Annotated in this window: 52 protein-coding genes and 1 pseudogene (1 of these 53 running past the window's edge); 27 read left to right on the top strand and 26 right to left on the bottom strand. The window is 63.1% G+C overall.

Annotation, left to right across the window (positions count from 1 at the left end):
- Positions 1-61: the start of an autotransporter domain-containing protein gene (locus tag WBG82_RS13120; protein ID WP_424424960.1), read on the bottom strand. The gene continues 3,692 nt to the left of window position 1, outside the view; the window shows 61 of its 3,753 coding nt (coding positions 1-61); the start codon lies at positions 59-61; its stop codon lies off the left edge, out of view.
- Positions 62-209: 148 nt separating this feature from the next.
- Here WBG82_RS13120 and WBG82_RS13115 point away from each other — a divergent pair, with 148 nt between their 5' ends.
- Complete coding sequence (locus WBG82_RS13115; protein WP_424424959.1) at positions 210-839, top strand: LuxR C-terminal-related transcriptional regulator; 630 nt, start codon at positions 210-212, stop codon at positions 837-839.
- 4 nt (positions 840-843) lie between these two features.
- Here WBG82_RS13115 and WBG82_RS13110 read toward each other — a convergent pair whose 3' ends face one another.
- The 4 genes and pseudogenes from WBG82_RS13110 to WBG82_RS13095 all read right to left on the bottom strand — a co-directional run bounded on the left by WBG82_RS13110 (position 844) and on the right by WBG82_RS13095 (position 7,570).
- Positions 844-2,622 carry a hybrid sensor histidine kinase/response regulator gene (locus WBG82_RS13110; protein WP_424424958.1) on the bottom strand — a complete coding sequence of 593 codons (1,779 nt, stop codon included), beginning with the start codon at positions 2,620-2,622 and terminating at the stop codon, positions 844-846.
- Between the two features lie 114 nt (positions 2,623-2,736).
- A pseudogene (locus tag WBG82_RS13105) lies at positions 2,737-2,868 on the bottom strand (IS5/IS1182 family transposase); the annotation flags it as partial.
- 320 nt (positions 2,869-3,188) lie between these two features.
- On the bottom strand, positions 3,189-6,338 hold the full coding sequence (locus WBG82_RS13100; RefSeq protein WP_424424966.1) for an efflux RND transporter permease subunit: 3,150 nt from the start codon (positions 6,336-6,338) through the stop codon (positions 3,189-3,191).
- Positions 6,338-7,570: an efflux RND transporter periplasmic adaptor subunit gene (locus tag WBG82_RS13095; protein WP_424424957.1), complete on the bottom strand. Its 1,233-nt coding sequence runs from the start codon at positions 7,568-7,570 to the stop codon at positions 6,338-6,340. The genes WBG82_RS13100 and WBG82_RS13095 overlap by 1 nt, the downstream gene beginning before the upstream one ends.
- Before the next feature lie 189 nt (positions 7,571-7,759).
- Here WBG82_RS13095 and WBG82_RS13090 point away from each other — a divergent pair, with 189 nt between their 5' ends.
- Entirely contained in the window at positions 7,760-8,377 is a 618-nt protein-coding gene (locus WBG82_RS13090; RefSeq protein WP_424424956.1) for a TetR family transcriptional regulator, read from the top strand.
- On the opposite strand, the gene WBG82_RS13085 is transcribed toward WBG82_RS13090, so the two are convergent.
- Positions 8,300-8,602, bottom strand: a complete 303-nt coding sequence (locus WBG82_RS13085; RefSeq protein WP_424424965.1) for a toprim domain-containing protein — start codon at positions 8,600-8,602, stop codon at positions 8,300-8,302. The two genes, WBG82_RS13090 and WBG82_RS13085, sit on opposite strands and share 78 nt — an antisense overlap.
- Here WBG82_RS13085 and WBG82_RS13080 point away from each other — a divergent pair.
- The 8 genes from WBG82_RS13080 (at position 8,532) to WBG82_RS13045 (ending at position 14,474) form a co-directional block, all read left to right on the top strand.
- Positions 8,532-9,887 carry a hypothetical protein gene (locus tag WBG82_RS13080; RefSeq protein ID WP_424424967.1) on the top strand — a complete coding sequence of 452 codons (1,356 nt, stop codon included), beginning with the start codon at positions 8,532-8,534 and terminating at the stop codon, positions 9,885-9,887. The genes WBG82_RS13085 and WBG82_RS13080 overlap by 71 nt on opposite strands.
- 23 nt (positions 9,888-9,910) lie before the next feature.
- The gene (locus WBG82_RS13075) at positions 9,911-10,201 is read left to right on the top strand and encodes a DUF6127 family protein (protein ID WP_424424955.1); all 291 of its coding nucleotides are present in this window, start codon (positions 9,911-9,913) and stop codon (positions 10,199-10,201) included.
- Positions 10,202-10,274: 73 nt separating this feature from the next.
- Entirely contained in the window at positions 10,275-10,949 is a 675-nt protein-coding gene (locus WBG82_RS13070) for a YcbK family protein (protein WP_424424954.1), read from the top strand.
- Positions 10,946-11,203 carry a hypothetical protein gene (locus WBG82_RS13065; protein ID WP_424424953.1) on the top strand — a complete coding sequence of 86 codons (258 nt, stop codon included), beginning with the start codon at positions 10,946-10,948 and terminating at the stop codon, positions 11,201-11,203. Before WBG82_RS13070 ends, WBG82_RS13065 begins: the two co-directional genes overlap by 4 nt.
- 231 nt (positions 11,204-11,434) lie before the next feature.
- Positions 11,435-11,629, top strand: a complete 195-nt coding sequence (locus tag WBG82_RS13060; RefSeq protein WP_050475404.1) for a type II toxin-antitoxin system Phd/YefM family antitoxin — start codon at positions 11,435-11,437, stop codon at positions 11,627-11,629.
- A 129-nt stretch (positions 11,630-11,758) separates the two neighbouring features.
- Positions 11,759-12,508 carry an HNH endonuclease gene (locus WBG82_RS13055; protein WP_424424952.1) on the top strand — a complete coding sequence of 250 codons (750 nt, stop codon included), beginning with the start codon at positions 11,759-11,761 and terminating at the stop codon, positions 12,506-12,508.
- Positions 12,505-12,732 carry an ABC-three component system middle component 6 gene (locus tag WBG82_RS13050; protein WP_082206179.1) on the top strand — a complete coding sequence of 76 codons (228 nt, stop codon included), beginning with the start codon at positions 12,505-12,507 and terminating at the stop codon, positions 12,730-12,732. Before WBG82_RS13055 ends, WBG82_RS13050 begins: the two co-directional genes overlap by 4 nt.
- Entirely contained in the window at positions 12,729-14,474 is a 1,746-nt protein-coding gene (locus WBG82_RS13045; protein WP_424424951.1) for a DUF2326 domain-containing protein, read from the top strand. Before WBG82_RS13050 ends, WBG82_RS13045 begins: the two co-directional genes overlap by 4 nt.
- Positions 14,475-14,492: 18 nt before the next feature.
- On the opposite strand, the gene WBG82_RS13040 is transcribed toward WBG82_RS13045, so the two are convergent.
- From WBG82_RS13040 to WBG82_RS12985, 12 genes are all read right to left on the bottom strand, one after another.
- Positions 14,493-15,209: a M48 family metallopeptidase gene (locus tag WBG82_RS13040; RefSeq protein WP_424424950.1), complete on the bottom strand. Its 717-nt coding sequence runs from the start codon at positions 15,207-15,209 to the stop codon at positions 14,493-14,495.
- Positions 15,206-18,421: a type I restriction endonuclease subunit R gene (locus tag WBG82_RS13035; RefSeq protein WP_424424949.1), complete on the bottom strand. Its 3,216-nt coding sequence runs from the start codon at positions 18,419-18,421 to the stop codon at positions 15,206-15,208. Before WBG82_RS13035 ends, WBG82_RS13040 begins: the two co-directional genes overlap by 4 nt.
- The gene (locus WBG82_RS13030; RefSeq protein ID WP_424424948.1) at positions 18,418-19,266 is read right to left on the bottom strand and encodes an HAD family hydrolase; all 849 of its coding nucleotides are present in this window, start codon (positions 19,264-19,266) and stop codon (positions 18,418-18,420) included. The genes WBG82_RS13035 and WBG82_RS13030 overlap by 4 nt, the downstream gene beginning before the upstream one ends.
- An 11-nt stretch (positions 19,267-19,277) precedes the next feature.
- Positions 19,278-20,462: a restriction endonuclease subunit S gene (locus WBG82_RS13025; RefSeq protein WP_424424947.1), complete on the bottom strand. Its 1,185-nt coding sequence runs from the start codon at positions 20,460-20,462 to the stop codon at positions 19,278-19,280.
- The gene (locus tag WBG82_RS13020; protein ID WP_424424946.1) at positions 20,455-21,483 is read right to left on the bottom strand and encodes a virulence RhuM family protein; all 1,029 of its coding nucleotides are present in this window, start codon (positions 21,481-21,483) and stop codon (positions 20,455-20,457) included. Before WBG82_RS13020 ends, WBG82_RS13025 begins: the two co-directional genes overlap by 8 nt.
- Positions 21,476-22,993, bottom strand: a complete 1,518-nt coding sequence (locus WBG82_RS13015; RefSeq protein WP_424424945.1) for a type I restriction-modification system subunit M — start codon at positions 22,991-22,993, stop codon at positions 21,476-21,478. Before WBG82_RS13015 ends, WBG82_RS13020 begins: the two co-directional genes overlap by 8 nt.
- Positions 22,990-23,595 carry a restriction endonuclease subunit S gene (locus WBG82_RS13010; RefSeq protein WP_424424944.1) on the bottom strand — a complete coding sequence of 202 codons (606 nt, stop codon included), beginning with the start codon at positions 23,593-23,595 and terminating at the stop codon, positions 22,990-22,992. Before WBG82_RS13010 ends, WBG82_RS13015 begins: the two co-directional genes overlap by 4 nt.
- Before the next feature lie 142 nt (positions 23,596-23,737).
- Positions 23,738-23,950 carry a helix-turn-helix transcriptional regulator gene (locus WBG82_RS13005; protein WP_424424943.1) on the bottom strand — a complete coding sequence of 71 codons (213 nt, stop codon included), beginning with the start codon at positions 23,948-23,950 and terminating at the stop codon, positions 23,738-23,740.
- Between the two features lie 593 nt (positions 23,951-24,543).
- Positions 24,544-24,846, bottom strand: coding sequence for a transposase (locus tag WBG82_RS13000; protein WP_424424942.1), 303 nt, complete (start codon positions 24,844-24,846; stop codon positions 24,544-24,546).
- Between the two features lie 171 nt (positions 24,847-25,017).
- Positions 25,018-25,434: a hypothetical protein gene (locus tag WBG82_RS12995; RefSeq protein ID WP_424424941.1), complete on the bottom strand. Its 417-nt coding sequence runs from the start codon at positions 25,432-25,434 to the stop codon at positions 25,018-25,020.
- A 67-nt stretch (positions 25,435-25,501) separates the two neighbouring features.
- The gene (locus tag WBG82_RS12990) at positions 25,502-26,536 is read right to left on the bottom strand and encodes a hypothetical protein (RefSeq protein WP_424424940.1); all 1,035 of its coding nucleotides are present in this window, start codon (positions 26,534-26,536) and stop codon (positions 25,502-25,504) included.
- A gap of 19 nt (positions 26,537-26,555) precedes the next feature.
- Positions 26,556-27,383, bottom strand: a complete 828-nt coding sequence (locus tag WBG82_RS12985) for a CsgG/HfaB family protein (RefSeq protein WP_424424939.1) — start codon at positions 27,381-27,383, stop codon at positions 26,556-26,558.
- A gap of 404 nt (positions 27,384-27,787) precedes the next feature.
- Here WBG82_RS12985 and WBG82_RS12980 point away from each other — a divergent pair, with 404 nt between their 5' ends.
- Positions 27,788-28,330 (top strand): hypothetical protein, encoded by a 543-nt coding sequence (locus tag WBG82_RS12980; RefSeq protein ID WP_424424938.1) that lies wholly within the window; start codon positions 27,788-27,790, stop codon positions 28,328-28,330.
- Between the two features lie 60 nt (positions 28,331-28,390).
- Here WBG82_RS12980 and WBG82_RS12975 read toward each other — a convergent pair whose 3' ends face one another.
- Both WBG82_RS12975 and WBG82_RS12970 read right to left on the bottom strand, forming a co-directional pair.
- Positions 28,391-29,074, bottom strand: a complete 684-nt coding sequence (locus tag WBG82_RS12975; protein WP_424424937.1) for a LuxR C-terminal-related transcriptional regulator — start codon at positions 29,072-29,074, stop codon at positions 28,391-28,393.
- Between the two features lie 287 nt (positions 29,075-29,361).
- Positions 29,362-29,865 carry a hypothetical protein gene (locus tag WBG82_RS12970; RefSeq protein WP_424424936.1) on the bottom strand — a complete coding sequence of 168 codons (504 nt, stop codon included), beginning with the start codon at positions 29,863-29,865 and terminating at the stop codon, positions 29,362-29,364.
- 603 nt (positions 29,866-30,468) lie between these two features.
- Here WBG82_RS12970 and WBG82_RS12965 point away from each other — a divergent pair.
- Positions 30,469-32,745, top strand: a complete 2,277-nt coding sequence (locus WBG82_RS12965) for an arylsulfatase (RefSeq protein WP_424424935.1) — start codon at positions 30,469-30,471, stop codon at positions 32,743-32,745.
- 44 nt (positions 32,746-32,789) lie between these two features.
- A complete protein-coding gene (locus tag WBG82_RS12960) occupies positions 32,790-33,821 on the top strand; it encodes a glutathione S-transferase N-terminal domain-containing protein (RefSeq protein WP_424424934.1) in 1,032 nt (343 codons plus the stop codon).
- A gap of 47 nt (positions 33,822-33,868) precedes the next feature.
- On the opposite strand, the gene WBG82_RS12955 is transcribed toward WBG82_RS12960, so the two are convergent.
- Both WBG82_RS12955 and WBG82_RS12950 read right to left on the bottom strand, forming a co-directional pair.
- Complete coding sequence (locus WBG82_RS12955; RefSeq protein WP_424424933.1) at positions 33,869-35,605, bottom strand: sulfatase-like hydrolase/transferase; 1,737 nt, start codon at positions 35,603-35,605, stop codon at positions 33,869-33,871.
- Positions 35,602-36,918 (bottom strand): DsbA family protein, encoded by a 1,317-nt coding sequence (locus WBG82_RS12950; RefSeq protein WP_424424932.1) that lies wholly within the window; start codon positions 36,916-36,918, stop codon positions 35,602-35,604. The genes WBG82_RS12955 and WBG82_RS12950 overlap by 4 nt, the downstream gene beginning before the upstream one ends.
- Positions 36,919-37,020: 102 nt before the next feature.
- Between WBG82_RS12950 and WBG82_RS12945 the strand changes: the two genes are divergently transcribed.
- From WBG82_RS12945 to WBG82_RS12930, 4 genes are all read left to right on the top strand, one after another.
- Complete coding sequence (locus WBG82_RS12945) at positions 37,021-37,926, top strand: haloalkane dehalogenase (RefSeq protein ID WP_424424931.1); 906 nt, start codon at positions 37,021-37,023, stop codon at positions 37,924-37,926.
- 12 nt (positions 37,927-37,938) lie between these two features.
- Positions 37,939-38,358, top strand: a complete 420-nt coding sequence (locus WBG82_RS12940) for a DUF1330 domain-containing protein (protein ID WP_424424930.1) — start codon at positions 37,939-37,941, stop codon at positions 38,356-38,358.
- 109 nt (positions 38,359-38,467) lie between these two features.
- The gene (locus tag WBG82_RS12935; RefSeq protein WP_424424929.1) at positions 38,468-39,067 is read left to right on the top strand and encodes a TetR/AcrR family transcriptional regulator; all 600 of its coding nucleotides are present in this window, start codon (positions 38,468-38,470) and stop codon (positions 39,065-39,067) included.
- 56 nt (positions 39,068-39,123) lie between these two features.
- Positions 39,124-40,521 carry a peptide MFS transporter gene (locus WBG82_RS12930; protein WP_424424928.1) on the top strand — a complete coding sequence of 466 codons (1,398 nt, stop codon included), beginning with the start codon at positions 39,124-39,126 and terminating at the stop codon, positions 40,519-40,521.
- A 2-nt stretch (positions 40,522-40,523) separates the two neighbouring features.
- Here WBG82_RS12930 and folE read toward each other — a convergent pair whose 3' ends face one another.
- The gene (gene folE / locus WBG82_RS12925; RefSeq protein ID WP_324297465.1) at positions 40,524-41,108 is read right to left on the bottom strand and encodes a GTP cyclohydrolase I FolE; all 585 of its coding nucleotides are present in this window, start codon (positions 41,106-41,108) and stop codon (positions 40,524-40,526) included.
- A 354-nt stretch (positions 41,109-41,462) separates the two neighbouring features.
- Positions 41,463-42,350, bottom strand: coding sequence for an N-carbamoylputrescine amidase (gene aguB / locus WBG82_RS12920; RefSeq protein ID WP_424424927.1), 888 nt, complete (start codon positions 42,348-42,350; stop codon positions 41,463-41,465).
- Positions 42,351-42,465: 115 nt separating this feature from the next.
- On the opposite strand from aguB, the gene ptcA reads away from it, so the two are divergent.
- The 4 genes from ptcA to arcC are packed head-to-tail and all read left to right on the top strand — an operon-like array spanning position 42,466 to position 46,948.
- Positions 42,466-43,494, top strand: coding sequence for a putrescine carbamoyltransferase (gene ptcA, locus WBG82_RS12915; protein ID WP_424424926.1), 1,029 nt, complete (start codon positions 42,466-42,468; stop codon positions 43,492-43,494).
- Positions 43,495-43,537: 43 nt separating this feature from the next.
- Positions 43,538-44,941, top strand: coding sequence for an APC family permease (locus tag WBG82_RS12910; protein WP_424424925.1), 1,404 nt, complete (start codon positions 43,538-43,540; stop codon positions 44,939-44,941).
- 5 nt (positions 44,942-44,946) lie between these two features.
- Positions 44,947-46,044, top strand: a complete 1,098-nt coding sequence (gene aguA / locus WBG82_RS12905) for an agmatine deiminase (protein ID WP_424424924.1) — start codon at positions 44,947-44,949, stop codon at positions 46,042-46,044.
- A gap of 1 nt (position 46,045) precedes the next feature.
- Positions 46,046-46,948 carry a carbamate kinase gene (gene arcC / locus WBG82_RS12900; RefSeq protein ID WP_424424923.1) on the top strand — a complete coding sequence of 301 codons (903 nt, stop codon included), beginning with the start codon at positions 46,046-46,048 and terminating at the stop codon, positions 46,946-46,948.
- Between the two features lie 15 nt (positions 46,949-46,963).
- Here arcC and WBG82_RS12895 read toward each other — a convergent pair whose 3' ends face one another.
- Both WBG82_RS12895 and WBG82_RS12890 read right to left on the bottom strand, forming a co-directional pair.
- Positions 46,964-49,369, bottom strand: a complete 2,406-nt coding sequence (locus WBG82_RS12895) for a heavy metal translocating P-type ATPase (RefSeq protein WP_424424922.1) — start codon at positions 49,367-49,369, stop codon at positions 46,964-46,966.
- Positions 49,370-49,476: 107 nt separating this feature from the next.
- Entirely contained in the window at positions 49,477-50,325 is an 849-nt protein-coding gene (locus WBG82_RS12890) for a sterol desaturase family protein (RefSeq protein ID WP_424424921.1), read from the bottom strand.
- A 262-nt stretch (positions 50,326-50,587) separates the two neighbouring features.
- Between WBG82_RS12890 and WBG82_RS12885 the strand changes: the two genes are divergently transcribed.
- The 6 genes from WBG82_RS12885 to WBG82_RS12860 all read left to right on the top strand — a co-directional run.
- Positions 50,588-51,172, top strand: a complete 585-nt coding sequence (locus WBG82_RS12885) for a bactofilin family protein (protein WP_424424920.1) — start codon at positions 50,588-50,590, stop codon at positions 51,170-51,172.
- 246 nt (positions 51,173-51,418) lie between these two features.
- A complete protein-coding gene (gene gabT, locus WBG82_RS12880; RefSeq protein ID WP_424424919.1) occupies positions 51,419-52,705 on the top strand; it encodes a 4-aminobutyrate--2-oxoglutarate transaminase in 1,287 nt (428 codons plus the stop codon).
- 269 nt (positions 52,706-52,974) lie between these two features.
- On the top strand, positions 52,975-53,835 hold the full coding sequence (locus WBG82_RS12875) for a sensor histidine kinase (RefSeq protein ID WP_424424918.1): 861 nt from the start codon (positions 52,975-52,977) through the stop codon (positions 53,833-53,835).
- The gene (locus tag WBG82_RS12870) at positions 53,832-55,550 is read left to right on the top strand and encodes an ATP-binding protein (RefSeq protein ID WP_424424917.1); all 1,719 of its coding nucleotides are present in this window, start codon (positions 53,832-53,834) and stop codon (positions 55,548-55,550) included. Before WBG82_RS12875 ends, WBG82_RS12870 begins: the two co-directional genes overlap by 4 nt.
- 121 nt (positions 55,551-55,671) lie before the next feature.
- Positions 55,672-56,160: a carboxymuconolactone decarboxylase family protein gene (locus tag WBG82_RS12865; protein ID WP_424424916.1), complete on the top strand. Its 489-nt coding sequence runs from the start codon at positions 55,672-55,674 to the stop codon at positions 56,158-56,160.
- A 192-nt stretch (positions 56,161-56,352) separates the two neighbouring features.
- The coding region (locus tag WBG82_RS12860; protein ID WP_424424915.1) for an Hpt domain-containing protein at positions 56,353-57,269 on the top strand (917 nt) is incomplete at its 3' end.

Raw genomic sequence — 57,269 nt, 5'->3', positions numbered from 1 at the left:
TGATGGCGAAGGTACGCCTTCTCAGATGTAGTGAGATACGGTTTTCAGCCGTTGCGTTCATCGGTATTGCCCCCAAAACAGCAGATGCAGATGGGGCGCAGTGTCCCGGGAGAGCGCGCTTCGGGACAGATGTACAGGTGTACAGGTGCCATCGGGGCGACGTGGGGCTAAATTCAGGAACCGCATCAGCCCGAGAAAGAAGAGCATCCTTGGCCGGAGACCGCATCATCATAGCCGACGATCATCCAGTGTTCCGGATGGGCATGCGCCACATCCTGACGCGGGCCTGTCCCGGCGCGGCGGTTTGCGAGGCGGGCAGCTTCGAGGAAGTGCTTGCGCTGACGGGCGAGGGCGAGACCCCGGCCATGTTCGTGCTCGACCTGCTGTTTCCGGGCTTCGCGCCGGAAAGTTCCATCGGCACGCTTCGCCGCCGGTTCCCGCGCGCGACCATCGCCATCGTCTCGATGGCGGATGACAGCGAGACCATTGACGTGGTGATGGCGGCAGGCGCCGACGGCTTCGTCGGCAAGTCGGTGCCGCCTGAAGAAATCGCCGAAGCGATCGCCGCAATCCGCAATGGCGAGATCGTGGTGAAGTCGGCGGCAGCGCATCTGCCGACTCCCGGCGGTACGAAAGCGGGCGGCGAAAGCGAGGTGCAGCTTTCCCCGCGCCAGCGCGAAGTACTGCAGCTCGTCGCGGCAGGCCTGACCAACAAGGAGATCGGGCGCGAACTCGGCATCTCGCCGATGACGGCGCGGATGCATGTGTCAGCGCTTCTGCGGACGCTCGGCGTCGCAAGCCGCGCGGCGGCGGCAGGCGTAGCGACGAAATTTCTCTAGACCGTCAGGAGACGGAGACCTCGCCCTCCGGCGCATCGTCACCGAGCGCGAAGCCGGTGAGGAGCGCGCGAAGCTCCGCCGGGTGCGCCGGCTTGCGCAGGAAGGGGATGCCGGAGCCCGCGAGACGCTTCAGCGTCTCCGGCTCGGAGCGGCCGGTGAGAATGGCGGCGGGCACCTCCCATCCCTCCATCTCGCGCAGCCTCGCGATGACATCGAGCCCGTCGAGATCGCCGCCCAGATCGAAATCGCTGACGATGGCGTCGCAACCGGACGCCGCCTCCGGCAGGCCGGCGAACTCGGCCACGTCGCAGCCCCAGCGGCGCAGCAGCGTGGCCGTCGCCGCAAGCACTTCCGCATCGTCGTCAACCACGCAAACGCGAAGCCCCGTCAGGGGATGCTGGCGATGGGCGCGCGGCGGAACGGTGACGGCGGCCGGCGCGACCGGGCGCAGTCCCGAAATGCGCAGCCGCGTACCGCGGCCCGCGGCGGATGCGATCTCCACCTCGAGACCGAGAAGCCCGGCGAGACGGCGCACAATGGCGAGGCCGAGGCCGAGGCCCTCCGCCTTGGGCACACCCCCGCTTTCGGCGCGGTAGAACTCGTCGAAGATGTGTTGCAGGTCCTGCTCGGCGATGCCGGGACCGTTATCGGCAATCTCCAGCGCGGCGCGGTCCCCCTCGCGGCGGGCGACGATCCGCACATTCGATCCGGGCGCATATTTCAGCGCGTTGGAGAGGATGTTCTGGATCATGGTGGAGAGAAGGGCGGGATCGGTATCGACCCAGATATCCGCCGTTTCCATCTCCAGCGTGCCGCCGCTGCCGAGCGCGGCGTCTGCGTTCTGCCGGAGGATGCCGCGCAGAAACACCTCGAGCGCGAAGCGTTCGGACCGGGGTTCGATGCCGCCGACATCGAGACGCGAAATGTCGAGCAGCGACCCGAGAAGACGGCTCACCGACCGGGCGGCATTGTCGATGCTCGTCACATGCTGCCGCGCCTCGGCCTCGAGATCGAGATCGCGCAGGCAGGCGGTGAAGAGCCCTATGGCGTGAATGGGCTGGCGCAGGTCGTGGCTGGCATGAGCGAGAAAACGCGACTTGGAAAGGTTTGCTTCCACCGCCTCGTGCCGCGCGTCTTCCAGTTCGGCGGCCATGTCGGTGATCTCGGCGAGCTTCGCGTCGAGCGAGCGCGTGAGATCGACATTGGCGCGGATGAAACGGAACATGCGGATGGCGAGGATGGAGAGCACGCCCGCATAGAGCATGATCATGCTGAAGACTGTCCCGCCGAAAATGCCCGGATCGTGCAAGACATGCGCAAAGCCGAGCAGCGGCACGGAGGTCCAGAGGCTGACGAAGCAGGAGCGCGGCAGCACATGCTGGGAGGAGACTGCGCCGAGCGCGGTGCCGCCCAGCGCCAGCGAATAGACGAGCATGAGGTGAAACTCGCCCGTCGCCGTGCCGAAGGCCCCGAGCCCCCAGGCGATGCCGACAAGAGCGGTGAGGGCCGTATGGGCGAGGCCGTAGGGGCGAGCTTCGTCGTCATCCACCGGACGGCGATGCGTGTAACGCCATGCGAGAGCGGCCAAGCCCGCGGAAAAGGCGCACATGGCGGCGTACCAGACGAAGGGCCAGACTTCCCCCGGCCGGACATAGACGAGCAGCGCCATCACTGCGGTGACGACGCCGATATGGACGAGCCAGGCCTGGAAGCTCAGATCGAAGAGATAGTCGAGCTGCCATTTCTCGGCGCGGCTCGCGGCACGAAGCTGTTCGACGATCATGCAGCTCCCCCTTTCCCCTCCATCCCCCTGCCCCCAACCTTGTACCAGCCCGCCCGGTCCAAGGTTGGGGCAAGTTCACGACAGCGTACCGTCTACCGCGAAGTGGTCGGTCGACAGCAGGCGCTCCGGCACAATCGGCGGACGGCCCAAACGAGCCGGATAAAGGGCCTCAAACTCCTGCGTCAGGTCGCCCAGCGCCGCGTTCGCAATCGCGCGGATCGTCAGCAACGGATGTTCCGACCGCATCCGCCTCTCAAAATCCACATATGAAAAAAGAGAGCCCGATCACTCATCTCGTCCGCGCATCATCCACCCTCCAGCCGTTCGCCAAGGGCAGTGAATCACGTCAATCCTTGTGCCGCTACCGACTTCTTCAACAGCCTGCTAGGCTGCCACGATGAACCGCCTCCTGCTGCTCGCCATCATCCTGTTGATCATCGCCGGGACTCTGCTCCTGTGGTTGTCGAACAGGTGGATCGAGCCGCGGCTGGAGCGGTCCGGGCGTGCCGCGACAACTTTCCTGATGAAACCCGGCACCGTACCGAGAGAGGCTGACAGCACCGAAATCATTGGGCTGGCCCTTCCGCTGATTGCTGTGGCGCCGTGGCAGCCTGAGGGCCATGCCGCCACGCGGAAGCCTGGTCGATAAGGCGATAGAAGAGCGGAACGAAGATGATGGCCAGGACCGTCGCTCCCAGCATGCCGCCGATCACGCCGGTGCCGATCGAGTGTCGGCTCCCGGCCCCGGCGCCGCTGGCAACCGCCAATGGCACAACGCCAGCGATGAACGCCAGCGACGTCATCACGATCGGCCGGAATCGAAGCCGTGCCGCGTTGACGGCGGCTTCCAAGACAGACTGGCCCTCCAGTCGACCAAGCACTGCGAACTCGACAATCAGGATGGCGTTCTTCGCCGCCAAGCCGATCAGCACCAGCATCCCGATCTGGAAATACAGATCGACAGCGAGGCCGCGCAGCCAGATTGCGAGAACGGCACCGAACACGGCGAACGGCACCGCCGTTATGACTGCCAGCGGCAGCATCCAGCGTTCGTACTGGGCGGCCAAAATCAGGAACACCATGACGATACCGAAAACGAACGCGAGTTGACCGGTGCCGCCCGCCTGCAGTTCCTGATAGGCGGAGCCGATCCAGCCGAGCTGGTAGTCCTTCGACAGGACCTCCGCCGCCACCGCCTGCATGGCGGCGATCGCCTGCCCGGAACTGTATCCCGGTGCCGGGTTGCCCATGATCTTGGCGGACGGGAACACATTGAACCGTTCGATCTGATCCGGCCCGCGGGTCCGTTCCACGTTGACCAGCGACGCCAGCGGGACCATCCGGCCGTCGTCGGAGCGGACAAACACCTCCTTGAGGTCGTTGGGGCTCTCCCGGAACTCCGCTTCCGACTGCACGTTCACCTGATAGTTCCGGCCGAAGAGGGTGAAGTCATTGACATAGAGCGACCCGAACGTGCTCTGCATCGCTTCATAGATGGTGTCCACCGGCACCTTGAGCGCCCGCGCCTTCTCCCGATCCACCAGCATCCGGTAGCGCGGAATCTGGGTCATCAGCGTGGTGCGAACGTCTGCCAGCTCCGGCCGTTTGCTGGCCGCAGACACCAGTTCCTGAGCAGTCGCCTCGATTTCCTTAGGGGACGCTGCGGTACGGCTCTGCAGATAGACCTCGAAGCCGCCGGTGGTGGACATACCGGTGATGGGCGGCGGGTTGAAGGCGATCACATTCGCTTCGGGAATCGTGTCGCTGAAACCCATCACTTGTCTGGCGAACGACTCCGAGTCCTGGCCGGGCCCGGTCCGCTCGTCCCAATCCTTCAACGTGATGAAAGATGCACCGGCGTAGCTCTTAAGGGCCCCGGCGAGCAGGTCGAAGCCGGCAAAGCTGGTCATTCCCTGCACGATGTCTTCGTTGAGCACCTTGCCGGTAAACTCTTCCATGGCCTCCTGTGTCCGACCCAGCGCCGCGGCCGGCGCAAGCTGCGTGACGGCCACCACGTAGCCCTGATCCTCGTTCGGCACCAGGCTGCCGGGCACCCTGCCGAAGAGCAGCACGGTCACGCCGATCAGGCCGACGAACAGCAGCACGCCGAGCACCGCCCGCCGCAGCATGAAGCGAACGCAGGCGAGGTAGCCGCGGGTCACGCTATCGAAAAAGCGGTTGAACCAGCGGAACGGCGGCAGCGGCTCATTGTGAGTCGGCTTGAGCATCAGCGCGCACAATGCTGGCGTCAGCGTCAGGGCGACGATCCCGGAGATGATGACCGACACCGCGATGGTGATCGCGAACTGCCGGTACATCACGCCGCTGAGCCCGCCCAGGAAGCCCACCGGGATGAACACAGCCGAAAGCACCAGCACGATTGCGATGACCGGGCCGGCCACTTCTTCCATGGCCTTGATCGCCGCCATTTTCGGCGGCAGTTTCTCCGTCGTCATCAGCCGCTCGACGTTCTCGATGACGATGATCGCATCGTCGACCACGATGCCGATGGCGAGGATCATGCCGAACAGCGTAAGCAAGTTGACGGAGAAGCCGAGCAGGTACATGCCGGCGAAGGTGCCAATCAGGGAGACCGGGATCGCCAGCAGCGGGATAAGGGAAGCGCGCACGTTCTGCAGGAACAGGAATACCACCACCACTACCAGGATGAGCGCTTCGACGAAGGTCTTGATGACCTCGTCGATGGAGACCTCCACGAACCGGGTGGTGCTGAAGGGAATGGTGTACTCAATGCCCTCGGGGAAGCGCTCCGCCAGCGCTTTCATCTTCTCCTCCACCGCAGCCGTCGTGTCCAGAGCGTTGGCGCCCGGCTGGAGATAGATCGCGACCGGCACGGTCGGCCTGCCGTTGTATGTGGCGGTGAACTCGTAGCGCTGGGCACCGAGTTCGATGCGGGCAACGTCCTTCAGGCGCAGCGCCGAGCCGTCGGGATTCGCGCGTACGATAATCTCCCTGAACTGCTCGGGATCCGAAAGACGGCCCAGTGTGGTCACGCCATAGGTGAAAGCGACGTCCTCGGTAGCCGGCTGACCGCCCATGGAGCCTGCAGCCGCTTGCGTGTTCTGCTCGCGCAGGACGCCCGCGACGTCGCTGGGTGTGAGGCCGAACTCGGCGAGCTTATCCGGCTTCAGCCATATGCGCATGGAGTAGTCAGCCGCGCCGAACAGGCTGGCATCGCCGACACCGGGGATTCGCTTGAGCTCGTCGATGACGTTGAGCAGAGCGTAGTTGCTCATGAACAAACGGTCGTAACGTTCGTCGGGCGACGAGAGGGAGACCAGCGCCAGGATAGAACTGGAGCGCTTCTGCACGGTCACGCCCTGCTGGCGCACCTGCTCCGGCAGCCGCGCCAGCGCTGCCTGCACACGATTGTTGACGTTGATCGTGGCCTGGTCTGGATCGGTGCCGATCTCGAAGTATACCGACAGGCGCATCGAACCGGCATCGGAGCTGGTCGAGCGCATGTAGATCATGTCCTCTACGCCGTTGACCTGCTGCTCGATGGGGGCCGCCACCGTCTCCGCGAGAGTCTCCGCATTGGCACCCGGGTAGGAAGCGGACACCACCACCTCCGGCGGCACGATTTCCGGGTACTGCTCGACCGGCAGCGCCATCATCGCGGCGAGCCCCGCCAGCACGATGACTATCGACAGAACAGTGGCGAATACCGGACGGTCGATGAAGAACTTCGAGATCATCGGCCAGTCCCCGAACTCGTGCCGCCATTTGTGGCGGCTTCGCCGTCCTGGTGGTCAGCGGAATTCGTCGGTGGTATCGGCCGTACCGGCTCACCCGGGCGGACCTTCGCTATGCCGTCGACGACCACGCGCTCACCAGCCTGCAGACCCTGCTCGATCACCTGGTCCTGCGCGACGCTCAGGCCAAGCGCGACCGGCTGCGGCCGGGCGATGTTCTGCTCGTTCAATACGTAGACCACCGGACCTTCCAGCCCCTCGGCGACGGCCTTGGCCGGGATGACAATTGCGTTGGAAAGCTGCAGCCCCTGCACCGAAATCCGCAGAAACTGGCCGGGCAGCAAAACCCCCTGCGGGTTCGGAAATACCGCCCGCGCCTGCACGGTCCCTGTCTGTGGATCGACAAAGGCGGCAGTAAAGTCGACGACGCCCTGCCGCTCATAAACCGAACCATCAGCGAGCCGCACCTGCACCGCCAAGTGCTGGGCGGAAGCAGAGGCTTCTCCTGCCGAATTGAGTTGTCTGCCAAGCGCAATTGCGTCGGCTTCCGGCATCGAGAAAAGCACGTGCATCGGGTCCAGCTGGCGGATCGTGGTCAGCAAAGTGCCGGCTGTCACCAAATTGCCGTTGGATACAGCGCGCAGCCCGGTCACGCCGCTGATAGGTGCGCGCACTTCGGTGTAGCCGAGATCGATGCGCGCCGTGCGCAGCACGGCCTCGGCGTTGGCCACGTCCGCCTTAGCTATTTCCACCGCCGACTGTGCTTGATCGCGCCGACTCTCACTCACCGCCTTTTTTTCATAGAGTTGCGAGGCTCGCTTCCACTGTCGCTGCATCTCGCGTAGTTGGGCCCGGGCGCGATCGAGTTCAGCCTCGGCCTGTTGAACCCGCGCTTCGTATGGGGCCGGATCGATCTGGAACAGCACCGCACCCGCCTTGACGAGGCCGCCTTCCTCATAGCTGCGCTCAAGCAGAATTCCTTCCACTTGGGCGCGAACCTCCACATAGTTTGCAGCCTCGGCGCGTGCAGGATAGGTCCGTTCCAGCGTCACCGTCTGCGACGCGACCGTCATGGCGGTGACTTCCGGGGGCGGCGGTAGAGTGGCGCTCGGTTGATCGGCGCCATCATCGCATGCGGCCAATAGCAGTGAGGCCGCCGCCAGGATCGGCAGAATGCCAGACGTACGAGTTCGCTCCACAGAAGACTCCTTGAACTGGATCGCCGAAATCACCGAATTAGACGCCGCCACCCAGCACATTCTCGGCCCCGCTGGCCGAGAATGTGCTGGGTGGTGATTGTTCTAACCGCTTTCATTCGCTCCAGCATTAATATACATACGCGCACGCATGTAAAGGATTTTTTGTATGGAGGATGTTTGGAGCGGTGGGGTACAACAGCACCAAGCAAGCGGGAGAGTGGATTGAGACGAACGAAAGAAGAGGCTTTGGAGACCCGCGAAAGCATCCTTGATGCTGCCGAGCGGGTGTTTTTCGAACGCGGCGTTTCTCGGACCACGCTCGAGCAGGTTGCGCATGCCGCCGACGTGACGCGAGGTGCGGTCTATTGGCACTTTCAGAACAAGTCGGACCTGTTCAACGCCGTTGTGGAGCGGGTGCGTATGCCGATGGAGAGTGCCTTCTATCAAATCCTTGAGAGCGCGGACACGATCGAGGATCTCGAGCGCCATTGCGCGACCTCCCTTGTCGAAGTCCACAGAAACGAACGGTTGCGGCGCGTATACACGGTTCTGTTACTGAAGTACGAATACACGGAGGATATGGGAAGTCTCATCGATCGAGAACGCGCCGCAAGAGAACACGCGACCAAATCATTGACGCGTTTCTTCAGCATACTGCAAAAGTCAGGACGAATGACCACCGCAAGAGAACCGCGTGCTTTGGCGCTCGCGCTCTACGCCTACATGCTCGGGCTCTATACCGACTATCTGCGCTCGCCTGAGCTATATCGCATGCCGGACGACGCGAGCATACTCACCCGCTATTTCTTCGACCCTCTCAAAGCGGCCCCGGCACGGTGAAAGCCTGTGCGCCTCGCGGTATGGGTTCTCGATCGGTGCAAACGCGACGCCGGGCCACTTGAGGATAATCATCATCCCTTCGGCCTTGCTGCCGGGCGCGTCGCCATCGCGGGCGATGATAGCCGTGGCCTTGTCGGGGACGGGCGCGCGGGCGATGTTCGAGATGCCGAGGCAGGCCCAAACCTCCTGGCCGGTCGCCTGCCAGATCGACAGCGCGGTTTCCACGCCCTCGCAGAGCACCAGCGGTTCGCGCCCCGGCAGGCGCACGGCGGAACGTTCGGCCCAGGAAGTCACGATCAACGACGCGGTCGATGCCCTCGACAATGCCATGAACCGGGCTCTGTCGCTGGCCATGGCCGACGCCAACCAGGCGCTGAGCGTGGATCAGACGAACCGTAACGGCCTGATCGTCCTCACCGGCACGCTGACGGCCTCCCGGACCCTGACACTGCCCGCCAATCATCGCCGACTCGCCATCCGCAATGCGACGAGTGGCGGCCAGGACGTCCGCGCCAGGCATGCGGGCGTCGGTGCGGAGGTCGCCATCGTGCCCGGCGCCACCGTGCTGGTGCAGGGCAATGGCAGCGATCTCTACGGGGTCGGCGGCGGCGCTGGCGCACTGGGTGATCTCACCGACGTCTCCATCGCCGGTGCCGCGAACGGCGACGTGCTCCAGTTCGACGGCGCGCTCTGGGGCGCTGCGGGCGTCGGCATCTTCAACCGCGCCCTGCTGCCGTTCCGGGGCGCGCTGGCGCGCAAGACCATCGACCAGTCGGTCGCGGCGTCGACATGGACCGCCATCCAGTTCGACACGGTCGGCTACGACACGGACGCTTTCCATGCGGTCGGCGCAAACACCCGGCTGACCGTTCCCGTGGGCGTCACCAAGGTCGCGCTCACCGCCAACATCCGCTTCGAGGGCGGCAGCGCCAACTGGACCGCCGTCATCCGCAAGAACGGCAGCGAGATCACCGGTGGCGGCGCGGCTTCCGGCGCATCAGGCTTCACGGACGGGCAGCTCAACCTCGCCAGCGCAGCGGTGCCGGTCGTCGCCGGGGATTATTTCGATGTCGCCGTGTTCCTCTCTGCGGCAAGGACCATCAAGGGTGTTGGCACCATGCGCTGCTGGTTCGCCATTCAGGTGGTCGAAACCCAAGATGCTGCCGACCCGCCGGCCGACCTGACCGGCTTCAGGACGGGCCAACCCGGCGCAGACGAAGTGCTGCTCCGCGTTCCCATCGCTCGCCGCACCCGAATGAAGGTGAACCTGGCCGGCAGTCAGGGCGTCGCGGGAGTGGCGGCCACTGCGCAGACCGATTTCGACATCCGCCGAAACGGCACGAGCTTCGCCACCATGCGCTTTGCGGCCGCCGGAACCACCGCCACCTTCATTGCGGCCAGCGAAACCGTGCTGGAGCCCGGCCAGGTGCTCAGCGTGGTCGCCCCGACGACGCCCGATGCGACCTTGGCCGATATCGGCTTCACGCTCGCCGGCACGCTGGTCGTCTGATCGCCAGACCGAGAGCCAGACCCATGGACCGAAAACGCGACATCGGCAGACTGATCAGCCTGCCAAACGACGAGTTCGAAGCCCTTCTGGAGCGGGCGGCCGCGACCGGCGCGCGCCGCGCCCTGCACGAGGTCGGCCTCGATGGCCAGCATGCCGCCGAGGACATCCGCGATCTGCGCTCGCTGCTGGCCGGGTTTCGGCTGGCCAGGCAAACTGCAGTCCAGACCGCCGTGCGCCTGATCACCACCGGCGTCCTGCTCGCCCTCATGGCCGGCATCGCCATCAAGCTGAAGCTCTTCGGCGGCGGCCCGTAGCCGCGCCCCATCCCTATTCATCAGCCCGCAATGACCCGCCCTCGAGGCGGGTTTTTCGTTTTCGGAGGACCCCATGACCACGACTTTCCACCGTCACTGGCGCGACGTGCCTGAGAGCGCCTGGCGCTGGCCGAACTTCAGCCCGGCCGAGCTTGCTTGCCGCGGCACCGGCAAGCTGCTGATCAACGAACCCGCTCTCGACAAGCTGCAGGCGCTGCGCGACCGGCTGGGCAAGCCCCTGATCATCCGCTCCGCCTATCGCAGCCCCGAGCACAATCGCGCGGTGGGCGGAGCCAAGGCGTCGAAGCACATGGATGGCGCCGCCTTCGACATCGCCATGGCGAACCACGATCCCGTAGCCTTCGAGGCCGCCGCCCGAGCCGTCGGCTTTCTCGGTTTTGGCTTCTACCCGCGGTCCGGATTCATGCACATCGACCTTGGCCCCGCGCGCCAGTGGGGCGAGCGCTTTCCGGTGAGGGCGACCGCCTTTGCAGCCGAGATGCCGCCCGCGCGCGAAGTGCTGGCCGACAGCCGCACCATGAAGGGCGGCGGCGCGGCCGGTGTGGCGACGCTCGGCGCAGCCGGGGTCGAGGTCGCGCAGAGCGTGTTGGCCGAGACACAATCCGCCATCCTGCCGCTCGTGCCCTATCTCGACACGCTGCGCTTTGTGTTCATCGCCGTCGCTCTCGGGGGGATCGCGGTCACGATCTACGCCCGGCTCGACGACTGGAAGCGGGGGCGGCGATGATCGGCGCTCTGTTCACCGGGATCGCCGCCGCTCCGTGGATGCGGGCGGCCCTGCGCTACGGCGCCATCGCACTTGCGGTGCTCCTGTTCCTGCTCGCGCTGCGGCGCTCCGGCGAGCGCGCTGGCCGCCTCGCCGAACGCCTCGAAACCTCGGAGAAGACCAATGACGTCCAACGCCAGATGCTCGACGCTGCGGCTCGCCGTTCTCGTGATCACGACGATCTCGCTGACCGCCTGCGCGACGGTCGCTTCTGATCTTCGCATCACGACCATCTGCCCACCCGTTGTCGAGTATAGCCGCGAGTTCCAGGCGCGCGCAGCCGACGAGCTCGATCTGTTGCCGGAGGGGTCGGCTCTCGCCGAAATGCTCTCCGACTATAGCGTCATGCGTGATCAGGCTCGGGCGTGCTCGCGGCCTTGAGAAAACGCTTGAAGTTTCGGCCATTTTGGCCACAAATAAGACAAACAAGCTACTTCAGGCGGGACATGCAAACGCTATCGGCCAGAGACGCGAAATACAACTTCGGTCGGCTGATCGACACGGCCCGCGCCGAGCCCGTGACGGTCGAAAAACATGGGCGGGCCGTCGTTGTGGTGATCGCCGTCGAGGAATACGAGCGACTGAAGGCAATCGAATCGGCGGACAGTGCCAAAGCGCGCGGTTCAATCGAAAGGCAATAACGCGGCGGGGGCTCAAAGTGACTGTCAAACTGCTGGAGCGCCCGAGGCTGAGAAATCACCAGCTTGCAAACTTTCAGATTATGACTGCGAAGCTGACACCCCGCTTCCAAAGCCTCAAGCAGATCGGTGGTGGCCGTGGGCGCTAGTTATCCGACAAAAATCATCCTGGCCTTTCGGAGTGGAGGCATTTGCGCGTTCCCGAAATGCGGCAAGCACCTTACGTACGACGCGAAAATGGGAGATGACGCCCATATCGGCGAAGCCGCGCACATCTGCGGTGAGAAACCCGGAGCGGCACGCTACGACGCGTCGATGACGGACGAACAGCGCGATAATGTGCGCAACCTCATCTACCTGTGCACCGATCATCACACCATCATCGACAAGGTTGAGGCTGACTGGCCTGTCTCGGAGCTTCAGGCCCTCAAGGAGTCACACGAGAAGCAGGTGCGCCAGGCAATGGAAGAGGCTTTCGCAGACGTTGCCTTCCCCGAGCTTCAGACAGCTGTGTCTTGGGTTTCCAAACAAACGCCCGCCGGAAACGGATCGTTTGATCTCACGGCTCCGGACGAGAAGATCAAGAAGAACGAGCTTTCAAATGGCGCTCGGCACATCATCGCGGCTGGGCTGACCTCGCGTGCAACGGTCGCAGCTTATGTCGAAGCGGAAGCACAGCTGGACTCTGATTTTCCCGAGCGCCTCAAGGCAGGTTTTCTTGAGCAATATTATGGTCTGCGGAAACAGGGCCATAAAGGGGATGAGTTATTCGAACTGATGTGCGATTTCGCACAACGAGGTATGCGGCGTCAGGCTGATAGGACCGCCGGGATCGCCGTGTTGATCTATCTCTTCGAAATTTGCGATGTGTTCGAAAAATGATCCTACCGACTAAACACATCCCGCAAAATGAAGCGCTGATCGGTGTCGGCGCAACCGTGCTTGCCCACCTAAGCGGACCAATGACCGTCTCCGGTCTTTGGGAGCGTCTTCGTTCGGAGCGCAATGTCGGCACGTTCGAACGATTCGTCCTCGCGACCAATCTCCTCTTCCTCATCGGCGCTGTCGACATCAGAGACGGGCTCATCACCCGGCGCGACACATGATTCGAGCTGTACGCGCAAGCCGGAGAGGCTTCCACAACACAACGTTCACAGCGGGCGTGAACCTTTTGCTTGCGGATCGCTCTATCAAAGCGGGTGATAAAGACACGACCAACGCCCTGGGCAAATCCACCCTCATCGAAATCATCGACTACTGCTTGGGTAGCAATGCGCCTGCTGGAAAGGGCCTTCGCATAGAAGCCTTAGAGGGATGGGCTTTTACGCTTGAGTTGGCCGTCGGTGGCAACGATGTCGCGGTCACCCGGTCCACCGATGAGCCCGGTTTCTTTGCCATCGAAGGCCCGACCACTGGCTGGCCCGTCCAGCCTGCCGCCAACAAGGAAGGCATCATCGGCCTCGACACAAAGAAATGGAGGTCAGTGCTCGGTTGGGCGTTGTTTGGTCTCAGCGAACTGGCTTCTGAAACCGGCTACAAACCATCCGTGCGATCGCTGCTTTCCTATTTCGTGCGCAACCATGCGGCCGCATACAACACACCTTTCAAGCATTTCGACAACCAGAAGACCTGGGACATTCAAGTTCACAACGCCTTCCTGCTCGGCTTGGATTGGGAAAAGGCCGCGACTTGGCAGCAGCTCAAGGATCAGAAGAACGCGTTGGTCGCGCTCAAGCAGGCAATCAAAACCGGTGCCGTCGATGGCGAACTCGGATCGCTGGGCGAGCTCGAAGCGGAGCGTTTGCGACTGGCTACCCAGCTCGAGCGTGAGCGCTCGGCTCTTTCGAACTTTCAAGTGCTTCCGCAGTACAGGGAAATCGAAAGGCAGGCGAATGCGCTCACGACTCAGATCCATAGTCTGCTTAACGCCAACATCGTCGATAAAAGGAGGCTTGAACGCTATCGCGACTCTGTCGCCACCGAAGATGCACCCTCCGAAGACCTCCTAGAGGCCCTCTACACCGAAGCAGGCATCGCCCTGCCGGGCGCTGTCGTCAAGACACTGTCCGACGCTCGCGCCTTCAACGCAAAAATCATCGCCAATCGGCGGGAGTTCATCGCCGGCGAGATTGCCTCGCTTGAAGCAGCAATCACGGAGCGTGACAGCCAAATCGCGGCTCTCACGGACCGGCGCGCGGAATATCTTAGCGCGCTGGCCGGACAAGGAGCCTTGGAGGAACTCACCCAGTTGCAGGAACTCCATGCCGCGACCCGGCTCAAAGTTGACGAACTGACCAATCGCATCACTCAGTTGCGACAAATGTCCACGAAATCCGACACGATCAAGGTCCAGACCGTCGAGCTTAAGCGCGCCACCACACTCGATTATGAGGAACGCCGTGCGCTCTGGTCACAGGCATTGAGCTTGTTTTCCGACTTCTCTGAACATCTCTATAATGCTCCCGGTCGGCTCGTGATCGACATCGACGACACGGGCTACAAGTTCGATGTCGAGATTGCCGGTAGCCCGAGCGAGGGCATCAGCAAGATGAAGATCTTCTGCTATGATCTCATGCTCATTTCGTTCGCGCGGCAGCGCGGTCTCGGCATTGACTTTCTCATCCATGACAGCACGATCTTCGACGGGGTAGATCCGAGGCAGCGGGCCCACGCGCTCGAACTTGCAGCTACGATGTCCGCGAAATTCGGCTTTCAGTACATTTGCTGCCTCAACACGGACATGTTACCCGTCAACGACTTTTCAGAAGGCTTCGACTTCGAAAGCCTGGTTCGTCTTCGGCTGACGGACACGGATCCAAGTGGTAGCCTGCTTGGCTTCCGCTACTGACGAGTAGACCTCATTCTTTCACGCCATTCTTTGTTCAAGCCGGTGCTTGCGCTTAGGCCAATCGGGTAGGACGCGGTCGAGCAGTTCGAAGAACTCCGGTCCGTGATGTGGCACCGCGATGTGGCAGAGCTCGTGCGTGATGACGTAGTCGATGGCATCCATAGGCGCCTCGATCAGCCGGCGATTAAGCAGCAGGCGAGATGCCGGCGACATCGAACCCCAACGCTGCCGAAGTTGGCGGACGATCAAGCCCTTGGGGCGAAAGTCTTCAGGGGCCGGGAAACGCAAAAGATTGACTTCCAGACGCTCGGCAAATTTTGCATGAGCGCGCTGCCGATACCAATGCTCGACAAGCTCCCGGGTGACCTCGGTTCGCTCGGGTCTGTGCGTTTGGACGACGATGAAGCCACGGACTAGCTTCACCGTCGCCTGGACGTGGGGCACTACTTTCAACCGATACTGGCGTCCGAGATAAAGATGGGTCTCGCCCGCCACGTACTGGCGATCCGGGGTGCGCGGAAGGAACTGGATGAAGTATCGCTGCTGACGCCGGATCCAGGCTGCGCGCTTGCGTACCTTCTCTTCGATCACCACCAACGAGGCAGCCTGCGGAGCAGCGACGACAACGGAGGCATCCGGCTCGACAGCTATTTCCAGTGTCGTCCGTTCACGGCGCACGATGGCGAAGTCGATTCTGTGTTCACCGTACTGGACGCTGTGTCGTTCGGTCTTCATCCCGGAAACCGCGCTCGTGCGAGATCCATGATCTTGAGCTCAAGGTCGTCCATCACCTCGACAGGCAACTCGATGCCGCGTTCGTCGCGAAGGACGTCGAAGAAATAGTCATCGATGGCGTTGCGCATCTTGTTCTGAGCGATGTCGTTGGACCAGACATCGACGATGTGATGGGACTTGATGATGTCGATGATCGTGAGCGCTATGGCGGCAACTTCGTCCTCCTCGATCGGTTTGCCATCATCGGTCGCGAGAGCGCCTTCAAGTATCCCGAAAAACGCCTGCCCATCGTCGTTGCCCTTGATCGCATCCGGCACCTTGCGCCCCCGGTCCTTGCGCGCGACTTTGCTCGCCAGATCGACCACGTTCTTGAGATAGTCCCGTTCGGAAATCCGTTTGGCCCGATAGTCGCGGATGGTCTCCTCCAGCAGCTCCGAGAACTTGCGGTAGAAGGTCGGGTCCTCGTCCATCTTTTCGGTGATGGTCCGACGCGTCGCACTGGCGATCCGGTCCGCTCTTGATGCCTCGGAGACGCCCGTCTCCTCCACCACCGCTTTCAGGGCGTCCGGGTCGTTGATGTTGACTATCTCGATGATCGTTTCGGCCGGCATGGCAACCACATGGTCGTCGAGCAGCTTCTGGATCTTCGGCTCGAACTCCTTGACGTCGATGGTCTCCTGGTAGCGCAGCTGAACCGAGCGCCTTAGTTCGGAGAACTGCTTCCAATCCCGCTTCATGGCGTCGATCTTCGACTCGTTGAATACGTCGAAGAGCTTGTCCGACGATAGCGAGATATGGAGGCAGCGGCTGAATGACTTCAGTCGTTCATAGAATTCCTGCCGGATAGCTTCATCGGCCAGGAACTGCTCGAACTGCTCCATGTCCTTCTTGTTCTTGACCGGCTTGAACAGGTCCCAGAGCTGATCGTGCAGCTGAGGCAGCTTTCGGATTTCCTCGCGCACGTCGTGGACCGTGCCGGCCAGATCTGCGGCATCGAAGCCCTCGAAGGCGCTGTAGGTGGTGAGCGCCGTGTCCAGCTCGCCCAGCAGCCCCTCATAGTCGATGATGAAGCCGAACTGTTTCTCGGTCGTGCCGTCTTCATAGAGCCGATTCACGCGGGCGATCGCTTGCAGCAGGTTGTGTTCGCGCAGCGACTTGCAGACGTAGAGCACGGTATTTCGTGGCGCATCGAAACCGGTCAGCAGCTTCGAAACGACGATCAGGATTTCCGGATCGCCGGACCCCTTGAACGCCTCGATGATCTGCCGTGTGTATTCGTCCTCGGTCTTGTACCGGGCCATCATCTGCGCCCAGAACCCGCGCACTAGGTCTTTCGATTCCTTATCGACCTCCTCGTTGCCCTCGTTATCATCGGGCGGCGAGATGACGATTTCGCTGGTGACGTGCCCGATCTCGTCGAGCACCTCCTTGAAGCGGACGGCTGCCGCCTTCGACGGCGCCACAAGCTGTGCCTTGAATCCCGTTCCTTGCCAGTGCTGACGGAAGTGCTCCGAGATGTCGAAGGCTTTTGCCCGGATCGCTTGACCGGTCTTCGACAGGGCGTCCATGCGGGAGAACTTGCGCTTCAGGTCGGCCTTCTGGCTGTCGGTAAGACCCTCACTGATCTTGTCGAACCACTTGTCGATCACGCCGCCATTGACCTGCTGCTCGACAAGGCGGCCCTCATAGAGGAGCGGTACGACGGCACCGTCAGCGACAGCCTCGTCGATCGCGTATTTGTGGATCAGGCCGCCAAAGGTCGAGAGGGTATTCTTCTCCTCCTTCAGAAGCGGCGTTCCGGTGAAGCCGAGATAGCAGGCCTTCGGCAACAGCCGGCGCATCCGCGTGGCGAACTGGCTGTGGCCACCATAGCGACCGGTCTGCGAGCGATGGCTTTCATCGACCAGGACGAAGACATTGGCATCCTCGTCGACATCTTCAGCGGCCTTGGCCGCCGTATCGAATTTGTTGATGATGGTCGTTACGAGCGGTGTCCGGTTGCGGATCAACTCAATCAGATGGGCGCCGCTGGTTGCTCGCACGGGTTCCAGTTCGCAAGACTTGAACGTATCCTTGATCTGTTTATCGAGATCGTCGCGGTCGGTGACGATCAGAATGCGTGGATTGGGTATGGCCTTATCGAGCGCGAGGGACCGACCCAGCATCACCATGGTGAGCGATTTTCCCGACCCTTGGGTATGCCAGATCACGCCCCCTTTGCGGCGGCCGTCCAGATTGAACTGACGGACGCGCTCAACTGCCTTGCGGATCCCGAAGAACTGCTGGTGGCGCGCGACCTTGCGTACGCCGCCATCGAACACGGTGAATCGACGCACCAAGTCCAATAGCCGTTCCGGCCGACACAGCGCGTGAATGGCACGGTCCTGCGCCGTGATCGTGCGCGGGCCTTCAGCCGCCAGCGCCTCGAAATGGGTACGCGCAAAAGCGAAATCACCCGAGAAGACCGCGTCGGCCTCCGCCGCGGTGAGCGGCCGATTGACCAGCGGATCGATAATTTCGTCCCGGTCTTCCTCATCCCGCCACGTCTGCCAGAACTGCCGTGGAGTTCCCACGGTGGCGTATCGCGCCTCGACCCGGTTCATGACCATGAGCAGCTGCGCGAAATGGAACAGCTGCGGGATGCTGTCTTCGTTCTGGTAGCCGATCAGCTGGCTACCAGCCTTCTTAAGGCTCTCGGTCGGCCGCTTGTTTTCGATCACCAGGAACGGGATGCCGTTCACATAAGCGACGATATCGCACCGTTTGGTCTGGGTGCTGGCCGTGCGCTCGACGGAAAGCTCGGCCGTGACGTGGTAGACGTTGTTCGATGGGATCTCCCAATCGATATAGCGGAACGAATAGGATTTGGAATCGCCCTGGATCGTCTTGGTGATGGTCGTGCCGAGGACGAGGGTGTCGTAAATGTCTTGGTTGGTTCCGCGCAGGCCCTTTTGCCGGTCGGGCGTGGGCTTCAGCCGCCGGATGGCTTCATGCGCATCCTCGAGATCGAACGGATAGTCCCGCCCCCGATGGGTAAAGCTGTTGATTTTCAGGAGCTGGTCGGCAAGGACGTCGTCAAGCACCACGTTGCGTAGTCGACCGCCGCGAAGTCGCACAGCCTCAGCTTGGGACAGGGGCTTGAACCCCAACGCCACTAGGAGCTGAAGAGCGGGGATCTGGGACTGGTGTTTCTCCGCAGCGTCGAAGGTCATCGCGCTCCCTCCGAGAACAGCCCGGACAGTGCCGCGCGCGCCGCGACCGCGTTGATGTTCGCCTTGATGATGCGGTCCAGTTCACTTCCATCCGTGTAGATCGCCGGCACAGCGCAGTGGACCCGGCCATCCTTGATGTAGTTGTCGGCCTTGCGGCGCGCGCCCTTGGTGTGGGGCTTGAATACTGCTACCGAAAGGCCACCCTGTTCTTTAACCAGTCGAAAGCATGGGATGTCGGTCGAGCCGTCGCCGATGAACACCATGTTCTCGAAGGGCACCGGCCTGTCGCGCTTTTCCACGAACTGATTGACCTTGCTGTTGTCACTCAGGTCGAAAGCACCCTTGTTGATGCGGAACAGGTACTGCGTCTTGGTGGTGTAGTTCACGGCAAGCGCCGGCCAGGCGGCGACGCCATTCTGGTCGAACATGAACTTCGACGCATAGACCTGGGCGAACTTGGACGCGATCGGTGTGCCCGCGAAGATCTCTGCGTTCCCGGACGAGACGAGGTAGTGCTGGATGCGGACACCCTGCGCCCTGCCATAGCCGGTGATGCGGTCGAACCATTCTTCGACCCCCTCGAACAGCTGGATCGCCTTGCCCCGCGCCTTGAAATCGTCCCGCCGAACCGGAACGCCGGCGGCGGCGGCCTTGCGCAGCATCAGATTCATGTAGACCAGCACTTCGTCTGCCTGATGCTCCTTGGTCAGGCGCTTCACCTCGGCCCAGAAATCCTTCGGTTTCATGCCAATGTCGGGCAGGAACTGGTGTTCCTGCATGTTGCCGTCCGCCAGCGTGCCGTCGAAGTCGTAGGCGATCGCCATCTCGATGTGTTTTTTGGCCATTCGCTTCTCCTTCAGACAGCGACGCGCCACTCGCCCGTAAGCAGCTTCTGCATCAGGCCGCGTTTCTGGCGGGTGAGGACTTCGATTTCATCGTCGAGCAGAGTCAGCTCCTGCTTTGCTGCCGAAAGAGTGCGGGCGATACTGCTCTGTTCATCAAGTGGCGGCACTGGAATCCGACAGGAGAAGAAATCTTCAACGCTCAAGTTCAGGAGGCCATCGTTGCGGACGCCTGAATTGATCAGCCGGGAGAGTTGATGGTTGAGCGCCCCAGCAGCAAAGAGATGTTCGTAGAAGCCATGGTCTAGGCCCGCCTCCAACGCGAAGCAGAAGTAAACAAAAGGAACCAGTGCTGCCGGTCGGTCGAGACGGTAGACGCAGCCATACGGCGCTGTAAGAGAATTACCCTTATTGTAGGCAAACTCTCCTTCCTTAAGGAGCGTGTAACGTTCAACGCTGCTGCCTGCCATATCGCGGGCAAACTTGTCTGACTGCATAAGGAAGCCAGACTTTGCTGAAATGGTCATGACCGGGTGGTCACCGCCGCCATTCTGGCGACGAACGCGAGCAGCGATGGAAGAGAGAGGCTTCAACGGCCACTTCTGGGGGAACGCGCCACCGCGGCCGATGAGCTGCTGCGTAAGTCCCGTCAACCGGTCACGCTTCGCCGCCCGGAGCGCCTCTAGTTTCTCGATGGCCTCGTCCCATGTCCGCAGGATTTCGGCGATCTTGCGCTGTTCGGGGAGCGGGGGGAGCGGGAGCGGTGTCGATTTCAATAGGTCAGTATCGAGCCGACCCGTGCCGTGCCCGGCGCTATCAACATGCCGAAGAATGTCGGACTTTCTGGCGATGAGAGCGAACGCAAGATACTCGCTGTCGACACCCTCCTTCGCTACGAGAGCCTTGATGTCCTGATTGAAGGTCACGGGCCCGTCGCACAGCACTACCGGCAAGTCCTTGAATAGGCCCATCCCACGCACAAGCACCAAAACAGTTCCGGCGGGGACGACTCGAACGGTATTGGCACCCTCCTCGGTTAGGCTTTCACCCACCCCATTTAGGCGCATGGCCTTCATATCCTTGACGGTCACCCACGGGATCGGCCCACCCCAAAAAGATGACCGCTCCTTATTTGGCGTGCCTCCTGAGTGAAACGTTGCTAATTCGGAGAGCGCGACGCTTTTCCAACCCTCAAGCATCCTCGCCCCCCTTCTTCTTCCGCTCCTTGGCGGCCTTCTCCATCTCCTCCAGCTGCGCAATATCGGCCTCATCCGCCGCCAGCGCCTCGGCAGCGCGGCGGCTGGCGTCGAACACCTCGAACCGCTCGACGGCCAACTTCTGCGCCACGTCCATCCGCAGCCGCCCGGCATGGGTCAGCACGTCGCGCTCGTTGAAGGACAGGAAGGCGTCGAGCTTGTCGGCCCACTCGGCCATGGTCACCGGCCGGCGCCGCCGCGCCTGGTCCTCGGCGTAGTCGAGATACATCACGACGATGCGGTTGAGCTCCTCGACCTCCTCGGCCTTGAGGTAGTTCTTGGCGGTCCCGACGTCGCCCTTGCGCACGACCGAGCCTTTCCAGCTGGTCAGGCCCATGTTGGGCGCCGCCGGGTCGCTGCGGCTTTCGATCAGTTCGGCGGCCGTCTTGCCCGTGACCGCCCAGAGCATCTTGTTCTGCACCTTCTTGAAGAAGGCCTGCGCCTGCTCGGAATTCTTGTCGTAGTCGACGGCGGTTGCGTAAAGATCGCGCACCTTCTGGTAGAACCGCTTCTCCGAGGCGCGGATGTCCCGAATGCGAGCAAGCCACTCGTCAAAATAGTCCCACTGCTCGGCCTGTTTCAGCCGGGCATCGTCCATGGCGAAACCCTTGACCAGGTATTCGCGCAGGACGGTGGTGGCCCAGCGACGGAACTGCGTGCCCCTCGGGGAGCGGACCCGGTAGCCTACCGACAGGATGACATCGAGGTTATAGGCGTCGACCTCGCGTTCGACCTGCCTCGAGCCCTCGGTTTGAACTATCCGGAATTTCCGGATAGTTGCACCCGGATCGCACTCACCCTCGGCGAAAAGGTTGCGGATGTGCTCGTTAACCGTGCGCACGTCCTTATCGAACAGCTCCGCGATCTCCCTCTGGCTCAGCCAAACGGTGCCGTCCACGGCCCGAAGGCCGATGGTCGCGGCGCCGTCCTCGGTGCTGTAAAGGATCAGTTCACCCTCAGACATCGACGCCCAGTTCCTTCAGATAGCCAGCCATCTTGCCCCGCACCTCGGCCAGCTCGGCCTCGATCGAGTTGATCTGCTTCTGCAGGGCAGCGACGTCGATTTCCTCCTCCGGCTCGAAGGTGTCGACGTAGCGGGGGATGTTGAGGTTGAAGTCGTTCTCCGCGATCTCTTCCGGGCTGGCGCGATGGGAGTATTTCTCGATCTCCGCCCGCGACGCGTAGGTTTCCAGCACCTTGTTGATATGCGCCTCGTCCATCACGTTCTGGGTCTTGCCCGGCGTGAACTCCTTGCTGGCGTCGATGAACAGAACGTCGCGCCGGTCCTCGTTGGCGCCGCCCTGTTCGCGGGAGCGGTCAAAGACCAGAATCGCGACCGGAATGCCGGTGGTGGTGAACAGATTGGCAGGCAGGCCCACCACCGCGTCGAGCAGGTTCTCTTCGATGAGCGCCTCGCGGATACGCCCCTCGGCGCCGCCCCGGAAAAGAACACCGTGCGGGACGATGACGGCCACCCGACCGCTCTGACGCCTGGCGATCTCGATCATGTGGGTGATGAAGGCATAGTCGCCCTTGGACTTGGGCGGAATGCCTCGCCAGTAGCGATTGAACTGGTCGGTGGCCGCATTCTCCGCCCCCCACTTGTCGAGGCTGAACGGGGGATTGGCCACCACTACGTCGAACTTCATCAGGTGATCGCCCTCGACCAGCGCGGGGCTGTTGAGTGTGTCACACCACTCGATGCGCGCGGCGTCCTTGGCGTGGAGAAACATGTTCATCCGCGCCAGCGCCCAGGTCGCGCCGTTCACTTCCTGGCCGTAGAGGGCGAAGTTCTCGGACCCGACCTCCTCCGCCGCCCGGATCAACAGCGATCCGGACCCGCAGGCCGGGTCGCAGATCGTATCACCCGGCTTGGGAGCCGCCAGTTTGGCGAGCAGGCGGGAGACGGCAGAGGGCGTGTAGAACTCGCCGGCCTTCTTGCCTGCGTCCGAGGCAAAGCGTGAGATCAGATAGATGTAACACTCGCCGATAATGTCCTCGGTCACCCGGCTGGGGCGCAGGTCCAGCGCCGGCTTGGCGAAGTCCTCCAGCAGGTTCTTGAGCCGCCGGTTGCGGTCCTTCACGCGCCCGAGATTGGCTTCGGAGTTGAAGTCGATGTTGCGGAACACGCCTTCGAGCTTGGCGCGGTTGGCGTCTTCGATCCGCTCCAGCGCGATGTTGATCCGCTCGCCGATGTTGGCCTCGTTCCGCGCTTCGTAAAGATCGTAGAAGCTGGCACCCTCCGGCAGAACGAAGCGCTCACGCTCTAGCCGCCGCCGGATCCGGATCTCATCCTCCCCATACTGTTTGCGGTAGGTTTCGAGGTGGTCGTTCCAATGGTCGGAGATGTACTTCAGGAACAACATCACCAGGATGTAATCCTTGTACTGTCCGGCATCGACGACGCCCCGGAAGGTGTCGCAAGCCGCCCAGGCCGTTTGGTTGACCTGTTGCTGGGTAAGCTGGTCGTTCATCGGGGCGTCTTTCCTTTCCTCGTTCTGGTGCGCATCCTGCTCGCTCGTTCGACGAGGATCAGGCCCATCATTCTTCTTCTTGTCTCGGCTGCGAGCTGCGACAGCTCTCGCTCCCTTTCGGCCAGCGCATCGACGGCGACGATTCTTCTCTGTGTCTCGATGTCTGGGACGTCGAGTTCGAGGTCGTCGAGGCTGGATCGGGGTATCATCCGGATGTTCGTGCCGCGTGCCGCAACGTCGAAGTGACGCTGCGCCGGGGGCTGATTGATCGCCCACGCCAGATACTCGGGCGTCACGACATCACGCTTCGGACGCAGCACGATCAGTGGGAGCACTGCAAGGGCAGGCTCCTTCAGGCGCTCGTCCAAGGCGGAGGCCGTGTTACGCTCACCCCGCGATCGGAACACAACGTCACCGGCGCGCACGAAATAGCGGTCTGCAAGGTCTTCCAACTGGACGCGGGTGAGGCGCTCCGGATCGACGAGGCCATCGGGGGAGATGTCCCGCAACTGGATTGCTAGCACGCCCCCGGCGGCCGTCGGCTCCAGTCTGCCGCGAGCGGTATAGCCGGTGTGGATGGTGCAGGCGTCAGCGAGGCGCATCGAAAATCCTCTGTAACTATCGCTACAGAAGGTAGGCGCGCGCAAGTCTGCTGTCAATGTCAAAATTCGCTGTAGGAACGTCTACTGCATTTTGGGTTCTGCCGGACCCATCCAAGTCGCGATGTGGGTCCGGCAGCAACTCTTAACCGTGAGCCTGCACCCTCTCGTTCGCTGGCGTACACGTCCTCAGCATGGTCTGCTCATATTCCTCAATATCTGATAGCCGGTACACCACCCGGCCGCCGAGTTTCACGAACTTCGGCCCCTCGCCGGTCCAGCGCCACCGTTCAAGCGTACGATGGCTAATCCCCCACCGCGCTGCCAATTGGATTTGGTTTATGCATGTCGCCTTCATTTCCGTTTCCTTTCGCTCAGGCCAGTTTGACTGCGACACAACGAAGGCGTGGAGGGAAAATACTATCAAGGTAATACTGGCCGAAGCGCCGAGCACCAGGTGAAGTGGCGTCTGTTCATGTAGCGAATTTCTGCGGTGGCGAAGATTCACTTAAGAATACGAAGGCGTGCTGGCGCGATGTGGGGCATACTTCGAGCGAGTTTGTCGAAGAGTCCTCTCCCTCCGCCATGAAGTCCTTGCGATCCCATCGGCATGAATGTGGTTGGCGGCTGGGCGTGCTGCGCGCCGTAGCCTCGAGCGCTTCGTTCCGAAAGGATTACTTCGTCCGGATAATTTTCCAGGCGTTAGAGCTACTCTTTCGGCCCAAATGCCCGGATTATCTAGCCGGATGAGCACTCGGCTGAAGCTTCGAATATTTCTATTATAAATCATCCGCGCAATTCGTTGTTCCCCCGACGGGCGCGGAAACCCCCGCGGGCCGGTGGAGATGCCCCCCCCCCTCCACCGGCCTAACTTTCCGTGTCCGTATCATCGTCAAATGCTGGCAAGGCTGAGCAACCGGAGCCGGTTGCTAGTGCCATTGAGGGCGCGGGCTAGCCGGCGCCGCCGGCGGCCGGATCCTGGGGGGTGCCTCGCTTCTTTCGGAGAAGATCGCGGAGGACCTCATTGTCGATGAGGGCGTCGATCAGGCGTTCCTTCAGGCGGCGATTTTCTTCCTCGAGCTGCTTGATCGCCCGTTCCATCCGTGCCGGGCGCCCCTGAAGCTTCGCATTCCATGAATAGATGGTGGCTCCCGAGACGTTGTACTTCTGGCTGAGCTGGGAAATACGCGAGCCCTTGCGGTATTCGTCCAGAATTGACGCAATCTGTTCGTCGGTGAATCTCGAACGCCTCATCGATCGATCCTTCCGGCTTTCGGCGTCTCCCCTTTCGTTTCACATTCGACACCGCTCGGGACAACTGGAGCGCAAGACACAACTGTGTCCCGCGGTCATCTAATTGCTGGCCGCAGGACACAGCTCTGGCTTCAAGAAAACTGTGTATGGCGCGGAAAAACCGCGGCCCTTTCAGGGGGCAAGCGAGCTCAGTGCATCGCTCAGATTGTTGTTGTTCGTCGTCGTTTGCGCGCTGTTGCTCGCGCTCTGATTGCCCTTGCTGTCCTGCCCCACGTCGATCTGCCCGGTTGAATTGTTCACGATGATGCAGCTCGAATTGGACGTCGCGGTCGCGCCGCCGGTGCCGCCGCCACCGCATACGAGCGTCGTGCCGCTGCCTCCTGCGATGGTGCTGCTGGCCGGATTGGTCGCTTGCCGCTGGATCGCTGCCATGGTCAGACCGTCAGTCTGCGGAAATTGCCAGGCTTGCTTGTTTTGCCCGGCCTCGGCAAGAGCGATTGCAGGCGCGAGTGTCACCGAGGACAGGACCGCCAACCCCATAAGCCAGCGTGGTGCCATCCCCTGTTTCATATAAATGAGTGCTGACATGATCCATGTCCTTTGCAAGAGCCGGAAAAGAACGAGGGGGAGGTACGCACCTCCCCCTCGCCTGTAATCAGGGAGTGACAGGCGGAACAGCCGCCTTGACCGTGATGCTCGCGTTGTTTCCAACTGCAGTCGCGGTGGAGTTGACGATCGAGCCAAACGTGCCGAGGTTGGTGTAATTGTTCAGGTCGACATACTTGACGATCGACTTTGCGCTCACGTCTGCATAGGCGACCTGGGTGATGTCGCCGATGAGAAGGCCATTGTCAGTGGCCGGATCATACGCGATGTCCACGCTGATGTTGTTCCCAACCGCCGTCGCCGCGCTTTCGACGGCGGCATTCGTGATGTTCTCGACGATGGACTTGGCTTCGATTTCAGAGGAGTTGATCAAGCCATCAGACCCGGCATAGATCAGAGCGAGCGCGCCCGAGAGATTGCTGTTGCCGGTATAGGGGACACCAGTGATGCCATCACCCTCGAAGTTGCAGTTGAAGCCGCCGAACAGGAACTGCCCGTCATGCAGCGTGACGGCAACATCGGTCGAGATGTTCTGGTTGTTGCCCACAGCGGTCGCGGTGCTGTTGACCGATGGAAGTTCGGTCAGGGCATCAAACGAATCGAGAGCCTCGACCGTCACGGGAACGTCGGTGAAGGCGGCAGTGAAGTTCACCTGATTTGTGCCCTCGGATACCGTGCTGCCCGTGACGTCACCATTTCCGCTCAGGTCACCGCTCAGAGTGGCGGCTACGGTGTCGTCGAGATATTCCGGATCGATGTCCGGACCATAGGGGCCACTCCAGTTGACCGTGAAGTCGACGGTCCCGTTGGTGCCTTCCGAGGGTTGGTAATTGTTGACGTCCTTGACGACCGATACGGCCTTCACGTCGCCAATGAACACCTGAAGCTTCTCCAGGTCGACGATGCCCGTCGGATCGAACACAGCCGGATCAATGTCTATATCGATATCGACGTGCTCGTGGACTTTCTGATACCAGGACCAGTGGACCCTGTCGAAGGCCGAGGCTGAACTGACTGCGCTGAATGCCAGAAGGGCGGTTACAGCACCTCCCAGCATAAGCACGGACTTGTTGTGCTTCATCATGTGCTTAATCCTCCTGTAGCTAGTGTGCGCTGAGCCGATCCAGTTGCTTTGCCATGTGATCCGTCTGCACAATGTCGCATTTCTGTTCCTTGGGCAGATGGAGGAAGTCCGTCATGATCTGATACACTGCCATTTCAACGACGGATCTGACGCCGAGTTGGAGCGGCTCGTTTTTGATCGCCCCGGCGTCAAACTGAACAAGTGTGGTTCCGAAGAAGCGGAAGACGCCCGCTTCGACCTCGTAGCCGTAAATCTGTTTCTGCAGGCTGGTGACGTAGTCGACGCCGAAGGTTCTGGAGTTCACGACGCGCATATCCAGCGCGACGTTGATGACGACCATCTTCGCGCCGCCGCCAATGCCCGTGACGAAGAGCTGGGCGCCCCCGCTGACGATGTTGTAGTTGAGTTCGGTGAGGGCGCCGGTGATGATGAAATCACTTGCAGGAAGCGCCGTGTAATCGCTGGTTCCGTGGGAGAGGCGGCCCTGTTCGGCAAGCCTCACTTCGGCAAGCGGTATCCGGAGGTCCATCCGCTCGACGAGGCGCGCCTTCTTCGTCTTGTAGAGGGCGCTGACGACCATCTCGGAGACGCCTTGCGTCAACTGATGGCCGTTCTCGTTGTAATTGATCTGTCCGGTCTTGTCGGCCACCTCGCCGACGGCAAATGTCGGCAGATTGTCTCCTGGCAGCGAGGCCAGATGGGAGAGGCACTGGCTGTAAGGCGTTTCGTTGCTGGTGACGGGAAAGCTGTAGAGCGGATCGACGCCCTTGCTTCCGAGAACCCCCGGTGTCGTACATCCGGCGAGCAAAAGTGTCGCAGCAGCGCCGGCGATTGCTGACTTTTTCATTGATCGCGCCCCGACTTGCATCTCCAGCGAGGGTGGAGACGATGAATGCTGAAAATCAGGATACGATTCTGATCGAAATATAATACAAATAGAACGAGGTATCCGGTTGCGGATTTGGCCGTACAGTTCCTAACCGGATGGGCGAATATTATATAAAATGCGTTATTATATCTTAGTCCGGTACTACCTCTTTTGAGTGAATGCACCGGAGGCTGCTGCTGATCTAAAAATGAAAGGTCAACGGCCCGCAGTCGATGCGTCCGCCTTCAGGGCGCGCGTCCGCGGAGCGGGAAGTCGTACCCCGATGAATTCGTGCGCGGACCTGGAGAGAGGCTGGAGACGTCTGGTCCCGGCGATCGTTCGAGGCGGAGCGGGAGGTCCAGATCTTCAAAAGGAGGATCGCGATGAAAATTATTCCAAAGAATTCAGACCAGCCGCGCCGTGCCCTCGCTCTTGGGATCTTTGCAGGCCTGGCTCTCACGGTCGGAGTTTCCGCCGCGGCGCTCGGTGCCGCGGGCCTCAATAACCAGGCCTATTCGTTCGGGAGGTTCGGCGGAACGCCGACTATCGGCATCGGTGGCGCGCAGGCGATCATCGGCAGCCAGGTCTTCAACATCAGGCCGGAAAATATTCTGCGTGGGCCCGATGGCAGCCTCTACACCGTCATGCAGGGGCCGGGACATAGCGCGCTTGTCTTCGATTCCGCGGGCCGGCTTGTCGTGGGCGTTCCGGGGGCTTCGCCCTTCAGCCTCTATCGCATCAGCCCATGGAGCTATCCGGCTATTTATGGATCGGACGCGGGCGATGTCGGGATGCTGACCAGCGCCACATTGACGAGCTGGACCTCAATGATCGGCGGTGGCGCCCCGGGAACATATCTCTATCCGACGAGCCAGAATGCGATCGACATGTGGATCGCCCAGGTTTTTGCCTTCCCTGGCCGATAGTCGCGGCACGGTCTGGAGCAAGCCGGGAGATCGCGTGGAGTGATCCCGGCTGCGCCAGCCTCAGATCGAAGGATCTCTGCCTTGCATGCCTTTGTTCAGCGCCCAGATCGCGGCCTGCGTGCGGTTCATCACATGGGTTTTCCTGAGGACGCTCTTGAGGTGAACCTTCACGGTCGCTTCAGCGATGTTGAGGCGGAGCGCTATGCGCTTGTTCGAGTCGCCATCGACGAGGCAGCGCAGAATTTCGATTTCCCGTTCGGACAACTCGGCGAAGGAATCGGGCTGGCGCTGATTCATCGCAAGTGGCAGGCCGTTCTGCGTGCCGTTGGCTGCGATCAGGGAGGCGAGCGAAGAGGGAAAGACTTTCTGGTCAAGAAGGACGAGCTTCAAAGACTCGGTCAGTGTTTCGCAAGAAATATTCTTCAATAAAAAACCATCGACATTGGCGGCAAAACAGGAACAAAGCTGCGTGGAGTTGAGGGTTTCACTCAGAACAACAACGCGGCAATCGGGAAGGAGGTGCCGCAGGCGGTTGACGCGACCCGGCGGATCGCCGTCCAGCGCAAGAAGCTCCACAAGCACGAGGTCGAAGTGCTCGCTGGCCTTGACGAGTTCCTCGAGGGCGGACAGGTCGCGGGCATCGCGCACCGTGTTCCCGTTCGCATCCCGCAGAAGCCGAACCATGCCTGCACGAAACAGATGGTTCGAATCCACGATTGCGATGTTGGCGTCTGCAAGAAGCATTTACTGTCTCCTTCAACTACGCGAATGAACAAAACTTCCATATGCTCGGGCCGTGGAAATTTCAGGGGGCGGCCGAGCGTCGTGAACGATGAGGTTGCTGGAGATCGGCGAAGCCCCTGGCGCCTTTGTTCTCCGATATTTCCGGTCTCAGAAAGCGATCGCCCGTCGGCGGGCATTCCTCTCTAGTCGATATCGGTCGAGCTCTTTGTGTGAATGATATGCCTTCCCGGAGCGGTCATCAAAGCGACATGGCAGTTCGCGTCCACGTTTGCTGAAAAAACCGATACTCACCCGCGAACTTCCTTGAGAGCGGCCTTGAAGCCGGCCAGCGAGAACGGGGCGATGAGGATTTTTTCCCCGACCTGATAGGCAATGACTCCCTCTCTCGTTTTCAGGAATTGTTCGAGGGCGAGATTGGTGCTGGATTCTCCCACGGGGACTTCGCAGAACTTGTCGGAGCATTTGCCGATCTTGAGGCCAGCTTGCCAGCCGCTTTCAAGCCGAAGGGAGGCGGGCTGGCCTGTTTTCGCCTTGGGCAGGATGCGCAGGCCCAGCCTGATCGGCTGACCGGCGGCCGTGCGGCCGACAAGGATCTGCACGCCGCTGCCTTCGAGGTAGGCGATGCAAACATTCTTGTCGAGGCACTGAACCGACCAGCTTTCAAACTTGCGCACAGGTGTTGCCGAATTCGCCGGGGAGGCAGCGATGACCGCGCCAACCAGAAGAGTGGCCACGAGCAATCCGGTGCGCATCCATAACATTTGCATCATTTCATTAATCTGTCCGGCCATCGTCATCCCTCCAATTGGCTTCGACTGGATACCTACAGAGCAATTCATTTAATCACACACTCTATGTAAAAAAAATGAATACGTAAGTAGTAGTTCCATCGTTTCGATAATAGTTAACGTAGATATTGAATTCGGGCGATAAAGTGAGGGTTTTCGTAAGAGAATGCACGTTTTAGTCTACATATAATTGGAAAATATTATATATAAAGCCGCGAATACGCTATGCAGGATGAATTGTTCATTTCAAATTTATTGTAATCATTCAGCAATATTCTGAGCCTTATCGCCATATATTTACAATTTGTTAAGTAATCGCGCTCTCTGGAAGTCAAGAAGGGAGCCGTGAATGTCTTTACGCCGATGGGGGAAACGGATGGCGCGTCCGTGCCATGCGGGTGCCCGGCATATCCGTCCGGCTCCGTGGCTGAAGAGGCCGCGCCCGAACGAGCGCCGCTTTTCATTGCGAGGTCCGATGGCGGGGGAAATATCATTTGCCCGGCCGCCACATTCACTCTTTAATGAAACTCATTAAATCGGTGTGGGGGCAAAGCGAGCCATGCGTGCGGCCGTTTGCGGAGCACGCGAAGCGAGGGAGGGACGCAGGTGACATTCCGGCATCCGGCGGAGCGGGATTTCAAAGGCACGATCGGGAGGACAGTTCAGGAATCCTCGCCCGACTGGCCGGCTGCCCCTTCGAGAGCGGGCAAGCCCAATGTGGTGCTCATCGTGCTCGACGATACGGGCTTTGCGCATCTGGGCTGCTATGGCTCCACCATCGCCACGCCGAATATCGACCGCCTTGCAGGCGACGGGCTCAGATTCACCGGATTCCACACAACGGCGCTCTGCTCGTCGTCCAGGGCCTGCCTCCTCACCGGCCGCAATCACCATGCGGTCGGCATGCGGGCGATCTCGAACATGGATACGGGCTATCCGAACATGCGGGGCGCCGTCACCCGGTCCGCCGCGACGCTCGCCGAGGTGCTGCGCGACAATGGCGTGGCGACTTTCGCGGCGGGCAAGTGGCATCTCGCGCCCATGGCCGAATGCACTGCCGCGGGCCCCTTCCATAACTGGCCGCTCCAGCGCGGCTTCGACCGCTATTACGGTTTTCTTCAGGGCGAGACGGATCAGTTCCACCCCGAGCTCACGCATGACAATCACTTCGTCGAGCAGCCGAAATCGCCCGAGGAGGGCTACCACGTTTCGGAAGACATCGTGGACAGGTCGATAGGCTTCATCCGGGACAGCGTCTCCATCGTGCCGGAGCGCCCGTTCTTCCTCTATCTCGCCTTCGGGGCGATGCATGCGCCGCATCAGGCGCCGCGGGTCTATCTCGACAAATATCGCGGGCGCTTCGATGCGGGCTGGGATGTGGCGCGGGAAGAATGGTTCGCGCGGCAGAAGGAGATGGGCATCGTGCCGCCCGGCACGGGGCTTGCCCCGCGCAATCCCGGCGTGAAGCCCTGGGCCGAGCTCGGCGACAATGAAAGGAAGTTCGCGGCACGGCTTCAGGAAGCCTTCGCCGCCATGCTGGAGCACACCGACGCGCAGATCGGCAGGCTGGTGAGCTTCCTCGAAGAGCTGGGCCTCATGGAGAACACGCTTCTCATGCTCGTCTCCGACAATGGCGCGAGCCAGGAAGGCGGCCCGACCGGCGTTCTCGACGAGATGCGGTACTTCAATCTCATGGCCGAGGATGTGGAGAAGGCCGTCGAGCGGCTCGACGATATTGGCGGGCCGCAGAGCCACAGCAACATTCCCTGGGGCTGGGCGCAGGCGGGCAATACGCCGCTCAAATGGTACAAACAGAACACGCATGGCGGCGGCGTGCGCGATCCCTTCATCGTTCACTGGCCGAAGGGCATCGGGCGGCCCGGCGAGATCCGGCGCCAGTTCTGCCATGCCATCGACGTCACGCCGACCGTCCTCGAGGTGATGGGCATCGAGCCGCCTTCGGTCGTGGCGGGCGTGCCGCAAATGCCGATCCATGGCGCGAGCATTCTCACGGCCTTTACCGATCCGCAGGCGAAGCCCGGGCGTCCCGTCCAGTATTTCGAGATGGGCGGCGATCGCGGTCTTTGGCTCGATGGCTGGAAGGCCGTCACGCATCATGCGCGCGGCACGCCGTTCGAGCAGGATCGCTGGGAGCTTTATCATCTCGACGAGGATTTCTCCGAGTATCACGATCTCGCCGAGCGCGAGCCAGCGCGGCTCAAGGCCATGGTGGAACGGTGGTGGCAGGAGGCGGAGGCGCATGGCGTCCTGCCGCTCGACGATCGGGGTGCCTTCGATCTCTTCCGCGCCTCGCGCAGGCCCGGCATGCCGACCTCGCGCTCGCGCTTCGTCTATTATCCGCCCGTCTCGCACATCGTTTCGGATGCCTGCCCGCCCGTCTTCCGCGGCTGGCAGATGACGGCCGAGATCGACCATCCGGCGGGCACCGCCGATGGGGCGCTGGTGGCGCGAGGCAGCATCAATAGCGGCTTTGCCTTCCATATCGACCGGGGCCGCCTGCATTTCGACTACAACTGCTTCCACGACCACACGCTCGTCGCGGCGCCGGAAGCACTGACGCCCGGCAAGCATGAGGTCGGCGCCGTGGTCGAGCGCATGGCCGACGGTTCCGGCACGGTCGCGCTCGTCATCGACGGCAAGACGGTCGCAACGGCGACGATCCCGAAGCTTCTCTTCCTCATTTCCAGCATCGGCATGGATATCGGCCGCAGCCTTTCGCCGGTCAGCGAGGCTTATCGCGCGCCTTTCGCCTATCCGGGCCGGATCGCGAAAGTCGTGTTCGGGCTGCCGCACGCGGAGCCCGACGCGGCCTCCGCCAATGCCGACCGAGCGCATGTGCGCGCCGCCATGTCGCGGCAGTAATATCGACGCATCACGGAAGAACCGACATTTCGGGGAGGTCATTCATGTCGTTGCCCACACCACTGCTTCTGCGCGGCGCGCCCGGCTCGCCCTATACGCGCAAGATGCTGGCCGTGCTTCGCTACAGGCACATTCCCTATGAGTTCCTTCAGGGCGACGCGCCGGAGAAGCGCGGCCTGCCGAGGCCCAAGGTGCAACTCCTGCCGACCTTCTATCTGCCGAACGAGCGGGGCGAGGTGGAGGCCGTGGTCGACTCGACCCCGCTCATCCGCCGCTTCGAGGCGGCGTTCCCGCAGCGCCGCGTCGTGCCCGCCGATCCGGTGGTCGAGTTTCTCGACTATCTGCTCGAGGATTTCGGCGATGAATGGCTGACGAAGGCCATGTTCCATTATCGCTGGTACTACAAGCCGGACATCGAGCGCGCGGCGGCGATCCTGCCGCGCTGGCGCGATCTGACGGCGCCGGAAGCGGAGGCGCTTAAGATGGGCGAGATCTTCGCCGAGCGGCAGATTTCGCGCCTCTATGTCGTCGGCTCGAACGACACGACTGCGCCCGTCATCGAGGCAAGCTACAAGCGCGTTCTCGACGCCTTCAAGGCGCATCTCGAGCAGCGGCCCTTCCTCATGGGCCGTCGTCCGGGCGCGTCGGATTTCGGTTTCTACGGCCAGTTGACGCAGCTCACCCATTTCGACCCGACTCCGATGGAGGTGACGCTTGCGCGCGCGCCGCGCGTATTCGCCTGGGTCGATGTGGTGGAGGATCTGTCAGGTCTCGATCCCGCCGAGAGCGACTGGATGGCGCGCGACGACATTCCGGGCACGCTCCGGGCGCTCCTCAAGGAAGTCGGCCGGGTCTATGTGCCGGCGCTTCTTGCCAACGCGGCCGCGCTCGCCTCGGGCAGCGCGGAGGTCCGCACCGAGATCGACGGGCAGGCCTGGGTGCAGCAGCCCTTCCCCTATCAGGGCAAGTGCCTGCAATGGTTGCGCGAGAAATATGCGGTGCTGAGGGCGGCCGATCGCGCCGATGTCGACCGGATCCTCGCGGGCACGGGCTGCGAGCGGCTCTTCACCGCCTGAGACGGAGCGTCGCCTCCGGTCCGCGCGCCCGATGGGAAGGCGCCCGGTCAGAGGCGATAGAGCCAGCCGGGGCCCACGAATTCCTGCCCCTCGTCGCGGCCGACCTCCGTTTCGATCAGCGCGTTCGTCCTGGCGTTGAGCGCGAGGATGAGTTCCTTATGCGCCTCGGGCTCCAGCGCGAGGTTCTGAAGCTCGTCGGGGTCAGTCGCGGTGTCATAAAGCGCCAGATCGTTATGCGCGCGAAGCGTCTCCCAGTCCCTCGGCATGTGATGCTCGCCGAGCCCGAAGAAGCGCGCGAACTTGTAGCGCCCGTCGAACACGCCCCTGTGGAGGCCGCGATTGGTCCGCGAGGGCCCGAGATGGCCGAGCTTCAGCGACTCGATCAGCATCGTCCAGGCTGAAGGTGTGCGGGCATTGCGCATCATGCCTTCGATCATCTGCGGGTCGATATAGAAGGGCACGCCGTAATTGTAGAAGGCGCCGCGCTCGTCGCGCTCCGTGCGCCCGCCGGTGAGCGCATTGGCAAGGCTCACGCCGGGCAGCTTGCCGAGCGGGTCTTCGAGTTCGCCTGGCTTGCCGCCCGCGAATTCGTAAAGCGTGGGCAAGAGGTCGACGGTGCTGCCGAGGCTGTCGACGGTGCGCGCCTTCCGCGCGTCGGGATGGCTGATATAGAGCGGGACCGCTACGTTCTCCTTGAAGATCACCGGGCCTTTCTGGCGCAGGCGCTGGGCGCCTGCCATCTCGCCATGATCGGCGGTGAGCACGACAATCGTGTCATCAGCGAGGCCGAGCGTCTCGAGCGCGGAGAAGAGGCGGCGCACCTTGTAGCTCGCATCGCGGATGCAGTTGAAATAATAGCTCTGGTTCCTGCGCCAGACGCGCTCGTCATCGGGCATCGCGCCATAGGTGAGGTCGCAGACCTTGCGGTAGGAGTTCACCGCCCAGGGTTCGCCCTCGGCGGGCTTTCGATAGAAGCTCGCGGGAAGGGGCAGGTCGCTCCAGTCGCGGTCATAGATCTCGCTCGCGGGCGCCGGCGCGAGCGGGGAGAGCACATCCGGGTTGCCGCGCGTCGCCGTCTGGCCCTGCCATGCCTCGAAGAAGCAGATGTCGTGCGGGTTCACGAGATTGACGGCGAGGAACCAGGGCTGTTCGGCGGGGAGCTTGCGCGCCACCTCGTCGAGCCACTGGATCGCGGAGCTTACCGTCGGCCCGTCATAGCGATAGCCGTCCCACACCTTGCCATGCGGATCGCCGTCGATGTTGTAGTCGCTGAAGCCATAGGGCTCGAGCGAGCGGTCGGTCTTGATATAGGGGCCGTAGCCGAGCTGCGCGGCATGGGGAATGTCGCTCAGGTGCCATTTGCCCTTATAGGCCGTGTAGTAGCCGAGATCGCGCAGATGGTGCCCGATGGAGCGGAGCTTGCCGTTGAGGCGGGGGAAGGGCGGCGCGCCGTCATTCACCACCATGTCCGTCTGCTGCGTGTGCCGCCCGAAATAAGCGACCGAGCGCGAGGGCGAGCAGGGCGTGGTGTTGACGTTGTATTTCGCAAAGAAAGTGCCGCGCTCGCCGATCCATTCATGCGCGGGGAGATCGAGGCCCGAAGGCAGCGTCGTCGCGGAGCGCTCCTGATCGGTCATCACGAAAAGGATGTTGGGGCGCTTGCGTCCGGCAATCGCCGGTGCGGCGAGAACGGGGCCTGCCTGAACGGCCGCGAGCGCCGCCATGCCGGTGCCGACAAGCTGGCGGCGCGTGGGCTTCCAGCCGTTTCCCGTGCTGTCGCTCATGGAGCGCGTCCTTTCATGGCTTCGATGATGTCTTCTTCCAGCGCCCAGAAACGATCCTGGCCCCAATGCGCGGGCAGGCCGTCGACGCGAAAGCTCGGCGCGCCCCAGAGGCCCGCGTCGAAAAGCGCCTTGCGATTTTCCTCCGCCACCTCGCGCCAGCTTTCATCGGCGAGGGCTGCCTTCACCGTTTCGGCGTCGAGGCCCGCGCGGCGGGCGACATCCATCAGCCCTTCATCGGAGGCGAGGTCGATGCCATCGGCGAAGGCGGCACGCATCCCGAGTTCCACGAATTCCTCGCCCCGGCCGCATTTCACGGCATGGTGAAGAACGGCGAGCGCGCGCTCGGCGCCGGCGCCCACCGGATCGACCGATTTGCCGAAGGGCGTCGCCGCGCGTTCGGCCTCGCGCTTCGTGTCGAGCATGATGTAGAAGCGCTTGACGCGGGGCACCGGCAGGCCGCGCATCACCATGGGCAGAATGAAGCGGAGGCGCAATTCGGCATCGTAATGCCGGGCGATCTGCCTCATCCGTGGGAAGGAAATGCACGAATAGGGGCTGCGGAAGGAAAACCAGTAGTCGATCACGGGCCGTGCGCCGCCTTGCGGGCGAGGCAGGAGCTTCAGCCCGCGATAGGGCGCGAGTGGCGGCGTTCCCTTCGGCGCGCGGTCGAGACCGAGGCCGCTCAGCCTTTCCTCGAGATGGTTGAGGCGGTCGACGCCCCAATACCACTCGCCCTCGAAACAGAACATGGCGCCGAGATAATGTCCGCGCCGCCGCCTTTCCCTGCCGCCCGCCGCGAGCGCCGAGGCGAGCGAAGCCGGATCGGCGCGGCCCGCCGTTTCGCCGAGCCGGTCGAGCGCCGCCCTGTCGCCCGCCCATAATGCGCGCCCCGCATCGGCCGCCAGTTCCGCGAACCGGCCGCTCGCCACGGCGCGGGCGAGAACCGCGTTGCAGGCCGCCACGATGTCCCCCGCGGGCAATGCGTCAGCCGGCGGAAATTCGAGGCCATATTCGCGGGCAAGGCGCGGCGCATCCCTCAGCGCATAGCGCCGCAGCCTCTCGCGCTCCGGCGCGGCGGCATCGTCGGGAGGCGGAACGATCCAGGGCGTGAAGGCGACATCGTAGCGCGCGAGAAGGGGCGCGAGCATCTGCGCCGCGACGTGGCTGTAGGGATCGTCGGCCTGATGGAAATAATGGATGGTGGGTTTGTCGCCGCGCAGATTGCGCGAAAGCGCGTGGAAGGCGCGGCGCGAATTGCGCAGCGCCCGGCTCGTCAGAAGAGAGCTTCCCGCGCGGCCGATCAGAGCTTTCATGCCGGTCCTCATCTCATCGCCCTTGACGCACCGGTTTATATAGTGACACGATCAATGTCAATATATAGGCATGGGCCAGAACGCCCTTCCGAAGGAGACGCCATGAGAGTGCTGAGAACGCCGGACGCGTGTTTTGCGAATCTGCCGGGATTTCCCTTTTCGCCCAACTACTTCGACGTGAAGGATGCGGACGGGACGGTGCTGCGGGTTCACACGGTCGATGAGGGGCCGAAAGCGGCGGCGCCTGTTCTTCTCATGCATGGCGAGCCTTCATGGTCCTATCTCTATCGCCACATGATCCCCGCGCTCGCAGCGCGCGGCCACCGGGTGCTGGCGCCCGATCTCGTCGGTTTCGGCCGCTCGGACAAGCCGGAAGAGGTCGCCGACTATACCTACGAGCGCCATGTGAAATGGATGAGCGACTGGCTCACCGGGCTCGATCTCAGGGGCGTCACGCTCTTCTGTCAGGATTGGGGGGGCCTTATCGGGCTGCGTCTCGTCGCCGCCTTCCCGGACCGTTTCGCGCGCGTCGTCGTGGCGAATACGGGCCTGCCGACCGGCACGGGCTGGACGGAAGCCTTCAAGCAGTGGCTCGATTTCAGCCAGACCGTGCCCGAGCTTCCCATCGGCGAGATCGTCAGCATGGGGACGAAGCGCGGGCTCGATCAGGCGGAGAAGGCCGCCTATCTCGCGCCCTTCCCGGAGGAGGCCTACAAGGCGGGCGCGCGGGCCTTTCCGGCGCTCGTCCCGATCACGCCGGAACATGGCTCGGTCGAGGAGAACAAGGCGGCGTGGAAGGTTCTGGAGCGTTTCGACAAGCCCTTCCTCACCGCCTTCAGCGATGGCGATCCGGTGACGGCGGGCGGCGAGCGCGTCTTCCGGGAGCGGGTGCCGGGCGCGAAAGGGCAGGCCCATGTGACAATCGCCGGGGGAGGGCATTTCCTCCAGGAAGACAAGCCGGCTGAGCTTGTCGATGTGATTGATGGCCTCATTCGCAAAACGGCCTGAGGGGGAGGGCACATGAAATACGAAATCGCCGTCTATCCGGAGCGGGAGAAGCTGATGGAGCTTGCGGGATCGACCGATCCCGCGCCCATCGTCATGGTCAACCTGCTGAAGTTCCGCGATGTCGCCGAGTACAAGGATGGCGGCACGGAAAGGATCAGCGGGCGTGAAGCCTATATGCGCTACGGCGTGGAAATGCGCCGGATCGTGGAAGCGGCGGGCGGGCGCTTCCTCATCTCGGCGGCGCTGAACAGCACCGTCATCGGCCAGGTGGAGGAACTTTGGGACATGGTGGCGCTCGTCGAATATCCCTCGGCGGCGGCCTTTTTCGCCATCGCGACGTCGCCGGAGGTTCTTGCGCTCGGCAAGCATCGGGAGGCGGGCCTTGCGGGCCAGCTCCTCATCCGCTCGACGCTGCTTGAGGATCACGTCTAGGGACGGGGGCCGTCCGCTCCCCGCTTTCTCGCGGGCGGGCAAGGCGCGGCCTTTTCTTTCCTGTCAGCGGGCGGCATAACCATCAGGGCTTATCTCCATGGAAGGGCCGATGGCGCGAACCGGAAAAATCGAAGCAGGCATGGATGGGCGGCGGCTGCGCGGGCAGGAGAACCGCCGCCGGATCGTCGAGGCCATGCTCGAACTCGTGCGCGAGGGCAATATCTCGCCGGGCGCAGAGGAAGTGTCGGCGCGGGCGAATGTCGGCCTACGGACGGTATTCCGGCATTTCGACGATATGGACAGCCTCTATCGCGAGCTGTCCGAAATGATGCGCGCGGAAATCGAGCCCGTGATGAACAGGCCATGGCCCGAGGGCGGCTGGCCGGCGCGCCTCGATGCGATCGTCGAGCGGCGCGCGCAGGTGTTCGAGAAGATCATGCCGTTCCAGATCGCCGCCGATGTGCACAAGCACCGGTCCGCCTTTCTGCGCGAGGACCATGAGCTGCTGACGCGGATGCAGCGCGCGATGCTGCGCGAAGCCCTGCCGCCCGAGCTGCGGAAGGACCGCATAGTCTTCGAGGCGCTCGAACTGCTCCTGAGCCTCGATGCGTGGCGCCGGCTTCGTCTCGAGCAGGGGCTTTCCGTCCAGCAGGCGAAGAAGACCATGGCGGCGGCCGCCGCCGCGGTCAGCGCCGCCAGGGGGAAGTGAGGCGGGGCTGATCCCTGGGGATTGATGTTTGCGCGCCGCGGGAGAAAATGATCTCCATGAGCGCAGAGCCTGCCACGGGGGAGCCGGCTGCCGAGTGGCGTTCCTCCGCCGATCTGTTCGGCCATCCCAAGGGGCTCACATTTCTGTTCGGAACGGAAATGTGGGAGCGCTTCTCATATTACGGGATGCGCGCCGTCCTCGTCCTCTACATGGTCAAATATCTGCTGCTGCCGGGACAGGCGGAAGGCGTCGTCGGGCTTGCGACGCTCAGGGCGGCGCTCGAATGGGTGCTCGGGCCGCTCGGCCCCCAGCCGCTCGCCTCGCAGATCTACGGCCTCTATACGGGCTTCGTCTATCTCACGCCGATCATCGGCGGGCTCGTCGCCGACCGGCTTCTCGGTCAGCGCCGGACGGTCATCATCGGCGCAGCGCTCATGGCGGCGGGTCATTTCATGATGGCGTTCGAGGGGCTTTTCCTCCTCGCGCTCTTCACACTCATCCTCGCCAATGGCGCCTTCAAGCCCAATATCTCGACGCAGGTCGGCAGCCTCTATGCGCCGGGCGATCATCGCCGCGACCGCGCCTATTCAATCTTCTATGTCGGCATCAATCTCGGCGGGTTCATGGCGCCGCTCGTCTGCGGCACGCTCGGCGAAAAGGTCGGCTGGCACTATGCCTTCGGCGCGGCAGGCATCGGCATGCTTTTCGGTCTCGTCATCTATCTTTACGGCCAGCGCCATCTGCCGCCCGATCCCCGCGAGCGCATCGCCGCCGCAAGGCGGGAGGCAAGGCCGCTCGACCGTGAAGACTGGCGCGCCATTGCCGTTCTGCTTGCCCTTTTCGTGCCGGTCAGTTTCTTCTGGGCGACCTATGAGCAGCAGGGCAACACGATCGTTCTCTGGGCGGACGGGTTCACGGACCGCTCGCTCGATCTCCTCTTCTGGCAGGGAGAGATTCCGACGACGTGGTTCCAGTCCTTCAATCCGTTCCTGATCTTCGCCTTCACGCCGCTCGTCGTGAGCCTCTGGGCGCGGCAGGCGCGGAAGGGGAGCGAGCCGTCAACGATTTCCAAGATGGCGCTTGGCTGCCTCGGCGTCGCCATCGCCAATCTGATCCTCGCATTCGCGGCCTGGCAGGCGGGCGGGGATGGCGGCAAGGCAGGCTGGCTCTGGCTTTTCGCCTATTTCGTCATCATCACCGTCGGCGAGCTTTACATCTCGCCCATCGGTCTTTCTCTCGTCTCGAAGATCGCGCCCGCCTCCATTCTCTCGCTTCTCATGGGGCTGTGGCTTGCGACGAGCTTCGCCGGCAATCTTCTCGCGGGCTGGCTCGGCGGTTTCTGGAGCGCGATGGGGAAGAGCGAATTCTTCCTCATGATCGCGCTCATCGCCCTTGTCGCATCGGCCGCGATTCGTCTCCTCGCCGGACCGCTGAAATCCGCTCTCGACCAGTAGCCTCAGTCGTGATTGGCGGTGAGGCGCAGGAATTCCTGGCGCGTTCTCGGATCGTCGCGCACATCGCCCAGAAGCTGGCTCGTCGTCAGCGTCGCGCCGGGGGAATTGACGCCGCGAAGCGTCATGCAGTTGTGCTCGGCGCGAATGACGACGCCGACGCCCTTGGGTTGCAGGATCTCGTAGATCGCCCGCGCGATGTCCGCTGTCAGCTTCTCCTGAATCTGGAGGCGCTTGGCAAAGCCCTGCACGACGCGCGCGAGCTTGGAGATGCCGACGACGCGCCTTGAAGGCAGATAGCCCACATGCGCGACCCCGACCACGGGCAGCATGTGATGCTCGCAGAAGCTCGTGACGCGAATGTCGCGCAGCACGACCAGCTCGTCATAGCCGCCTACTTCCTCGAACACGCGTTCGAGATAGGCGCGCGGATCGGTGTCATAGCCCGAGAAGAGTTCGCGGTAGGAGCGCACCACGCGGCCCGGCGTGTCGATCAATCCTTCGCGCTTCGGGTCGTCGCCCGCCCAGCGAATGAGAGTGCGGACCGCGGCTTCTGCTTCTTCCTCTGTTGGTTTCTGATCGTCTGACACTGAGGAGCCTCACCTGATTGTTCTTGTTGGTCTTCGTCGCGCCACTTTTATGCAAGAGGGAGGCTGCGGATTCCAGCTTTTCCCTTGCAACGCGCCCGTGGCGCCGATCTCTGCCCTTCATATGCGCCATTTGCGCCGCTGGATCACCCCCTTGGAGCGCGAAATGGCCGTGGCGCCGCATTTAACCCTGACGCCATCATGGATTTGTGAGGGTTTGATACCGATCAATGCCGCATTTTCCGCCCACCGCGATCATCTGAGGACGAAACGATCACGATCGGACAGACGATGGCGCGGTCGGGCAGCGAGGCGCGAAGCGAGGACGGAGCGGTCCACCCGTCACCTCATCGCCGTTCACCTGTGCGCCGGATGGCGCAGTGTGCCGTCGAGCGTCAGCAATTCGCCATATATGTCGATGCGCCGGTCGCGGAAGACGCCCCATTCGAGGCGCGCGCGGCGAAGCGCGTCGAGATCGAATTGCGCGGTGAGCACGGCTTCATCGGACTCGCCCGCCTCGGCCACCTTCTTGCCCGTGTTGTCGGCGATGAAGGACGAGCCGTAGAACGTGATTTCGCATGTGCGCCCTTCTTCGCGCCCGATCCTGTTCGAGGCGATGACGGGCACCATATTGGCCGCCGCGTGCCCCTGCATGGTGCGCTGCCAGTGGTCGCGGGAATGGATGGTCGGGTCGTGCGGCTCGGAGCCGATCGCCGTCGGATAGCAGATGATGTCGGCGCCCTTGAGCGCGAGGATGCGCGCGGTTTCCGGGAACCACTGGTCCCAGCAGACGGCCGCGCCGACGCGGGCATATCGCGTGTTCCAGACGAGGAAACCGCTGTCGCCGGGGGAGAAATAATATTTCTCCTTGTATCCCGGCCCGTCGGGGATGTGCGACTTGCGATAGACGCCAAGGATTTCTCCATCCGCGTCGATCATGACGAGCGAGTTGTAGAGGGCGTTGTTCGTCCGCTCATAGATGGAGACGGGCAGCACGACACCCAGGCGATATGCGAGGGCCCGCATGTGCCGCACGGCGGGATTGTCCGCCACGGGCAGGGCGAGATGAAGAAAGCCGGGCTCCGTGTCCTTGCAGAAATAGGGCGTCTCGAAAAGCTCCTGAAGCAGGACGATCTGCGCGCCGCGCTCGGCGGCATGCGTGACGAGCTTTTCCGCTCTCGCAATGTTCTCGTCGCGATCGGGGCCGCAGGCCATCTGCGTCGCGGCAACGGTCAGTTCGGACATCTTTGCACCCGGCGATACGGAAACGAAGGCTCATCCGCAATGGAGGGCCGCACCGACTCTAGATCGCCGCGTCGCGCCTTCGCAACCTCCTTGCAGCCAGCGTCATAGGTTCCTCATGCGTCACTTCATCGACACACAGGATTTCTCGAAGGCCGAGCTCCTCGATCTCATCCAGCTCATCCATCTCACCAAGGACGCGGACAAGCAGGGCGCGCTGCCGCCGCTTCTGAGCGGCACGTCGCTCGGCATGATCTTCGAGGAGCCTTCCACGCGCACGCGCGTTTCCTTCGAGGTCGCAATGACGAAGCTCGGCGGCCATGCGCTCTATCTCCGGCCGGGTGAAATCCATCTCGGCCAGCGCGAATCCACCAAGGACACGGCGAAGGTCATCAGCCGGATGGTGAATGCGATCGAGGCGCGGACGCTCTCGCACAAGACGGTGCTGGAGCTTGCGCGGCACGCAACCGTGCCCGTCATCAACGGGCTCACCGACTACAACCATCCGACGCAGGTGATCTGCGACGTCTTCACCATGCTCGAGCACAAATTGCCCGGAAAGTTGCTCGAGGACCTCAATGTCGTCTTCATCGGCGACACGACGAATGTGTGCTCGTCGCTCATGCTCATCTGCACCCAGCTCGGCATGCGCTTCACGCAGGCCGCGCCTCGAAAATATCAGGCGCCGGAAAGCTTGCAGGAGATCGCGCGAGAGAACTGCAAATTGTCGGGCGGAACGCTCGTCGTGACGGACGATCCCGTCGCCGCCGTGAGCGATGCCGACTTCATTTATACCGATCTGTGGTGGTGGGTCGGGCAGGAGGCGGAAATCCCCGAGCGCAAGGCCGCCTTCATGCCGAATTTCCAGGTTAATCTCGCCCTTTTCGAGAAGGCGCCCCGCCACGCGAAGATGATGCATTGCCTGCCTGCGAGCCGCGGCGTCGAGGCGACGGACGAGGTTCTCGATCACCCCCGCTCCATCATCTACGACCAGTCCGAGAACCGCCTTCACACGGAGAAGGCCATTCTCATCAAATTCGTCTATCCGCGCGTCAGCCGTCCGCCGCACACATTGCGCGACTGGCACGCGGGACGCATTCAGGCGTTTCTCGGCGAAAGCCTCCGTCTCACCTTCGATCCTTCGTGAACTGCAACCGCCGAACCAGATCGGAAAGCGTGGAGATATGAAAATGATCGCTCTCAACGAACCGGTGCCTCAGAGTCGCGGTTTCAAGCGCGTGCTCAATCAGCTCGACATGACGCTTTTCACCGTCTGCGCGATCCTCGTCATCGACACGCTCGCGGCCTCAGCCAAGGTCGGCGTGTCGTCGCTGGCGTGGTGGGTCATCACCTTCGTCTTCTTCTTCGTGCCCTATGGCCTCATCGTGGCCGAACTCGGCGCGGCATATCCGAGCGAAGGCGGCATACAGCAATGGATCAGGCGCGCCTATGGCGACAAATGGGCCGGACGCACCGTCTGGTATTACTGGGTCAATGTCGCGCTCTGGATGCCATCTGTGTACATCCTTTTCGCGGGCATGTTCGCGCAGCTCTTCGCGCCTGAAATGAGCCTCTGGGTCAAGATCGCCCTTGGCGTCCTTCTGACATGGATCACCGTCGGCGTCGGCATCGCAAGCCTCGCCAACAGCAAATGGGTGCCGAATATCGGAGCGGTGGTGAAGGCTGCGATCATGCTCATCATGGGCGTCGCCGGCATATGGATCGCCTCGACACGTGGCTTCGCCAATGAGATGACGCTCTCGACGCTGACGCCCGGCTGGGATGTCGGCCTCGCCTTCCTGCCCGTCGTCGTCTACAACTTTCTCGGCTTCGAACTCATGTCGGGCGCGGGAGAGGAAATGGAGAATCCGGCTCGCGATGTGCCGATCGCAATCGTCGTCGCCGGTCTTGCCATTGTCGGCTTCTATCTGCTCGCGACCTTCGGCATCCTCGTCGCGCTTCCGGTGAACGAGATCGGCCTCATCAGCGGCGTCCTCGACACGGTCTCGCGGCTTCTGGGCGAATCCGAACTCGCCAAGACCGCGACCGTTCTCATCGGCATCGGCGCTCTCTACACCTTCTTCGCCAATATGGTGACCTGGACGCTCGGCGCGAACCGCACCGCGCAGGCCGCCGCCGCCGATGGCGAGCTTCCCGCCGTCCTGGCCTCGCTCCATCCGACCTATCAGACGCCTGTTGGCGCTTTTCTCTGGACGGGCATCGTCTCGACGGTCGTCATCGTGCTTTACGGCTTCATGGCAGCAAGCGCGGAGGATCTCTTCTGGTCGCTCTTCGCCTTCAGCTCGATCATCTTCCTGCTACCCTATCTTCTCGTCTTCCCCGCCTTCCTGCGGCTGAGGCGGATCGACGCCGGGACAGCGCGGCCCTATCGCGTGCCGGGCGGCATGACGGCCTTGACGCTCATCGCCGCCATATGCGTTCTCTTCATTCTCCAGGCCATTCTCTTCTTCGTCTGGGTGCCGGGCGAGCCGGTCGACTGGAGCACGGCCGGGCCGGTCCTTGGCGGTGTCGTCCTCACCGTTCTCATCGGCGAAATCATTCTCGCGTTGCAGACGCGCCGCAAAGGAGCCTGAAACTCATGTCCCGACTCCTCGCCTCGACGCCCCGCGCCGACGGATTTTTCATGCCGGCGGAGTGGGCGGCGCATGCGGGCACCTGGATGATCTGGCCGGAGCGCACCGACAACTGGCGCATGGGGGCGAAGCCCGCACAGGCCGCCTTTGCCAGCGTGGCGGAGGCCATCGCCGAGACGGAACCCGTGAGCATGTGCGTCTCGCCCGCGCAGTATCAGAATGCGCGGCGCGTGCTCTCGCCGGCGGTTCGCGTCGTCGAGATGACGACCAACGACGCATGGATGCGCGATTGCGGCCCCACCTGCGTCGTCGATGGCAAGGGGCATGTGCGCGGCGTCGACTGGGTCTTCAATGCCTGGGGCGGGCTCGAAGGCGGGCTCTATTTTCCGTGGGATCAGGACGAGCTTGTCGCGCAGAAGGTGCTCGGGATCGAGGGGCTCGACCGGTACAAGGCGCCCATCGTTCTCGAAGGCGGGGCGATCCATGTCGATGGGGAGGGGACCCTTCTGACGACGGAGGAATGTCTTCTCAATCCGAACCGCAATCCGGGCCTGTCGAAGGCGGAAATCGAAGCGCAGCTCGAAGCTTGGCTCGGCATCTCCCGCACGATCTGGCTCGATCGCGGCGTCCATAATGACGAGACATCCGGGCATATCGACAATATCGCCTGCTTCGCGCGGCCCGGCGTCGTGCTTCTGAGCTGGACGGACGACACCGCCGATCCACAGTATGAGATCAGCAAGGATGCGCTGGCGCGCCTCTCCCATGCGAAGGACGCCAGGGGCCGCTCGCTCGAAGTAGTGAAGCTTCACCAGCCGGGGCCGCTCTTCCAGACGGCGGAAGAGGCCGAGGGCGTCGATCATGTCGAGGGCACGCAGCCGCGCGTGGCGGGCCTCCGGCTCGCCGCTTCCTATGTCAATTTCTACATCGCGAATGGCGCGATCATCATGCCGCTCCTCGATCCGAAACATGACGGGGCGGCGGTTGAAACGCTGGCAAGGGTGTTTCCCGGCCGGAAGGTGAAGGGCGTTGCGGCGCGCGAGATCCTTCTCGGCGGCGGCAATATCCATTGCATCACGCAGCAGCAGGCGGGCGGCCTCTGACATGCGGCTCGTGGTGGCCATCGGCGGAAACGCCCTTCTGAAGCGCGGCGAGGTTCTGAGCTTCGAGAACCAGCGGAAGAACATGCGCGCCTCGGCCGCCGCGCTGGCAGAAGCCGCGGGCCGCCACACGCTCGTCCTCGTGCATGGCAATGGCCCGCAGGTGGGGCTGCTCGCCCTCGAGGCCGATGCCTACAAGGCCGTGCCGCCCTATCCGCTCGATGTGCTGGGCGCCGAGTCGCAGGGGATGATCGGCTATGTGATCGCGCAGGAGCTGCGGCGCATGCTGCCGCAGCGCGGCATCGTCACCCTGCTGACGCAGACGGTGGTCGATGGCACCGATCCGGCCTTCGCGCGGCCGACGAAGCCGATCGGACCCGTCTATGCGGAGGCGGGCGCGGGCGGGCTCGCCGCGGAGCGGGGCTGGTCGATGGCGGCGGATGGCGAGGCGTTCCGCCGCGTCGTCGCCTCGCCGGCACCCCGGCGCATCGTCGAACTCGATGCCATCAGGCTCCTCATCGAGGCGGGACAGATCGTGATCTGCACGGGCGGCGGCGGCATCCCGGTCGTTGAGAGGGCGGGTGGCGTTCTCGAAGGCGTCGAGGCGGTGATCGACAAGGATCTCGGCGCGTCCCTTCTCGCCTGCAATCTCGATGCGGACCGGCTCGTCATCCTCACCGATGTCGAAGGCGTCTATCGCAACTGGGGCGGCGAGGAGCCCGATCTCATCAATCGTGCACGTGCGGACGAATTCGACGTCAGCGCCTTCGCGAACGGTTCGATGGGGCCGAAGGTCGATGCGGCCTGCCGCTTCGCGAGGACGACCGGCCGCCCCGCCTTCATCGGCAATCTTGCCGATGCGAAGCGCGTGATCGAGGGCGAGGCGGGAACCCGCATCGACCCCTGATGCGCTTCGTGTGCCCTAGAGCCGCACGTAGCGCAGCCGGAGCGCGTTCGAGATCACGCTGACCGAGGAAAGCGCCATGGCCGCCGCCGCGATGACGGGCGAGAGCAAGAGCCCGAAGACGGGGTAGAGCACGCCCGCCGCGACGGGGATGCCGGCCGCGTTGTAAATGAAGGCGAAGAAAAGGTTCTGGCGGATGTTCCGCATCGTCGCTTCGGAGAGGCGGCGCGCGCGGACGATGCCCATGAGGTCGCCTTTCAGAAGCGTGACGCCTGCGCTTTCCATCGCAACGTCGGTTCCCGTTCCCATGGCGATGCCGATTTCGGCCGCGGCGAGCGCGGGCGCGTCATTGACGCCATCGCCCGCCATGGCGACGATGCGGCCTGCCTTTGTGAGCTGGGCGACGACATTCGCCTTCTCCTCGGGAAGGACTTCGGCCTTCACCTCTTCTATGCCGAGGCGGCGGGCGACGGCCTGCGCCGTCGTCGGATTGTCGCCCGTCAGCATGACGATGCGGATGCCTTCGGCCCTGAGCGCGGCGAGGGCCTGCGGCGTCGTCTCCTTCACCGGGTCCGCGATGGCGATGGCGCCCGCGAGCTTTCCATCGACGCTGACGAAAATGGCCGTCGCGCCGTCGAGCCGCATTTCTTCGGCGCGGGCGGCGAGCGCCGCCGTCGAAACGCCGATCTCGTCCAGATAATTCGCATTGCCGATGACGATGCGCCGTCCCTCGACCGTGCCTGCCGCGCCCTTGCCGGAGGGTGAATCGAAGTCGCTCACCTCGGCAAGCTGGAGGCCGCGATCCTTCGCGGCGGCGACGATGGCGTGTGCCAGCGGATGCTCGCTCGCGCGCTCGACGCTGGCGGCAAGGCGCAGCAACTCGTCTTCGGCGAGGTCACCGGCCGTCGCCATGCCGACAACGGAGGGCTTGCCTTCGGTGAGAGTGCCCGTCTTGTCGATGACGAGCGTGTCCACCTTTTCCATATGCTCCAGCGCCTCGGCATTCTTGATGAGGACGCCCGCGCCCGCGCCGCGCCCGACGCCGACCATGATCGACATGGGCGTGGCAAGTCCGAGCGCGCAGGGACAGGCGATGATGAGGACCGCGACGGCGGCGACGAGCCCGTAGGAGAAGCGCGGCTCGGGCCCCCAGAGCGCCCATGCGCCAAAGGCGAGAACCGCGGTAACGATCACCAGCGGCACGAACCAGCCGGAAACGCGATCGGCGAGGCGCTGGATCGGCGCGCGCGAGCGCTGGGCATCGGCGACCATCTGCACGATGCGGGCGAGCATGGTGTCGCGGCCGACCTTCTCGGCGACCATGACGAAGCTGCCGGAGCCGTTGAGCGTGCCCGCGATCACCCGGGCGCCGGGCTCCTTGGTCACCGGCATGGCTTCGCCCGTGACCATGGATTCGTCGATCGAGACGCGCCCGTCCGAGATCACGCCATCGACCGGCACTTTCTCGCCGGGCCGCACGCGCAGGCGATCGCCGATGGCGACGAGTTCGAGCGCGATTTCTTCATCCTCGCCATCGGGCCGCACGCGCCGGGCCATTTTGGGCGCGAGGTCGAGCAGCGCGCGAATGGCGCCGCTCGTCCTTTCTCTCGCGCGCAGTTCGAGCACCTGCCCGAGCAGCACGAGAACGGTGATGACCGCCGCCGCCTCGAAATAGACGGCGACCGAGCCGTCCGCGGCGCGGAATGCCTCTGGGAAGAGGCCGGGCATGGCCGTTGCGACGACGCTGTAACCCCAGGCGACGCCGGTGCCCATGGCGATCAGCGTGAACATGTTGAGGTTGCGCGTGAGGAGCGATTGCCAGCCGCGTTCAAAGAAGGGCAGGCCCGCCCAGAGCACGACGGGCGTGGCGAACGCGAACTGGGTCCAGTTCGAGACCGTGCTGCCGAGGCTCTCGGTCAGCCCGGTCAGATGCCCGCCCATTTCGAGAATGAAGACGGGGAGGGTGAGCACGAGGCCGATCCAGAAACGCCGCTGCATGTCGAGGAGTTCGTGGCTCGGGCCAGTGTCGGCGGTGATCAGCATAGGCTCGAGCGCCATGCCGCAAATCGGGCAGGCGCCGGGGCCCACCTGCTGCACCTCCGGGTGCATGGGGCAGGTGTAGATGGTGCCTTCGGGCTGGGTGGCGGCGGGCGCTGCTTCCTGCGGGTGCAGATACTTCACCGGATCGGCGATGAATTTCTTCCGGCAGCCATCCGAGCAGAAATAATAGGTCTCGCCCTCGTGGCTGGCGCTGAATTTGGCGCTGGCGGGATCGACCGTCATGCCGCAGACGGGGTCTTTCACGCCGTGGCTGTGGGCGTTTCCATGTGTATGGCCGTTTCCATGCGCGTGGCCATGGGCGTGCTCATGCGCCTTCTCATGCGCGTGGCCGCCGCAGCAGGCGGGCCTCGTTTCAGTGGCCATGGTCCGGTCCCTTCGTCGCAACTGTCGATGAAGGGGACCCTAAACCTTCCTGTCACTGGAGGGTCAAGCGCCATGTGGGCCGGAAATCCGCCCCGGCGGAGCGCCGGTCAGAGCGGCTGTCCGGTGAAGGGCGCCTTCAGCTGGCCGACGAAATCCGGCGGCATGTAATGCCTGATGCCGATATCGGCCGGGGGACGGCGCGGCGAATTATAGAAGGTGCGGAAAATCTGGTCGAACAGCATCAGATTTTCGCCGTAGTTGCGATTGCCTTCGCTCAGATCCTTCGAATGGTGCCAGCGATGAAGGGCGGGCGTGTTGAAGACATAATTCAGCACGCCACAGCGCATCTCGATATTGCAGTGGGTGAGCATCCCGATGATGGCGGTGATCGCGCTCACGAGGAGGAGCACATCCCGCGGAGCGCCGAGAAGCAGCAGGACGGGCATGCCGACCATGAGGCCCGTGACCGTATCGACGACGTGAAAGCGGCCGGTATTGAAGAACCAGAGGCGCGTGACGCTGTGATGCACGGCATGGAAACGCCAGAGCCACGGCCATTCATGGGCGAGGCGGTGCTTCCAGTAGAGGCCCGCCTCGACGACGACGAGGCCGAGCGCCGTCTGGAGCGCGAGCGGCCAGCCCGTGGGCCAGAAACCGCCGCCCGAAGGGGCGAGCCAGTCGGCAATGCCCATGAAGGTGACGAATGTGATGATAACCTGGGCGAGGCCCTTGTTCAGCAGCGTGTGCGCGAGGTCGGGGCCCATCTGGCCGTCATTGGCGAGCCATTCCCGCTCATGCGGCATGAGGCGCTCGACGATCGCGACGGTGATGGCGAGGCCGAGATAGGTGAGATTGAAGGCCAGGACGTCATGCCCCGTCTTCATGCCGAGGCAGACAAGCCCCAGCGATCCGGCGAAGAGGACAGGCCACCAGAGATAGGAAAGAAAACAGCGCACGCTTTTCCCCCGCATTCGTCGGCAAACCCGCAGTCCGCCATGAAGTGCCAGGCATGATAACGAAAAGCGCGCGGCGGCGCATCGCGGCCGAAGCCTCCATTATGAAGAGACTTTCCGCCCTTTTGCGGCGCCGGGCCATCCATCGCTCCAGATTGGAGCGTGACGCGCTTGCACATGGCGCCACCCGGCCGCAGCGTGAACCTTCGTGAAATGACGCGGGGGCCGTCTGGGCGGCCGCCGAACTCGCAAGGAGCAGGTTCCCATGAGCAGTGACGCGATTGAATCCTTTGCCGGGACCCTTCCCGCCAGCGCCTCAAACGACAAGGGGAAAAAGGCGCCGGCGGCAACGCTGCGCGTCATGCGCGCAGGCAGCGAGGATATCGTCGTCGGTGAGAACAGCTCGCTCGAAGGCTCGTTCGAGACGCAGGGCTCGATGTTCGTCGATGGGCGGATGAGCCGTGCCGATCTGAAGACCTCGCTCCTGTCCATCGGTGCTTCGGGCTCGGTCGAGGGCGACGCCCATGCCGCGCGCGCGGAGATCGCCGGCGCCTTTGACGGGCAGCTCGTCGTCACCGGCGAGGTCATCCTTCGCTCGTCGAGCCATGTCACCGGCGAGATCCAGTGCGGCAAGCTCATCACCCATCGCGGCGCGACGATCCGCGCGCAGGTCAAGGTGATGGACGAGGAAATCGAGGCGGCCGAGGCGCTTGAGGAAGGCCGCCCGTTCAGGATGTTCCCGCTGCGCGCCAGTGTCACCGGCTCGTTCCTGCGCCGTTCGATGAGCTTTGGTTATGGCGTTTTCTTCACGCTCGGTTCGATCGGCATCATCTCCCTCATGTTGAGCTGAGCATCGTCGATCCTCGGCGGTACGTTTCGTACCGCTCGCCTTTGCGCCCGCGCTTCGCCGCGGGCGCTTTTTTCATGGCGGGGCGGCTTGCCGGCCGCGCGGCGCGGAGGCAGAGTTGCTCTTGCGCTCATTCGCCCCCGCGGGCCGGGATGGTTCGATGCGCCTGCGAGCGAAAGGCCGATGGGCCGACCGGACCCGAGCCGGCCGGAAGCAGTGCGATGCGAACCGTTCTCAGGGAGTTCATAGATGAGCGATAACAGAGAGCTTTTGACGCGGCGCGAGCGGGCCATACCGCGTGGCGTGGCGACCGCCTATCCGGTCTTTGCCGCGCGGGCGGAGAATGCCGAACTCTGGGATGTGGAAGGGCAGCGTTTCGTCGATTTCGCGGGCGGCATCGCGGTGCTCAATACCGGCCACCGGCATCCGAAGGTAATCGCCGCGGTCGAGAAGCAGCTCAAGAATTATACGCATACGGCCTTTCAGGTCGTCGCCTATGAGCCCTATATCGCGCTTGCCGAGCGGCTCAATGCTCTCGCGCCCTTCAAGGGGCCCGCGAAGACGATCCTCTTCACCACGGGCGCGGAGGCGACCGAAAACGCGGTGAAGATCGCGCGCGCGGCGACGGGGCGTTCGGCGGTCATCGCCTTTGCCGGCGGTTTTCACGGGCGCACGATGATGACCATGGCGCTCACGGGCAAGACATTGCCCTACAAGAAGAAGTTCGGACCAATGCCGGCCGAGGTCTTCCATGTGCCGTTCCCGGTCGCAGATCACGGGGTGACGGTTGCGGATTCACTGCGCGCGCTCGAATTCCTCTTCCGTGCCGATGTGGAGCCTTCGCGCGTCGCCGCGATCATGATCGAGCCCGTGCAGGGCGAGGGCGGCTTCTACGAGGCGCCGAAGGAATTGCTCGTCGCGCTGCGCAAGCTTTGCGACGAGAACGGAATTCTTCTGGTCGCGGACGAAGTGCAGACGGGGTTCGCGCGGACGGGGCGCATGTTCGGCATCGAGCATTCGGGCGTCGAGCCCGACATGATCACGGTGGCGAAGTCGCTTGCCGGCGGCTTTCCGCTTTCGGGGGTCATCGGGCGGGCCGACATCATGGATGCTGCGGAGCCGGGCGGCCTTGGCGGCACTTATGCGGGGAGCCCGGTCGCCTGCGCCGCCGCGCTCGCCGTTCTTGACGCGATTGCGGAGGAAAAGCTCATCGACCGCGCCAATGCGATGGGCGCCCATATCAAGGGGCGGCTGCAGAAGATCGCGTCGCGCAACGACACCGTCCCCATCACCGGCATTCGCGGTCATGGAGCGATGATCGGCTTCGACATCGTGAAGCATCGCGGCGCCTATGAGCCGGATGCGGATGCGACGAAGCGCGTCACCAATGCGGCGCTTGAGGAGGGGCTCATTCTTCTTTCGTGCGGCGTCTTCAGCAATGCGATCCGCATCCTCGTGCCGCTGACGGCCTCGGACGCGATCCTCGACGAAGGGCTCGACAAGCTCGAGCGCGCGCTCGTCTCGTCGCGAGGCTAGTGCGGCGCGCCCTGTCCGCGGCTCGGCGCGGGTGCCCTCGGGCGCCCGCTCGAAAAGGCTTACCCCTTTTGCGCCCCGATCCGGGAGTGCGATAAGCCGAATTTGCTGCGAAACAGTATGTTCACTTTAGGGATACATTTACACTAGCTCAACACTCGGAACGCTAATCTTGGGCACCATTCAGGTGTACAAAGATGATGTTGAGCGCACAAAGAACTCCGGTAAAGAAAAAAGGCCTTCTTGCGCAGTATTCAACCAATCTGGGCGAGTTGATTTCGCGCAAGCGGGCGGAACAGGCGCTCAGGGCGGCCAAGCTCGAGGCGGATGCGGCAAGCCGCACGAAGTCCGAATTTCTCGCCAATATGAGCCATGAGCTGCGGACGCCGCTCAACGCGATCATCGGCTTTGCCGATCTCATGCGGCATTTTGCCTCGGAGGGGCGCGACTCCGGCAAGAGCCTCGAATATGCGGCGCATATTTCGGGCGCCGGCCGTCACCTTCTCAATATCATCTCCGACATTCTCGACATTTCGAAGATCGAGAGCGGCACCTTCACTCTCAATATCGAGGAGTGCAGCATCCGCGAACTCGTCGATGCGAGCCTGCTGCTCGTCCGCGATCGTGCTCGCGCCAAGCGGCAGTCGCTCGAATTCAAGGCGGCGCCCGACCTGCCGATCCTGCCGGCCGATGCCGCGCGCATGAAGCAGATACTCATCAACCTTCTTTCCAATGCGAGCAAGTTCACCGGGGAGGGTGGCCGGATCCTGGTCGTGGCGCAGCGCACGCCGGAGGGCGGCGCGACGATCGCCATCGCCGATACGGGCATTGGCATGACGGCCGATCAGCTCGCCGTCGCCCTGCAGCCCTTCGGCCAGGTGCAGTCGAGCTATTCCCGCGCGCATGAGGGCACGGGCCTTGGGCTTCCGATCGCGGCCGCGCTCACAAGGCAGCATGGCGGCGACTTTCACATTTCCAGCCAGCACGGGAGTGGCACGACCGTGGTGGTGACGCTGCGACCGAACGTGCCCGGCGCCGATCATGCGAACCGGGCCGCGCCGCCCGCCGCTCCCTCCCGCTCCCGCCTGCCGTCTCTCGAGGCGGCGTCCCTCCAGCCAGGCCGAAGCTCATGACCATTCCCACAGCGGCATCCAGACCGTCGGTTCCAGAGCAGGAGCGCCGCGGCGTTCCCATCGCCGAGCCGAAGCGGATCGCGCATATCGTCTCGGTGTCCGGCTCGCAGGCGGTCGCCGTTCTCGATCGCGCGATTTTCGACGAGATGGGGCGGCGCGACTCGCGCGTACAGATCGGGTCGCTCCTGAAGATTTCCACACCGACCTCATCGGTCGTCGGGCTCGTTTCCGCGATCTCCTCGCCGACGCCATCGATCGATGCGGGAAGTCCCGAACTTGGCCTCATCGAAATCAATCTGGCGGGCGAGCTGGTGGCCGATCCGGCGACCGGCCGGCTTTCCTTCCGGCGCGGCGTCGCCTCGCTTCCGAGCCTTGGCGATGCGGTTCTGATCGCCGACCGGCACGATCTCACGCGCGTCTATGCGCAGCCCGCCGTTCCGAGCATCAAGGTCGGCACGCTCTATCAGGACCCCGCCGTGCCGGCGCGCCTGCTGATCGACGAGCTTCTCGCCAAGCACTTCATCGTCGTGGGCACGACGGGTTGCGGCAAGTCGTCCGCACTCACCTGCATCCTGCGGCGCGTTCTGGAAGATCATCAATATGCGCATATCGTCGTGCTGGACGTGCACAACGAATATCCGAGCGCCTTTGGCGATCAGGCCGAACTCATCGACCCGGGCAATCTCCATCTGCCGATCTGGCTGCTCAATTTCCAGGAGCTGACGGAGGCGCTGACAAGTGCCGACTCCCATCGCGACGCGGAAGCGGAAATCCTGCGCGATGCCGTCGTCGTCGCCAAAAGGCGTTTCGTCGATGCGGGCACGACGCGAACCCCGACCATGATGCGCAGGCCGCTCGATGGCGGCGGCATCACCGTCGAGACGCCGACGCCCTTTCGCCTTTCCGATGTCGTCGCCTATATCGACGAGCAGCTTGGCAAGCTCGACCGCGTGCAGGCGACCGTTCCCTATCGCAGGCTCAAGAACCGCATCGAAACGCTGGTCGGCGATCAGCGCTACAGTTTCATGTTCGGCAGCCTGACCGTGCAGGACACGATGACGGAAACGCTCGGGCAGCTCTTCCGTGTGCCGAGCGACGGGCGCCCGGTGACGGTCATTAATCTCTCCACCGTGCCGTCGGAAATCCTCGACGTCGTCATCTCCGTCATTTCGCGCCTCGCCTTCGACCTCGCCGTCTGGAGCAAGGGCGGCCTGCCGATGCTGCTTGTCTGCGAGGAGGCGCATCGCTACGCGCCCGCCGGCCCCGCCGACAAGTTCGCGCCGACCCGCCAGGCGCTGTCGCGGATCGCCAAGGAGGGCCGCAAATACGGGCTCTCGCTTGCGCTCGTCACCCAGCGCCCATCGGATCTCGATCCGACCGTGCTGTCCCAGTGCAGCACCGCCGTCGCCATGCGGCTTTCGACCGAGCGCGACCAGACGGTGATGCGCGCGAACACGCATGACGGCGCGCTCGATCTCCTCGATTTCCTGCCGCTCCTCGGCGACAGGGAGGCCATCGTCTTCGGCCAGGGCGTCGCCATGCCCATGCGCATAAGGTTCGACGATCTCGGCAAGGAGCACGCGCCACATAACCTTCAGGCCGGTTTCTCGCATCACTGGAAATCGCCGAACATGGACCGCCAGCAGCTCGAAACGATCATCGCCAGATGGCGGGTCGCCGGGCGCGAAAGGACGGATTCGGGCTCCGGCCGCTAGGAGAGGCGGGCCGCCTGCGCCCTTCCGCCCGATCGGCGATCCTTTTTTGCGGCGGGCTGTCACACGGGCGGCTCTCCCTTCGTCTTGTCCCCAGATCACACGCTCAACCAGCGAGGACAAGATGACGACACGCAATTTCCGCCGTTTGGACTATCCGGCAGCTTCTCCCAAGGCCCTTCAGGCCATGATGCAGCTCAGCGGCCACGCGCATGCGGCCGGGCTCGGGGAAGACCTCATCGAACTCATCAGCCTTCGCGCATCGCAGATCAATGGCTGCGCCTTCTGCATCGACATGCACACGAAGGAGCTGCGTGCGGCGGGCGCGTCGGAGCAGAAGCTCTATCTTCTGAGCGTCTGGCGGGAGACATCTCTCTATTCGCCGCGCGAGCGGGCCGCCCTTGCCTGGACCGAGGCGCTGACACGGCTTGGCGAGGAGGGCGTTTCCGACGCGATCTATGAAGAGGCGCTCGCGCAGTTCGGCGAGGCGGGCCTCGTCGATCTCACCGCCGCCGTGGTCGCCATCAATGGCTGGAACCGCTTCAGCATCGCCTTCGGCGCCGAGGCGGGCCACTACAAGGCGGGCTCGCTACGCGAACGCGCCGCTTCCTGAATCCGCCGTCCGCGCCCCGGCTTGCGGTTGCCGTAACGGCAGCGCGGGCCAAGGGCCGCAGCGAGGCCAAGTTCTTGCCGATCTCGTAAGGGAAGCCGCGATGCGGCTTCCCTAATTGTTAAGCATTGCCGGGAATACTTGCCGCTCATTCGAACCCTAAATCCTCGGGTTCGGCCAAGTGGGTACCTGACAATGGACGACCTCCTCAAAGAATTTCTCGCTGAGACGACCGAGGCGCTGGAAATGCTCGACAGCGAGCTTGTCGAGCTTGAACAGCGCCCGGCCGATCCGGTGCTGCTCGCCAGCATTTTCCGCATCATGCACACGATCAAGGGGACTTGCGGCTTTCTCGGGCTGCCGCGCCTCGAGGCGGTGGCTCATGCCGCCGAGGATGTGCTGGGCAAGATCCGCGACGGCGAACTCGATGTCAGCGCGGATGCGGTGTCGCTGGTCCTTGCGGCTCTCGACCGGATCAAGGAGCTGATCGCGGCGCTCGGCGTCTCCGGGGCCGAGCCCGAGGGCTGCGACGAGGATGTCATCGCGGCGCTTCGCCAGATGGCGAGCGGCGAGTGGGTTTCCGAGGCCGGAATGGCGGAGGAGGCTCTTTTCGAGACGGCCGTTCCCGCCGAGCCCGTCTCGGTCGACGGGCTTTATGAGCGGATCGGCGGCGCTTCCGTGTTCGATTCGGCCTGCGAGCAGGCCTGCGCGGAATTGCTTGCGGCCATTTCCGACCATCCCGATCCCGAGAGCGAGCTTCTCAATCTCCAGTTCGCGCTTGCGGGCGCTTTCGCCTCGGCGCTGACCGGCAAGGCGGGCGCGGCGGACGATATGGACCGCGTGATCGCCGGCCTTCTCGCCAGCGGCTGGACCGAGCGCGAGCTTCACATGCTTCGCGACGAGTTCGGCAAGGCGCTCTCGACGCTCGAAGTGGCCGATGCCGATATCGCCGCCGTTCTCTCGCGCTTCAATGTCGCCGCGGCGGTGCCTGCGGCGAGCCCCGCGCCCGTGATGGCGGAAGCGGTTGCCGAGGAGATCGCCGAAGAGATCGTCGAGCCGGAGCCGGTCGCGGCCCCGGTCGCGAAGCCCGCCGCCCGGAGCGCCGCCCGCTC

This window comes from Parvibaculum sp. (assembly GCF_049671045.1).
Classification (GTDB): domain Bacteria; phylum Pseudomonadota; class Alphaproteobacteria; order Parvibaculales; family Parvibaculaceae; genus Parvibaculum.
The sequence above is the reverse complement of the archived record's forward strand: the minus strand, read 5'-3'. Positions and strand labels throughout refer to the sequence as shown.

Excerpts from the sequence above, each read along its gene's own strand:
- WBG82_RS13110 (WP_424424958.1), bottom strand. The coding sequence starts at position 2,622 with ATGATCGTCGAACAGCTTCGTGCCGCGAGCCGCGCCGAGAAATGGCAG.
- WBG82_RS13080 (WP_424424967.1), top strand. The coding sequence starts at position 8,532 with ATGTTCGAGATGCCGAGGCAGGCCCAAACCTCCTGGCCGGTCGCCTGC.
- WBG82_RS13075 (WP_424424955.1), top strand. The coding sequence starts at position 9,911 with ATGGACCGAAAACGCGACATCGGCAGACTGATCAGCCTGCCAAACGAC.
- WBG82_RS13070 (WP_424424954.1), top strand. The coding sequence starts at position 10,275 with ATGACCACGACTTTCCACCGTCACTGGCGCGACGTGCCTGAGAGCGCC.
- WBG82_RS13065 (WP_424424953.1), top strand. The coding sequence starts at position 10,946 with ATGATCGGCGCTCTGTTCACCGGGATCGCCGCCGCTCCGTGGATGCGG.
- WBG82_RS13060 (WP_050475404.1), top strand. The coding sequence starts at position 11,435 with ATGCAAACGCTATCGGCCAGAGACGCGAAATACAACTTCGGTCGGCTG.
- WBG82_RS13050 (WP_082206179.1), top strand. The coding sequence starts at position 12,505 with ATGATCCTACCGACTAAACACATCCCGCAAAATGAAGCGCTGATCGGT.
- WBG82_RS13045 (WP_424424951.1), top strand. The coding sequence starts at position 12,729 with ATGATTCGAGCTGTACGCGCAAGCCGGAGAGGCTTCCACAACACAACG.
- WBG82_RS13040 (WP_424424950.1), bottom strand. The coding sequence starts at position 15,209 with ATGAAGACCGAACGACACAGCGTCCAGTACGGTGAACACAGAATCGAC.
- WBG82_RS13035 (WP_424424949.1), bottom strand. The coding sequence starts at position 18,421 with ATGACCTTCGACGCTGCGGAGAAACACCAGTCCCAGATCCCCGCTCTT.
- WBG82_RS13030 (WP_424424948.1), bottom strand. The coding sequence starts at position 19,266 with ATGGCCAAAAAACACATCGAGATGGCGATCGCCTACGACTTCGACGGC.
- WBG82_RS13025 (WP_424424947.1), bottom strand. The coding sequence starts at position 20,462 with ATGCTTGAGGGTTGGAAAAGCGTCGCGCTCTCCGAATTAGCAACGTTT.
- WBG82_RS13020 (WP_424424946.1), bottom strand. The coding sequence starts at position 21,483 with ATGTCTGAGGGTGAACTGATCCTTTACAGCACCGAGGACGGCGCCGCG.
- WBG82_RS13015 (WP_424424945.1), bottom strand. The coding sequence starts at position 22,993 with ATGAACGACCAGCTTACCCAGCAACAGGTCAACCAAACGGCCTGGGCG.
- WBG82_RS13010 (WP_424424944.1), bottom strand. The coding sequence starts at position 23,595 with ATGCGCCTCGCTGACGCCTGCACCATCCACACCGGCTATACCGCTCGC.
- WBG82_RS13005 (WP_424424943.1), bottom strand. The coding sequence starts at position 23,950 with ATGAAGGCGACATGCATAAACCAAATCCAATTGGCAGCGCGGTGGGGG.
- WBG82_RS13000 (WP_424424942.1), bottom strand. The coding sequence starts at position 24,846 with ATGAGGCGTTCGAGATTCACCGACGAACAGATTGCGTCAATTCTGGAC.
- WBG82_RS12995 (WP_424424941.1), bottom strand. The coding sequence starts at position 25,434 with ATGTCAGCACTCATTTATATGAAACAGGGGATGGCACCACGCTGGCTT.
- WBG82_RS12990 (WP_424424940.1), bottom strand. The coding sequence starts at position 26,536 with ATGATGAAGCACAACAAGTCCGTGCTTATGCTGGGAGGTGCTGTAACC.
- WBG82_RS12985 (WP_424424939.1), bottom strand. The coding sequence starts at position 27,383 with ATGAAAAAGTCAGCAATCGCCGGCGCTGCTGCGACACTTTTGCTCGCC.
- WBG82_RS12980 (WP_424424938.1), top strand. The coding sequence starts at position 27,788 with ATGAAAATTATTCCAAAGAATTCAGACCAGCCGCGCCGTGCCCTCGCT.
- WBG82_RS12975 (WP_424424937.1), bottom strand. The coding sequence starts at position 29,074 with ATGCTTCTTGCAGACGCCAACATCGCAATCGTGGATTCGAACCATCTG.
- WBG82_RS12970 (WP_424424936.1), bottom strand. The coding sequence starts at position 29,865 with ATGGCCGGACAGATTAATGAAATGATGCAAATGTTATGGATGCGCACC.
- WBG82_RS12960 (WP_424424934.1), top strand. The coding sequence starts at position 32,790 with ATGTCGTTGCCCACACCACTGCTTCTGCGCGGCGCGCCCGGCTCGCCC.
- WBG82_RS12955 (WP_424424933.1), bottom strand. The coding sequence starts at position 35,605 with ATGAGCGACAGCACGGGAAACGGCTGGAAGCCCACGCGCCGCCAGCTT.
- WBG82_RS12950 (WP_424424932.1), bottom strand. The coding sequence starts at position 36,918 with ATGAAAGCTCTGATCGGCCGCGCGGGAAGCTCTCTTCTGACGAGCCGG.
- WBG82_RS12945 (WP_424424931.1), top strand. The coding sequence starts at position 37,021 with ATGAGAGTGCTGAGAACGCCGGACGCGTGTTTTGCGAATCTGCCGGGA.
- WBG82_RS12940 (WP_424424930.1), top strand. The coding sequence starts at position 37,939 with ATGAAATACGAAATCGCCGTCTATCCGGAGCGGGAGAAGCTGATGGAG.
- WBG82_RS12935 (WP_424424929.1), top strand. The coding sequence starts at position 38,468 with ATGGCGCGAACCGGAAAAATCGAAGCAGGCATGGATGGGCGGCGGCTG.
- WBG82_RS12930 (WP_424424928.1), top strand. The coding sequence starts at position 39,124 with ATGAGCGCAGAGCCTGCCACGGGGGAGCCGGCTGCCGAGTGGCGTTCC.
- aguB (WP_424424927.1), bottom strand. The coding sequence starts at position 42,350 with ATGTCCGAACTGACCGTTGCCGCGACGCAGATGGCCTGCGGCCCCGAT.
- ptcA (WP_424424926.1), top strand. The coding sequence starts at position 42,466 with ATGCGTCACTTCATCGACACACAGGATTTCTCGAAGGCCGAGCTCCTC.
- WBG82_RS12910 (WP_424424925.1), top strand. The coding sequence starts at position 43,538 with ATGATCGCTCTCAACGAACCGGTGCCTCAGAGTCGCGGTTTCAAGCGC.
- aguA (WP_424424924.1), top strand. The coding sequence starts at position 44,947 with ATGTCCCGACTCCTCGCCTCGACGCCCCGCGCCGACGGATTTTTCATG.
- arcC (WP_424424923.1), top strand. The coding sequence starts at position 46,046 with ATGCGGCTCGTGGTGGCCATCGGCGGAAACGCCCTTCTGAAGCGCGGC.
- WBG82_RS12895 (WP_424424922.1), bottom strand. The coding sequence starts at position 49,369 with ATGGCCACTGAAACGAGGCCCGCCTGCTGCGGCGGCCACGCGCATGAG.
- WBG82_RS12885 (WP_424424920.1), top strand. The coding sequence starts at position 50,588 with ATGAGCAGTGACGCGATTGAATCCTTTGCCGGGACCCTTCCCGCCAGC.
- gabT (WP_424424919.1), top strand. The coding sequence starts at position 51,419 with ATGAGCGATAACAGAGAGCTTTTGACGCGGCGCGAGCGGGCCATACCG.
- WBG82_RS12870 (WP_424424917.1), top strand. The coding sequence starts at position 53,832 with ATGACCATTCCCACAGCGGCATCCAGACCGTCGGTTCCAGAGCAGGAG.
- WBG82_RS12865 (WP_424424916.1), top strand. The coding sequence starts at position 55,672 with ATGACGACACGCAATTTCCGCCGTTTGGACTATCCGGCAGCTTCTCCC.